General features: G+C 70.7%; 33 protein-coding genes and 2 pseudogenes. 18 read left to right on the top strand and 17 right to left on the bottom strand.

Going from position 1 to position 43,783, the window contains the following annotated elements:
* A partial coding sequence (gene galK, locus GUY59_RS23915; RefSeq protein WP_138201852.1) for a galactokinase occupies positions 1-951 on the bottom strand: 951 nt, incomplete at its 3' end.
* A gap of 43 nt (positions 952-994) precedes the next feature.
* Between galK and GUY59_RS23910 the strand changes: the two genes are divergently transcribed.
* Positions 995-1,840 carry a 1-aminocyclopropane-1-carboxylate deaminase/D-cysteine desulfhydrase gene (locus tag GUY59_RS23910; protein ID WP_138201853.1) on the top strand — a complete coding sequence of 282 codons (846 nt, stop codon included), beginning with the start codon at positions 995-997 and terminating at the stop codon, positions 1,838-1,840.
* On the opposite strand, the gene GUY59_RS23905 is transcribed toward GUY59_RS23910, so the two are convergent.
* The 3 genes from GUY59_RS23905 to GUY59_RS23895 all read right to left on the bottom strand — a co-directional run bounded on the left by GUY59_RS23905 (position 1,765) and on the right by GUY59_RS23895 (position 3,497).
* Positions 1,765-2,436, bottom strand: coding sequence for a DUF6766 family protein (locus tag GUY59_RS23905; protein ID WP_138201854.1), 672 nt, complete (start codon positions 2,434-2,436; stop codon positions 1,765-1,767). The genes GUY59_RS23910 and GUY59_RS23905 overlap by 76 nt on opposite strands.
* Before the next feature lie 79 nt (positions 2,437-2,515).
* Positions 2,516-2,899 (bottom strand): hypothetical protein, encoded by a 384-nt coding sequence (locus GUY59_RS23900; RefSeq protein WP_132339366.1) that lies wholly within the window; start codon positions 2,897-2,899, stop codon positions 2,516-2,518.
* A 52-nt stretch (positions 2,900-2,951) separates the two neighbouring features.
* On the bottom strand, positions 2,952-3,497 hold the full coding sequence (locus tag GUY59_RS23895; RefSeq protein WP_201761261.1) for a hypothetical protein: 546 nt from the start codon (positions 3,495-3,497) through the stop codon (positions 2,952-2,954).
* 119 nt (positions 3,498-3,616) lie between these two features.
* Between GUY59_RS23895 and GUY59_RS23890 the strand changes: the two genes are divergently transcribed.
* The 4 genes from GUY59_RS23890 (at position 3,617) to GUY59_RS23875 (ending at position 12,046) form a co-directional block, all read left to right on the top strand.
* Complete coding sequence (locus GUY59_RS23890) at positions 3,617-8,554, top strand: tetratricopeptide repeat protein (RefSeq protein ID WP_161714661.1); 4,938 nt, start codon at positions 3,617-3,619, stop codon at positions 8,552-8,554.
* A 71-nt stretch (positions 8,555-8,625) separates the two neighbouring features.
* Positions 8,626-9,360, top strand: coding sequence for a TetR/AcrR family transcriptional regulator (locus GUY59_RS23885; RefSeq protein WP_138201856.1), 735 nt, complete (start codon positions 8,626-8,628; stop codon positions 9,358-9,360).
* A complete protein-coding gene (locus tag GUY59_RS23880; protein ID WP_138201857.1) occupies positions 9,357-11,888 on the top strand; it encodes a PEP/pyruvate-binding domain-containing protein in 2,532 nt (843 codons plus the stop codon). Before GUY59_RS23885 ends, GUY59_RS23880 begins: the two co-directional genes overlap by 4 nt.
* Before the next feature lie 14 nt (positions 11,889-11,902).
* Entirely contained in the window at positions 11,903-12,046 is a 144-nt protein-coding gene (locus GUY59_RS23875) for a hypothetical protein (protein ID WP_161714660.1), read from the top strand.
* Between the two features lie 6 nt (positions 12,047-12,052).
* Here GUY59_RS23875 and GUY59_RS23870 read toward each other — a convergent pair whose 3' ends face one another.
* On the bottom strand, positions 12,053-12,268 hold the full coding sequence (locus tag GUY59_RS23870) for a hypothetical protein (RefSeq protein ID WP_138201858.1): 216 nt from the start codon (positions 12,266-12,268) through the stop codon (positions 12,053-12,055).
* Positions 12,269-12,414: 146 nt separating this feature from the next.
* Between GUY59_RS23870 and GUY59_RS50805 the strand changes: the two genes are divergently transcribed.
* Positions 12,415-14,403, top strand: a complete 1,989-nt coding sequence (locus GUY59_RS50805) for an elongation factor G (RefSeq protein ID WP_138201859.1) — start codon at positions 12,415-12,417, stop codon at positions 14,401-14,403.
* On the opposite strand, the gene GUY59_RS23860 is transcribed toward GUY59_RS50805, so the two are convergent.
* The 7 genes from GUY59_RS23860 to GUY59_RS23830 form a co-directional block, all read right to left on the bottom strand.
* Positions 14,400-15,146, bottom strand: a complete 747-nt coding sequence (locus GUY59_RS23860; RefSeq protein WP_138201860.1) for an intradiol ring-cleavage dioxygenase — start codon at positions 15,144-15,146, stop codon at positions 14,400-14,402. The genes GUY59_RS50805 and GUY59_RS23860 overlap by 4 nt on opposite strands.
* A gap of 157 nt (positions 15,147-15,303) precedes the next feature.
* Entirely contained in the window at positions 15,304-15,882 is a 579-nt protein-coding gene (locus GUY59_RS23855; RefSeq protein WP_138201861.1) for a hypothetical protein, read from the bottom strand.
* Between the two features lie 41 nt (positions 15,883-15,923).
* Entirely contained in the window at positions 15,924-16,655 is a 732-nt protein-coding gene (locus GUY59_RS23850) for an SDR family oxidoreductase (protein WP_138201879.1), read from the bottom strand.
* A gap of 26 nt (positions 16,656-16,681) precedes the next feature.
* Entirely contained in the window at positions 16,682-17,527 is an 846-nt protein-coding gene (locus tag GUY59_RS23845) for an oxidoreductase (RefSeq protein WP_138201862.1), read from the bottom strand.
* Between the two features lie 128 nt (positions 17,528-17,655).
* A complete protein-coding gene (locus tag GUY59_RS23840; protein ID WP_138201863.1) occupies positions 17,656-18,531 on the bottom strand; it encodes a helix-turn-helix transcriptional regulator in 876 nt (291 codons plus the stop codon).
* An 82-nt stretch (positions 18,532-18,613) separates the two neighbouring features.
* Positions 18,614-23,155 (bottom strand): caspase, EACC1-associated type, encoded by a 4,542-nt coding sequence (locus GUY59_RS23835; RefSeq protein ID WP_138201864.1) that lies wholly within the window; start codon positions 23,153-23,155, stop codon positions 18,614-18,616.
* A 177-nt stretch (positions 23,156-23,332) separates the two neighbouring features.
* Positions 23,333-24,664: a C39 family peptidase gene (locus GUY59_RS23830; RefSeq protein ID WP_236667433.1), complete on the bottom strand. Its 1,332-nt coding sequence runs from the start codon at positions 24,662-24,664 to the stop codon at positions 23,333-23,335.
* Positions 24,665-24,760: 96 nt separating this feature from the next.
* On the opposite strand from GUY59_RS23830, the gene GUY59_RS23825 reads away from it, so the two are divergent.
* The 4 genes from GUY59_RS23825 to GUY59_RS48905 all read left to right on the top strand — a co-directional run bounded on the left by GUY59_RS23825 (position 24,761) and on the right by GUY59_RS48905 (position 27,770).
* A complete protein-coding gene (locus GUY59_RS23825) occupies positions 24,761-25,411 on the top strand; it encodes an adenylate kinase family protein (RefSeq protein ID WP_236667432.1) in 651 nt (216 codons plus the stop codon).
* A gap of 99 nt (positions 25,412-25,510) precedes the next feature.
* Positions 25,511-25,849 carry a hypothetical protein gene (locus GUY59_RS23820; protein WP_138201866.1) on the top strand — a complete coding sequence of 113 codons (339 nt, stop codon included), beginning with the start codon at positions 25,511-25,513 and terminating at the stop codon, positions 25,847-25,849.
* 86 nt (positions 25,850-25,935) lie between these two features.
* Positions 25,936-26,937 carry an ATP-binding cassette domain-containing protein gene (locus GUY59_RS23815; RefSeq protein WP_138201867.1) on the top strand — a complete coding sequence of 334 codons (1,002 nt, stop codon included), beginning with the start codon at positions 25,936-25,938 and terminating at the stop codon, positions 26,935-26,937.
* The gene (locus tag GUY59_RS48905; protein WP_138201868.1) at positions 26,934-27,770 is read left to right on the top strand and encodes an ABC transporter permease; all 837 of its coding nucleotides are present in this window, start codon (positions 26,934-26,936) and stop codon (positions 27,768-27,770) included. Before GUY59_RS23815 ends, GUY59_RS48905 begins: the two co-directional genes overlap by 4 nt.
* A gap of 1,695 nt (positions 27,771-29,465) precedes the next feature.
* Here GUY59_RS48905 and GUY59_RS48900 read toward each other — a convergent pair.
* Positions 29,466-30,722 (bottom strand): annotated as a pseudogene (locus tag GUY59_RS48900) (ATP-binding protein); the annotation flags it as partial.
* A 345-nt stretch (positions 30,723-31,067) separates the two neighbouring features.
* On the opposite strand from GUY59_RS48900, the gene asnB reads away from it, so the two are divergent.
* The 6 genes from asnB (at position 31,068) to GUY59_RS23775 (ending at position 36,711) form a co-directional block, all read left to right on the top strand.
* Positions 31,068-32,630 (top strand): asparagine synthase (glutamine-hydrolyzing), encoded by a 1,563-nt coding sequence (asnB, locus tag GUY59_RS23800; RefSeq protein WP_330849199.1) that lies wholly within the window; start codon positions 31,068-31,070, stop codon positions 32,628-32,630.
* A gap of 97 nt (positions 32,631-32,727) precedes the next feature.
* A complete protein-coding gene (locus GUY59_RS47610) occupies positions 32,728-33,213 on the top strand; it encodes a hypothetical protein (RefSeq protein ID WP_201761258.1) in 486 nt (161 codons plus the stop codon).
* A 156-nt stretch (positions 33,214-33,369) separates the two neighbouring features.
* Positions 33,370-33,843, top strand: a complete 474-nt coding sequence (locus GUY59_RS23790; RefSeq protein WP_138201870.1) for a carboxymuconolactone decarboxylase family protein — start codon at positions 33,370-33,372, stop codon at positions 33,841-33,843.
* 185 nt (positions 33,844-34,028) lie between these two features.
* Entirely contained in the window at positions 34,029-34,991 is a 963-nt protein-coding gene (locus tag GUY59_RS23785; protein WP_138201871.1) for an NADP-dependent oxidoreductase, read from the top strand.
* A 26-nt stretch (positions 34,992-35,017) separates the two neighbouring features.
* On the top strand, positions 35,018-35,746 hold the full coding sequence (locus GUY59_RS23780) for an SDR family oxidoreductase (RefSeq protein ID WP_138201872.1): 729 nt from the start codon (positions 35,018-35,020) through the stop codon (positions 35,744-35,746).
* 701 nt (positions 35,747-36,447) lie between these two features.
* On the top strand, positions 36,448-36,711 hold the full coding sequence (locus tag GUY59_RS23775) for a hypothetical protein (protein WP_138201873.1): 264 nt from the start codon (positions 36,448-36,450) through the stop codon (positions 36,709-36,711).
* Between the two features lie 157 nt (positions 36,712-36,868).
* On the opposite strand, the gene GUY59_RS23770 is transcribed toward GUY59_RS23775, so the two are convergent.
* From GUY59_RS23770 to GUY59_RS23755, 4 genes and pseudogenes are all read right to left on the bottom strand, one after another.
* Positions 36,869-37,090 (bottom strand): hypothetical protein, encoded by a 222-nt coding sequence (locus tag GUY59_RS23770; RefSeq protein ID WP_138201874.1) that lies wholly within the window; start codon positions 37,088-37,090, stop codon positions 36,869-36,871.
* A gap of 60 nt (positions 37,091-37,150) precedes the next feature.
* Positions 37,151-37,228, bottom strand: a pseudogene (locus GUY59_RS23765) (hypothetical protein); the annotation flags it as partial.
* 449 nt (positions 37,229-37,677) lie between these two features.
* Positions 37,678-40,251, bottom strand: coding sequence for an ATP-binding protein (locus GUY59_RS23760; RefSeq protein ID WP_138201875.1), 2,574 nt, complete (start codon positions 40,249-40,251; stop codon positions 37,678-37,680).
* Positions 40,252-40,283: 32 nt separating this feature from the next.
* Positions 40,284-40,697: a hypothetical protein gene (locus GUY59_RS23755; protein WP_138201876.1), complete on the bottom strand. Its 414-nt coding sequence runs from the start codon at positions 40,695-40,697 to the stop codon at positions 40,284-40,286.
* 283 nt (positions 40,698-40,980) lie between these two features.
* On the opposite strand from GUY59_RS23755, the gene GUY59_RS23750 reads away from it, so the two are divergent.
* Both GUY59_RS23750 and ltrA read left to right on the top strand, forming a co-directional pair.
* On the top strand, positions 40,981-41,157 hold the full coding sequence (locus tag GUY59_RS23750) for a hypothetical protein (protein ID WP_161714659.1): 177 nt from the start codon (positions 40,981-40,983) through the stop codon (positions 41,155-41,157).
* Positions 41,158-42,023: 866 nt separating this feature from the next.
* Positions 42,024-43,463, top strand: coding sequence for a group II intron reverse transcriptase/maturase (gene ltrA, locus GUY59_RS23745; RefSeq protein ID WP_138201878.1), 1,440 nt, complete (start codon positions 42,024-42,026; stop codon positions 43,461-43,463).
* Positions 43,464-43,783 lie beyond the last annotated feature (320 nt).

Raw genomic sequence — 43,783 nt, 5'->3', positions numbered from 1 at the left:
GCGCGCTCCCCTGGCCCCGCCCTTGACCGCCGCCTCCACGGCGACGTCGAGCTCCGGCGACGACACCTCGTACTGGTCCCTGAGCGACAGGTGTGAGGCGTTCAGCAGCGCGCCGATCTCCGTGACCGCGCCCGCGCGCAGCAGGCCGATGAGGGCTTCCACGCGGTGGTTCTCCGTGACGACGTGCATGGCGCGCTTGCGCTCGTCGCCCTGGAGGCGCTCCAGCGCCGCCGACAGGTCGGTGATGTCGCGCAGCGCGGGGACCCCGAGCTTGCGGGCCGCCGACTCGCACTCGGCGCGGCGCTTGGCGTATTCGCCGTCCGCGTGCGCGTGGTGCGCCTGGGTGTCGATGATGAGCATGCCGAGGCCGTGGGAGGCCAGGTCGAGCGGGATGTTCCTGGAGGCGAGCGAGCGGCAGTCGAGGAACAGCGCGTGCCCCTCCTCGCACAGCGCCGAGGCCGCCTGGTCCATGATGCCGCAGGGCATGCCCACGAAGTCGTTCTCGGCCTTCTGCCCGAGCAGGGCGATCTCCATGGGGGTCATGCCGAGGTCGTGCAGGTCGTTGAGCGCGGAGGCGACGGCCACCTCCAGGGCGGCGCTGGAGCTGAGGCCCGCCCCCCGGGGGACGTCGCCGTCGATCGCGATGTCGGCGCCGGAGACGCGGTCGCCGAGCATGGCGAGCACGCCCACGACGTAGCGGGTCCAGCCCGTCGACTCGTCGTGGCTCGCCATGGTGACCGGGTCGCCGGTGGCCTGGAGGGACAGCAGGCGGATGGTCCCGTCGGAGCGCGGGGTGACGGCCGCGGTGACGCCCCACGGCACCGCGAAGGGGAGGACGAAGCCGTCGTTGTAGTCGGTGTGCTCACCGATCAGGTTGACCCGGCCGGGCGCGTGCCAGACGGTTTCGGGGGACGCGCCATAGGCGGCACGAAAAGCTTCAACAACGCGCATAACCGAACACTCCTCAACATAGGCCCGACCGTAGACTAGCGCCATGGAGGAACTCCTGGACCCGAAGCTCGGCCAGATCCGGGTGTTCCTGGTGCACGACGACAACAAACCGCGCAAGCTGAGGCACAACCTGGGCCATCGCCGGCTGCTGACGTTCGGGGGCGCCTACTCCAACCACATCAGGGCCGTCGCCGAGGCCGGCCGGCGGCACGGCATCGAGACGATCGGCGTCATCAGGGGCGAGGAGCACCGGCCGCTCAACCCGGTGCTGGCGTACGCGGCCGCCTGCGGCATGACGCTCACCTACCTCGACCGGGCGACCTACCGGCGCAAGCACACCGGCGAGGTGCAGGCCGGACTGCGGGAGCGGTGGGGCGACGTGGTGATCCTTCCGGAGGGCGGGAGCAACGCCGCGGCGGTGCGCGGGTGCGCCGAGCTCCCGGGGGAGATCGCCGGGGACTACGACGTCATCTGCTGCCCTGTGGGCACCGGGGGCACGCTGGCCGGGATCTCGGCCGGGCTGCCCGAGGGGAGGCGGGCGATCGGGTTCGCGGTGCTGAAGGGCGCGGGGTTCCTCGCGGACGAAGTGGCCAGGTTGCAGCGGGAGGCGTACCGCCGTACGTGGTCGAACTGGGAGATCAACCTGGACTACCACTTCGGCGGATACGCCAAGTCAACGCCGGATCTTGAGCGATTCATCGCGAAATATCGTGTCGAACGGGTCTACGTGGCAAAAATGCTGTACGGCATCCTCGACCTCGCCCGGCAGGGCGCCTTCGCCCCCGGCACCCGCGTCGTCGCCGTCGTCACGGGTCAGCCCTCCACCCCGGTGGACGCGTGCGGCGCCCCGACCGGCTTCGACTCGGGCGAGCCGCGTTGTCTCAAATAGATCGAGAGCACCACCATCGACAACACGGCGAGCAACTCCGACTGCCAGTTCTGCAGACTGCGGTTCCAGAACTCGGGCGAGGTGACGTACGCGCCCCACGAGACCGCATCACGCAGGTCGGTGAGCCGCTGGGCGTTGTACGCCGCCTGCCCCGCCACCGACTGGGCCAGCCACGACAGCACGAAGACGGCGCCCATCACCAGCCCCAGAGAGTTGCTGAACAGCCAGAGTCGCAGCCCCTTGGCCCGCGCCCAGGCGGGCGAGTCGTCCTCGGAGTACCGGCCGATCCGCTGCTGCTCGCCGGACTCCGCGCCCTCCTCGCCCGGCTCCTTCGACTCGGGCGAGCCGCGCTGCACGAGCCAGACGGTCATCATGATGAACAGGAAGAACTGCAGGTACTCCGACTGCCAGTTCTCGGCCACGTCGACCGCGAAGGACGACGAGGCCACGTAGTCGAGCAGCGACACCGGCTCCGAGCCCGCGGCCGCCTGCTGGTCGTTGTAGTCGAGCAGCCCCGCCACGGCCTGCCCGCACACCGACGCCACGAACAGGACGAGGAACGTCAGGGAGAGGGCGTTGTCCTTGATCCGTCTCACAGCCGCGACCATCCGATCGCGAAGAACCACGCGAGCCCCACGACGATGATGAGCGCCGTCAGCGTGAACATCACCCGCATCAGTCCTCCACCTCGCACTCGTAGGGAAGGTCGCGCACCGGCCGGCAGCCCGCCGCCCTGATCCGCCAGCCGTCGCTGAAGCGGTGCAGGAAGAGCGTGTCACCGGTCAGGCGCACCTGGGCCTCCTCGCCCCACACGCTCACCGCGGTGGACCGGCCGCCCGGCCCCAGCTTCACCTCGCGCAGCGCGTCGGCGCACGTCTGGCCCGGCCCCGGCAGCTTCTCGGCCGTCCTGCGGGCGAGCATGGCGCACGCGCTGTCCTCCTGCCGCCCGGCGATCGCGGCGTGGAAACGCTCGGCGGCGCGCGCGGGCGACGTGGTGTCCACGGCGCAGCCGGCGACGGTGAGTACGGCCAGCATCGGCACGGCGAACGGCATTCTCATGCGCCTCCCGCTACCCAGGCGTGCGCCGGGCATGCTGGAGTTGATCGCCTGGTCAGCCCAGCTGGTCGAGCACCGGCGACACCAGGGCGTTCAGCTCGCGGGCCAGCACCGCCACCGCGCGGTGGGCGCGCTGCTCGACCTCGTCGTGGGGGCCCTCGGGCTCCGGCGGCAGGTCGTCGAGCGGCACCGGCGCCTCGACGAGCAGCGTGGCCCGCAGGAACGGGATCCTGGCGAGGTCCTGCTGGGCCGGCTCGACGTACTGGCCGAAGGTCTCCTGCCAGCCCAGCCATCCGCGGTCGCGCCACCAGGCCCGCGACCGGGTCAGCTCCTCCGGCAGCGGCGAGACGACCTTGACGCGGGCGTAGAGGGTGCCGTCCCAGGTGTTGCGGTGGCAGGTCGCCTCGAGGACGCGGCGGTCCCAGCGTACGTAGCCGGGGGTCAGCGACGGCGGCGTGGCCAGCCGCCAGGCCGCGCAGGCGAACCTGACGGGCGCGATGTCACCCCACTCGAACTCCTCGAGGTTCTTGCGCACGTGTACGGCATAGCGCCCGTCACGGTCCCTGTCGAACTCCTGGTCGATCCAGAACGCCTTGCCCATGGGCACCACGCTACGGCGCTGGCCCACTTCTCGGTGCACGGACTGCGAGATCCCGGAATGGCTGTGACCATGGGTGGTGCATGTGTAGCTTTTTCACATTATTGGATGACCTTGGAGAGATGATGGCGTCAGAACAGCTCGACGCGGCCATGAACCACTGGAGAGCGGGAGATCTCGACGAGGCCGCCGCGCTGTTCAGGCAGATCGCGGCCACGGGCGACCCGGAGGCGTCCCACCTGCTGGCGGGGGTGTTGCAGGAGCAGGGAGACCTGGACGGCGCCGAGGCGGCCCACCGCTCGGTGATCCAGTCGGGTGACCCCGTGTTCGGGCAGCGCTCGGCCATGGCCATGGGCATGATGCTGGTCGACGCCAAGGAGTGGCCGGCGGCCCACCGGGTGCTGACGATCGCCTCAGACGGCGCCGACTTCGAGGTGGCCGCGCTCGCCGAGACGGCCATGGTGCTGGTGTGCACCCACCTCGGCGACGCGCAGGGCGCCCAGGAGGCGCTCGAACGCGCCCGCAAGTGCGACAGTCCCGCCGTGGCCGAGCTGGCCGCGCGGCTCGAACTGCCGGAGTTCCGCCAGGACCCCGCCTCCGCCCGCGACCTGTACGAGGCGGCCGAGAACGAGGACGACTACAAGGCGCTGCTGACCTGCGGCGACCCCGAGGTGGTGTCGCTGTCGGCGTTCCGGCTCTACCAGGTGTACGCCGAGGACGAGAACTTCGACGCCGCCCGTGAGGTGTGCGAGCACGCCATCGCCGTCGGGCACCCCGATCACCTGGCCATGGCCCACAAGCTGCTCGGCGCCGTCCTGGTGGACCTCGGCGAGTACGCCGAGTCCGCGGCCGCCTACCGCGTGGCCGCCGAGGACCCGCGGCCCGATCTGCGGCTGCCGTCGCTGATCGAGCTGGCCAAGGTGACCGCGCGGCTCGGCGACGTGGAGGAGACCAAGGCGATCTTCCGCAGGGTGATCGCCAGCGGGCAGCGCGAGCACGCCGTGGAGGCCCAGGCTTGCCTGGCCCAGATGCACACCGAGGCGGGGGAGGTTGCCGAGGCGCTGGTCGCGCTGCGCGCGGTGCTGGAGGCAGGCGAGAGCGAGTGGGCCTCGGTCGGCGTCACCCTGCTCGGCATCCTGCTGGAGCAGCATCCCGGCCCCCACGACGAGATCATGGAGCTGACGGCGTACGCGGCCGGGCACGCCGACGCCGACGCCGCGTTCAAGGCCGGGCTGCTGCTCGAACACGACGCCATGCGCCAGCCGCTGCCCGATCCCGCCGAGGAGCAGGCGCTCCAGGACACCGACGAGGGCCTGGCCCGTCTGCGCGACGGCGACCTCGCCGAGGCCAGGCGGCTGCTGCGCAGGGCCGCCGACGCGCAGGCGCCGGCGCAGTCGCTGCGCGCCATGGTGGCGCTCGCCGAGCTGGAGCTCGGCGAAGGCGACCGGGAGCAGGCCGACGAACTGCTGACGTACGTGGCCGAGAGCGACGACCTGCTCCAGGGGTTCAGCGCGACGTTCCTGCTGCACCTGCTGCACGAGTCGGGCGACGAGCTGCACCCGGTGCTCGTGGCGATGCTCGGCCACCAGCGGCTGGGCAGGGAGGAGGGGCTGGCCCGCTACCGCGCGGTCCTGGATCACCCGGACCCCGCCGTGGCCGCGATCGGGACCGCCGTGTTCGCGCAGGTGCTGGTGTCCATCGGCATCGACGTGTCCGACACGGCCGAGCTGTTCGACCAAGCGGCCGGGTCCGGCGATCCGCTGGCGTTGTCGTACACCGCGCTGATCCGCAAGGACGTGCTGCCGGACACCGACGAGACGACCGCGCTGCTGCGCCAAGCCTGGGAGGACGGCCATCCCGCGCTGGCGGCCTGGGTGGCGTACGCGCTGGGCGGGCTCGTCGCGGAGGAGGACCCGCTGCTGGCGCGGGCCGCGTACGAGCGGGCGACGGGGGCCGGGCACCGGGGCCTGCGCGCGGAGGCCGCCGCCGACCTGGCCACCCTGTACGAGGCACAGGGCGACCTGCTCGCCTCCTGCCGCCTGCACGAGCGGCTGATCGCCGAGGGGCAGGGCGAGCGCAGCGCGCTGCCGCTCGGGTACGCCAGGGTCAGGCTGGACGACCTCGACGCCGCCCGCGCGGCCTTCGCCCTGGGCTCCGACGAGGTGAGCACGTTCGGGCACGCGCTGCTCCGCGAGGACTTCGAGGCCGCCGCGGCGGCGTTCCCCGAGGGGGACGCGCACGCGGTGGCCGGCTCGCTGGCGGTGGAGTGCGCACACGTCTGGCAGCGCGCCGGCCGGACCGGGGCCGCAGACCGCGCGTTGTCGCTGGTGGTCGCGGCCGGGCGGCAGGGCCTGCGCCAGCAAGCCGCCTGCTATCTCGGCGCCCTGCGCAACGACTCCGGCGACAAGCACGGCGGCGTCGACGCCTGGCGGCAGGCGGCGGGCGGCGAGGAGGACCACCTGACCGCGGTGGCGCTGCGCGCCGCGGGACGGGTGCTGATGGAGCTGGGGCAGCACGCCGAGGCCGCCGAGGCGTTCGCCGGCGTGCCGGACTCCGCCGACGAGCAGCTCCGGACCCAGGCGGCCCTGGGGCTCGGCGAGGCGCTGGTGGCCTGCGGCCGCGTGGACGAGGCCGGCGAACGGCTGGCCGCGGCGCTGGGCGAGAACGCGTCGTTGCACCTCGCCCGGTTCCTGCTCGACCGCGGCGACGCCGAAGGCGCGCTGGCGGCCGTCACGGCCGCTTCCCCCGAGCCGACCGGGGAGTCGGAACGGCTGCGCGGCACCCTGCTGGCCAGGACCGGCGATCTGGAGCCCGCGCGGGCGGCGTTCGAGCGGGCGGCGGCCATCGACCCGGACTCCGAACCGCGGACCATGCTGGAGGCCGGCCGCTGTCTCATGGCCGCGGGCGACACCGAGTCCGCGCGCTTCGCCCTGGAGCGGGCCGCCGCACAGGAGGACGACACGTACGCCGCCGCCGTCTCCCGCCACCTGCTCGGCCGGGCCACCCCCGAGGAACTGCCCTGGGTGCTGGCGGCGGAGGGCGACCGGCCGGGCGCGCTGGCGGCCCTGACCGAGCTGACCGGTTCCGAGGTGATGGCCGGGGTGCTGCTCGCACTCGAGGACGAGGACCTGCCGCGGGTCCGCGACCTGCTGACCGGCGCGGCCCCCGCCGACCTGGAAGAGGCCCTGCGCGAGGTCCTGTCCTGGGCCCAGGACATGGACGATGCCGTGGCGAGCCCGTTCTTCGAGCTGGTCGCCGAGCTGGGCGGGCCCGCGCTCGCGGCGCAGGCCCGGATCGATCTCGGCGCGGCCCTCACCGCCAAGGGCCACCACTGCCGGGCCGAGCTCGCCTTCCTGCCGGCCACCGAGCGGGCGGAGACGGCCGAGACGGCCTGGCGCAACATCGCGGTCGTACGCCGGCGCCGCGGCGACCTCGACGGTGCCGTCGAGGCGGCCAGGGCGGCGCTGCCCGCCACCGCCCTGGCCCTTGCCGACCTGCTGCGCGAGCGCGGCGACACCGCCGGTGTGCGCGCCGCGCTGGCCGAGGGGGTCGCGGCCGGCGACCTCGAATGCCGCCGCCACCTGCTCGTCCACCTGCTCCAGGAGGAGGACCACGACGCGCTGGAACGGGAGGCCGAGTCGGCCGTGGCCACCGGCGACCCCGAGACCGTCGCCATGGCCTACTGGATGCGGGGCGACGCCCATAAGGCCAGGGGCGACATGGAGGCCGCGGCCCGCGCGTACGGCCAGGGCATCGACGTCGGCTTCCCGGGCACCACGTCCAGCATGCGGGTGGACCTGGGCAAGGCTCTGCGCGAGCTGGGCGACACGGAAAGGGCGGCCCGCGAGGTCCGGCTGGCCATGGAGTCGGGCGACCCGGGCGCGATGGGCAGGGCCGGCGTGCAGCTCGGCATCTGGCTGCACGAGGAGGGCGACGATCTCGCTGCGGCCAGGGCGTTCGAGGTGGCCACCGGCACCGGCACTGACTCGGCGAGCACCGCGCTGAAGAACATCGAGGTCCTCGCCCACCTGGCCTGCCGGCGCGGCGACCACGCGGTGGCCGTGCAGGTGCTCGCGCTCATGGGCGAGAGCGCGGCCGAGGCGGCCGGCACGCTGGGCGACCTGTGCGAGGACCCGGAGGCCGTACGCGACTACTACGAGCTGAGGTGGGCCGGGCCCGCCGCGGACCTGCGGGTGGCCGGGCGGTTGACCGAGCTCGGGCGTACGGGCGAGGCCCGCGCGATCTACGAGCGGTTGCACGAGGACGACGACCCCGACGTGCGTTTCGTGGCCGGTGGCAGACTGCTCGAACTGCTCGACGCGGAGGGCGACTCGGAGGCCTTCTACGACCTGACCGAGCGCCAGGCGGGCGACGCCGACAGTCCCGCGAGGGGCGTGTTCGCCAGCCTGCTCGGGATGCTCCAGAGCGACCAGGGCGACACCGAGCAGTCGCTGCGCACGCTGCGGGAGGCGGCGGAGGACGGCGATCCGACCGTGCTCACCGCGTTCGCCCAGGCGCTGGTCGAGGCGGGCGAGGTCGAAGAGGGCCGGGAGGTCTACCGGCGGGTGCTCGACGCCGGTGACGCGGACCGGGCCGTACGCGCGATGATCGCGATCGGGCAGACGTACCACGAGGAGGACGGGGAGCGGGCGCGCGAGTGGTACCTCCGGGCCGCCGGCGAGGGGGACGGGCACAACGGGGCGCTGGCGGCCATGTACCTCGGCTCGCTGGCCAAGCGCGAACGGGACTTCGGTGAGGCGCTCACCTGGTATCAGCGGGTCATCGACGCGGGGGACCCGGAGTCGGGGCTGGCCGCCGCGCACCTCGGTGAGCTCTGCTACTGGCTGGGGGACCGCGACGGCGCGCTGCGGTACTACGAGCAGACGCTGGGCCTGACCGAGCAGTCCGACCTGGTCGCCGAGGCCGCCTTCCGGCTGGGCGAGATCCGGTACGAGCGTGGCGACCTGGAGCAGGCCAGGCGCATGTTGCGCAGGGCGGTGGACACCGGCGACGCGTCGTTCGCCGCGGAGGCGGAGACGCTGCTCGCGAAGATCGGCTGACCGGCGCCCGCACTTGCGCATAATTTAATGACCGATTAATCTCATCTAGTCAAACAAACGGGGTGAGATGAATGGTCAGGCCAGGACGACCTCCGCAGGATCCGGCGCGGCTGCAGGAGCGGGCGCACCGGATCCTCGACGCCGCCGCCGAGCTGGTCCTGCGGTGGGGTTACGACAAGACCACGATCGACGACGTCGCCAAGCGCGCCGGCGTCGCCAAGGGCACCATCTACCTGCACTGGAAGACCCGCGACGCGCTGTTCACGGCGCTGCTGCGCCGCGAGCGGGTCCTCATGCTGGGCGACGTGCGCCGCAGTGAGCCCGCCACGCTGAGCGCGCTCTACGGCGCGTTCGCCCGCGAGCTGCTGCGCCGGCCCCTGCTCCACGCGCTGCTGGGCGAAGACTCCGAGGTGCTCGGCAAGCTGACCCGCCAGAAGCGGAGCGGCGCCGGCTCGCCGGAGCCGCTGCCGGCCCTGGGTTCCTACATGACCGAGCTGATCAAGCGCGGTGCCGTGCGCGAGGAGTTGGGCGACCACGCCATGGTGGCCGGCTCCATCCTTTACGGGTTCCTGTTCCTGCCCGACGGCATGCAGGGCATCACCCGCCCCTCCGACGACCGGGTCGCGGACCTCGTGGCCGACACCATCGAGCGCGCCATGAGCACCGGCGGGCCGCCGCCCGGCGACGACGCCGACGCCGTGGCGCGGGCCACGCTCGACTTTCTCGACGCCGTCACGGAGGTCGCCGAGGCGAAGCTCACGGCCTCGATGAACGGCGACTCCGGCGCCGCGGGAGGCACACGATGAAGGCCGTGATCCCCCTCGACGACGCCGCCGCCGACCTCGCGACCGCGGGCGGCAAGGGCGCCTCGCTGGCGAGGCTGGCCAGGGCCGGCCTGCCCGTCCCCGGCGGGTTCCACGTCACCACCGACGCCTATCGCGCGTTCGTGGCCGGGTTCCGTGACGAGATCCTCGGAGCGTCCTCCGCCGACCCCGACGGGATCGCGCGGATGTTCGCCGAGCGCGACATTCCCGCGGGGATCGCCGAGGAGATCCTCCGTGCGTACGCGGCGCTCGGCGACGACGTGCCCGTCGCCGTCAGGTCCTCCGCCACGGCCGAGGACCTGCCCGGCATGTCGTTCGCCGGGCAGCAGGACACCTACCTCAACATCAGGGGCGACGCCCTGCTCGACGCGGTCAGGCGCTGCTGGGCCTCGCTGTGGAACCCCAGGGCCATCGCCTACCGTGACCGGAACGGCGTCCCCCACGACGAGGTGGCGCTGGCCGTGGTGGTGCAGGAGCTGGTCGACGCGGAGGCGGCCGGCGTCATGTTCACCGCCGACCCAATCACGGGCGGCCGCGACGAGACCGTGATCAACGCCTCGTGGGGGCTGGGCGAGGCGGTCGTCGGCGGGCAGGTCACCCCCGACACGGTGGTGGTGTCCGGCGGCGCGGTCGTCCGGTCGCGCACCGGCGACAAGACGGTCATGACCGTCCGCACCGCCACGGGCACGCAAGACGGGCCCGTGCCCGCCGACCTGCGCGGGAAGGCCGTGCTCGACGCCGCGCAGGCCGTGGAGCTGGCCGGGATCGGGGCGCGGATCCAGGAGCTCCACGGCACGCCGATGGACGTCGAATGGGTCATGCGGAACGGCGCGTTCGCCGTCGTGCAGGCCCGCCCGATCACCGGCCTCGCCCCCGAGGTCGAGGAGTGGAACGACAGCCTCAAGGGCGACTACCTGTGGACCGGCGGCAACCTGGGAGAAGCCATCCCCGACGTGATGACGCCGCTGACGTGGTCGTTCGTGCGGCTGTTCATCGCCGAGGCGATGTCCGCCTCGACCCTGCCCGGCTTCGACCTGGTGGGAAACATCGGCGGCCGCTTCTACATGAACCTGAGCGTCGTGCACTCGATCGCCACGGCCCTGGGCATGAGGGGCCGGCTCGGCGCGATCGAGCAGGTCTTCGGCAAGGTGCCGCCCGGCCTCGACGTGCCGCCGCTGAACGTCTCCCGGTGGAGGATACTCAGGCGCGTGCTGCCCATGGCCGTGCGCATCCGCCGCCGCGTGCGTACGAACCTCAAGGGCATGCCCGCCTTCCTGGCCACCTCCCGGCAGCGCTGCGAGGAACTGCGGGAGAGGATCGCCGCCACCGGCTCGGCCGCCGAACTGGCCACGCTGTGGGACACGGAGGTCCGGCCGCACACGGTCACAGCCTGCAGCATGCTGGAGGCGGCCGGCCGTCAGGGCGGCACGACCCTGGTCTTCACCCGCGACCGCCTGCGCAAGCTGATGGGCGAGGTCGACGCCGAGGCCATGCTGACCGGCGTCAGCACCGGCGGCGAGCTGGCCAGCCTGGGGCCGGTGACGGGCCTGTCCAGGCTGGCCAGGGGAGAGATCACCAGAGACGAGTTCGCCCGAGCCTACGGGCACCGCGGCGCCCACGAGTTCGAGGTGTCGAAGCCGCGCCCCGGCGAGGATCCCGCCTGGATCGACGCCCAGCTCGCGGGCCTGAACGACCTGCGGGACGGCACGGAAACGCTGCTCGCCCGGCAGGCCGAGGCCAGGGAGGCGGCGTGGAAGCGCTTCGCCGAACGCCATCCCGGCAAGGAGGCCAGGATGCGCGCCCGGGTCCAGCGGTGGGCCGCCGTGGTACGCGACCGCGAGACGGCACGTTCGGAGAACATCAGGGCCTTCTGGGTGCTGCGGGCGTTCGCCGTACGCGCGGGGGAGCTGACCGGCAGGGGCGACGACGTGTTCTTCCTGTCCCTGGAGGAGCTGCTCGCCCTGCTGCGCGGCGACCCGTCGGCGCTGGAGCGGGTGCCGGTGCGGCGGGCCACCTACGAGCGGTACGCCGCGCTGCCGCCCTACCCGGCGCTGATCGTCGGCCGCTTCGACCCGGTGCGCTGGGCCGCCGACCCCGGCCGCCGGGCCGACCTGCACGACGCGCGCGGAGCCTCCGTCTCCGTGAGCGACACCGTGACCGGCTTCCCCGGCGCTCCCGGCGTGGTCGAGGGGGTCGCCCGCGTGCTCTCGGGTCCCGAGGAGGGCGAGCGGCTCAAGCCGGGCGAGATCCTGGTCACGACGCTGACGAACGTGGGGTGGACGCCGATGTTCCCGCGGGCCGCGGCCGTGGTGACCGACCTGGGGGCGCCGCTGTCGCACGCCTCGATCGTCGCCCGTGAGCTGGGCATCCCGGCCGTGGTCGGCACCGGCAACGCCACCATGCGGTTGCGCGACGGCGACCGCATCAGGGTCGACGGCGAGCGGGGCACGGTCGAGTCGCTGGAGTCACAAGTCTCCGCCAAGGCGGTCGCGTCCGCGGGCGAGGTGTGATCACGTCGTTCGACATGATCGACCAACCGAACCCAGACGACGAACGCGAGCTGGAAGCGCGCTGCGCCCGCTTCAGGATCGCCAAGCAGGAGCTCGACCGGGCCGCACGGCGGCAAGGAGAAACGGAGGAGGAGGACGAGGCCGACTCCGCGGCGTGAAGGTGGTCAGTCCTCGCGCACGCTCTCGAGGACGTGCGAGCGGCCGCTGATCAGGCGGTGGCCGCCCGGGCTGAGCGAGTTGACGAACAGGCGATCGACTCCCGGCAGGGCGGCCAGCCGGAGCATCAGGTCGCGAGCGGCGATCCGCCACCGGTGGGACGGGGCCATCCACGCGGTGAACCGCCGCCCGAAGCGCTGGACCTCGGCGATGCTCGGCGCCATGCGCTCCTGGGAAAAATCGATTGCCGCGCCGCTCGCGGTTCTGGTGTGCTGACCTCAGCCGAACGATCAGAGGAGCACCACCATGCGAGCACCGGTCATGTCCCCCCAGGAAGGAAGATCCATCTCAATGAAGGACATGACGTTCGGTGCGTATCCTCAACCTCGGAATCCTCGCGCATGTAGACGCCGGTAAGACCAGCCTGACCGAGCGGCTGCTGCACGCCGCCGGTGTCATCGACGAGCCCGGCCGCGTCGATCAGGGCAACACCCAGACCGACTCCCTGGCTCTGGAACGGCAGCGCGGCATCACGATCAAGTCCGCGGTCGTGTCGTTCGCCGTCGGCGGCACCACGGTCAACCTCATCGACACGCCCGGCCACCCCGACTTCATCGCCGAGGTGGAGCGCGTGCTGAGCGTGCTCGACGGCGCGGTCCTGGTCGTCTCGGCCGTCGAGGGCGTGCAGCCGCAGACCCGCGTGCTCATGCGCACGCTGCGCCGGCTGGGCATCCCCACGCTGATCTTCATCAACAAGATCGACCGCCGGGGCGCCGACCCTGGCCGCGTTCTCGGCGATCTCGCCGAGAAGCTCTCCCCGGCCGTCGTCTCCATGGGGTCGGCTCCCGGTCACGGCACGGCCGAAGCGTCCTTCACGCCGTTCGGTGACGAGCCCGGCTTCGCGGGCCGCCTGCTCGACGTGCTCGCGGACCAGAGCGAGGCGCTGCTGGCCGCGTACGTGCACGACGAGGGCTCCGTCTCGTACACCAGGCTCCGTGCCGAGCTCGCCGCCCAGACGGGGCAGGCGCGGGCGCACCCGGTGTTCTCGGGCTCGGCGATCACCGGCGCGGGCGTCGACGCGCTGATCGCCGGCATCGAGGAGCTGCTCCCGGCCGCCGAGGGCGACCCCGAGGGCCCGCTGTCCGGCACGGTCTTCAAGGTCGAACGCGGCCCGGCGGGAGAGAAGATCGCCTACGTTCGCATGTTCTCCGGCACGATCCGCACCCGCGACCGGCTGAGCTTCGCCCGCGAGGGGGAGTTCGGCGCATCCCGCGAGGGGAAGGTCACCGCGATCAGCGTCTTCGACCGGGGCACGGCGGCGCAGGGTCCTGAGGTGGGCGCGGGCCGCATCGCCCGGCTGTGGGGGCTGGCCGACGTCCGGATCGGCGACACGATCGGCCTGCCGCGCAAGACCGAGGTGCAGGGCCACTTCGCGCCGCCGACGCTGGAGACGGTCGTGTCGCCGCTCAGGCCCGGCGACAGGGGCGCGCTGCACCTGGCCCTCGCCCAGCTCGCCGAGCAGGACCCGCTGATCGGCCTGCGCCAGGACGACGTACGCCAGGAGGTGTCGGTCTCCCTCTACGGCGAGGTGCAGAAAGAGGTCATCCAGGCCACGCTGCTCGACGACTACGGCATCGACGTCACCTTCCGCGAGACGACCACCATCTGCGTCGAGCGGCCGGTCGGCACCGGAGCCGCGGTGGAGCTGATCGGCAAGGACCCCAACCCGTTCCTCGCCACCGTCGGGCTGCGTGTCGAGCGGGGCCCGCGCGACAGCGGGGTGGAGTTCCGGCGGGAGGTGGAGCTGGGGTCGCTGCCGTACGCGTTCATGAGGACGATCGAGGAGACCGTGCACGAGACGCTCCGGGAGGGCCTGCACGGCTGGCAGGTCGTCGACTGCGTGGTGACCCTGACCCACACCGGCTACTACGCCAGGCAGAGCCACATGGGAGGCGGGTTCGACAAGAGCATGTCGAGCACCGCCGGCGACTTCCGCAACCTGACGCCGCTGGTCCTGATGAGCGCGCTGGCGCAGGCCGGCACCACGGTGGAGGAGCCGATACACGGCTTCCGCATCGACCTGCCCCCGGACACCGCCGGTCAGGTGCTGCCCGTGCTGGCCCGGCTGGGCGGGATGCCGCGCGCCCAGTTCCCCGGCCTGCTGGCGGGTGACATCCCCTCTGCGGGGGTGCACGCGCTGGAGCAGCAGCTGCCGGGGCTGACGCGGGGCGAGGGCGCGCTGGAGTGCGACTTCCTGGGCCACCGGCCCGTACGCGGTCCCGCCCCCGACCGGCCGCGTACCGACCACAACCCGCTCAACAGGAAGGAGTACCTCCTGCGCGTCGTCCGGCGGGTCTAGCGGCGGTCGGGGTCGGCGGACAACACGATCGCGCCGAGGTAGCCGTCGCCGTCCTCCATGACCGTCATGAGCATGCCGTCGCGGAAGTCCTCGTCCTTGTCATTGGACGTGTCGCGCCCCGGGTGCGCGGAGTACGGCGGCCTGGCCAGGACCGCGGTGTTGACCGACTCGTCGAACATGAGCTGCGTGCACAGGACGCGTCTGTCGCTGACGTGGACCATGGCGTGGATGTGCACGGTGCGGCCCGGGTACCAGCCCGGCCAGATGGTGGTGAACTGCACGATGCCGTCGGGGTTCGTGACCTGCGCACCCCGAAGGTAACGCTTGTCGTCCGAAGGAGTCATATCGGTCATGAGCGGCTTGCCGAGGCTGCCGCCTTCCGACTCCTTCTCGGCTCCCGAGTACAACCCGGCCGCGTCGCAGTGCCAGATCTCCACCACGGCGTCGCGCAGCGGCCGGCACGTGCCGCTGTCCTGGACCCGGATGCCCAGCCGCAGCCGCACGCCAGGCTTGCCCTCGCGGATGTCACTGCGGATCTTGCCCGCGTCGAAGTAGAAGGGTCCCTGCGTCGCGCTGGGCGTCAGCGTGCACGTGCCGGCGCCGGCGAGCAGCGAGGAGAGATCCGTGGTCACCGTGCCCGCCCTGGCGCCGGAGGCCGACAACAGGCCGCCGAGCCCGAGCGAGCTGACACCGGCGATCAGCCGCCGCCGGCTGACGCGCCGGCCCTCATGATCGTGTCGCACTGGAGTTCCTTCTGGGCGTTCCGTCCCTCCGTACGAACTTCTCACGGAACGACGGAAATACCCCGAAGGCGCGGCGGTGACCAGGCGTTTTCGTGTGCGAGCTGCCGGCTCGGCTTCCTGCCACAGGCGGCGATCACCCTGCCGGCGCGTGAGGGGATCAAGGGGCCGGTGGCGGGCCGTAGATCTCGGGGATGCCGCGCCTGATCGCCGCCACCGTCTCCTCTGGCGTCATTCCCGTGCTGTCGACCCCCAGGTAACGGTAGCCGTCCTGGTCGTCGGCGATGGTCGTGTCGCGGGTGTCGGCCAGGTCCACCCCGTCACGCCACTCCTGCGTGGTCTGCTTGGCGCGGGTGAGCCTGCGGCGTTGCCGCTCGTCGTGCTCCACCAGCAGTTCGACCATGTAGACCTCGTCCACCTCGGGGACGAGGTCGCGGAAGCGCAGATAGTCGTCGCGGGTCAGGAAGAAGCTGCCCGCGATGACGTTCGGGTAGCCGGCGGCCCAGTAGTTGCGAACGAGGACGGCGACGTTCGACCGGAGCAGGTGCCAGAACGCCTCGTCGTAGCGGCACGGGTTGACCTGGCCCAGGTCCTCGCCGTCGACCCGCGCCCCGTGCGGCGTGAGCGGCAGCAGCGCACGAATGATCGTGCTCTTGCCCGCGCCTTCCCGCCCCGAGACGAGGATCAGGTGGCGGGCGGCGGGCTTGTGCGATAACAGAATCTCATCGAATGCGGACACGATGCATCAGCCTGCCACACGGCGCCGCCGCCGGGCAGGGGTCAGCGTTGCCGTGCCGGTCGGATGACGAGCTCGTTCACGTCCACCTCCGGCGGCCGGCAGACCGCGTACGCGATGGCGTCGGCGATCGCCGAGGGCGGGATCGTGTCGGCCCGGTAGGTGCGCATGGCCTCCTGGGCGCCGGGCTCGGTGATGGTGTCCGCCAGCTCCGACTCCACGACGCCCGGCGAGACGGTGGTGACGCGGATGCTGGGGTCGAGCTCCTGGCGCAGGCCCTCGGTGATGGCCCACGCCGCGTGCTTCGTGGCGCAGTAGACCGCGCCCGTCGGCACGACCTCGTGCGCGCCGACGGAGGCGACGGTGACGAAGTGGCCGCTGCCCTGCCGCCGGAAGTGCGGGAGCGCGGCGGCGATGCCGTACAGCAGGCCGCGCACGTTCACGTCGATCATCTGGTCCCACTGCTCGACCAGCAGGGAGTCGAGCCGGGACAGCGGCATCACGCCCGCGTTGTTCACGATCACGTCGATCCGGCCGTGCTGTTTCGCGGCGGTGTCGGCGAACGCGGCGACGTCGCGGCGATCGGTCACGTCGAGGCGGTGCACGTCGGCCGTGCCCCCGCCCTCCTTGATGCGGGCGGCGAGGTCGTCGAGGCGGTCCGTGCGGCGGGCGCCGATGACGACGTGGTGCCCGTCAGCGGCCAGACGCAGCGCCGTGGCCTGGCCGATGCCGCTGCTGGCGCCGGTGATCAGGATGATCTTCTCGTTGGTGGTCATGTCGCGCTGTTTCCCTTCGTTTCCGCTCATTTCGGAAAGTCGGCGCTGAACGTCAGGTCACGCCAGGCGTCGAACCCGGTCCTGAGGGTGTCCAGCCGGGCCGACGCGACGTCGTACGCCGCCCTGCCCAGCAACAGGCGGAGCGGCGGATCGTCGGCTCCGACGACGGTGATGATCGCCCGGGCGGCCCGTTCCGGGTCGCCCGGCTGGTTGCCGTAGGTGGCGAGCGTGGCGGCGCGGCGCGCGCCCGCCGTCTGCTCGTAGTCGTCGATCCGCACGGGAGACTGGCGCATGGAAGGCCCGGACCAGTTGGTACGGAACCCACCCGGCTCCACGATGGTGACCTTGACGCCCAGCGGGGCCACCTCGGCCGCCAGCGATTCCGACAGCCCCTCCACGGCGAACTTGGTGGCGTGGTAATAGCCGGTCGCGCCGAAGGCCGCCAGGCCGCCGAGCGACGAGACGTTCACGATGTGGCCGGCGCGGCGGGCGCGCATGCCGGGGAGCACGGCCTTGGTGACGTCCACCAGGCCGAGCACGTTCGTGTCGAACAGCGCGCGGACCTCACGGTCCTCGCCCTCCTCGACGGCGGCCAGGTAGCCGTACCCGGCGTTGTTGACCAGGACGTCGATGCGGCCGAACGCGGACTCGGCCCGAGCGACGGCCTCCTTGACGTGGCCATGGTCGGTGACGTCGAGCCGCAGGGGCAGCGCCCGGTCGCCGTGGCGGCCGGCCAGGTCCTCGACCTGCCCGGGGTCACGGGCGGTGACGGCGGCACGCCCGCCGTCCTCCAGGACGGCGGTGGCCAGCGCCCGGCCCAGGCCGGTGGAGCAGCCGGTGATGAACCAGACAGGGGTGTCGTCGGCGGTCATGCGTGAAGTCACTCCAACGTGGTGGTTCTCATGTGGTCGGCGGTTGTCGTGGATGGTCCGGTGGTCGGTTTCATGCACGCCGGCATCGCGCGCCGGCCGGTCGGGCGGGCGCGTGGTCCGGCGGGGGATCAGTCCTCGGTGACGGGCGGTCGTCCGGCGGGGCGTGCCGGGCGGCGTACCTCTTCCTCGGCCGTCAGGCTGCCCAGCAGGGTCAGCGCCTCCTCAGAGGGGCTGCCCGGGTCGGCCTGGTAGACGACCAGCTGCTGGCCGGGGGCGCCGTTCACGGTCAGCGACTCATAGTGGAGCGTCAGCGCGCCCACCAGCGGGTGGCGGAACCGTTTGGTCTCGTGGGTCTTCTGGCGGATGTCGTGGCGGGCCCACAACGTGCGGAACGTCTCGCTCTTGAGCGACAGCTCGCCCACCACCTCGACCAGCCGCGGGTCGTCGAGGTCGGCGCCGGCGGCCGCGCGCAGCCCGGCGACGGTGTTGATTGCCACCCGGTCCCAGTCGGGGTAGAACTCGCGCGCGTCCGCGTCGAGGAACACCAGCCGCACCAGGTTGCCGCTGTGGGCGTGTCCGGCGAACAGGGCCCTGCCCAGGGCATTGCCCGCCAGCACGGTCAGGCAGCGGCCCAGCACCACCGCCGGCGTGTGCGGCCAGGCCTGCATCATGCGCAGCAGGTGGGGGCTGACCTGCTCGCGCCGGAGCGCCGGCCGCCGCCGCCCTGCGGCCGGGCCGGCCAGCCGGTGCAAATGGGCGGCCGCGTCCTCCCCCAGGGCGAGGGCGCGGGCCAGCGCGTCGACGACCTGCGCGGACGGGTGGCGTTCGCGGCCCTGCTCGAGGCGTACGTAGTAGTCGGTGCTCACGCCGGCCCGCTGCGCCACCTCCTCCCGGCGCAGTCCCGCCACGCGGCGGCGCGTGCCGGACGGCAGGCCCAGCTCTTCCGGCCGGAGCAGCTCGCGCCGGGCACGCAGGAACTGGCCGAGCAGGTTGTCCCTGTTCATACTTCGAGGCTAGGACAGGAGACGCCCGAGCAGGAGCCCGGAGGGTGGGTGGGCTGCTCCCACGCTCCGGACGACCGACGGATCAGGCCGGGCAGGGCGCTTTGTACGGGACACCGGGAAGGTACCGGGCCCACTCGGCCCTGGTGATCGTCATCCCCGAGGTCTCGCAGACGTTCGCCCGCGCCTGCTCCACGTCCAGCCCCCACAGCTGGGCCGCGACGCCGGAGGTGGCCGCCAGGACCGTGCCGTCGGGGCCGAACTCGACGTCGTTCACCGAGCCCGACCCGGTGAGCATCGCCCACAACACCGGCCGGGCGCGGTCGGCGATGTTCCACACGCGGATGGTGCCGTCGCGCGACGACGTGGCGAGCATCTTGCCGCCCGCGTTGAACGCCGAGCCGGTCACGTCGGCGGAGTGACCGGGCAGGACCGACAGCCGTCGCGGTTGCCCCGAACCGGCGACGTCCCAGAGCCGGGTCGTGCCGTCGGTGGCGGTCGTGGCGAGCGTCTTGCCGTCCGGGCTGAACCGTACGTCGAGCACGCCGCCCGTGTGGGCGGGGAAGTCGGCCAGCTGGCGCGGCTCCGCGGGCTTGGACACGTCCCACAGCCGCACCTGGGAGGAGCGCGAGCCTGTCGCGATGACGCGGCTGTCCGGCCGGAACGCCACCGTGTCGAGCATCTCGTCGGACATGCTCGGCGCCGCCACCCGCTTGGGGCCGGCGGGCGTGGAGACGTCCCACAGGTAGAGCTTGCCGTCCTTGCCCGCCGTGACGACCTTCTTGCCGTCAGGGCTGTACGCCGCCGACCGCACGCCGTCCGTGTGCCCCTTGATCGTCGACACGAGCTTCGGCGTGGCGGGCTCGGAGACGTCCCACAACCGCGCGGTCTTGTCGAGCGAGGCCGTGACCAGGTGCGTGCCGTCAGGAGCGAACGAGGCCGCGACGACGGCGGCGGTGTGGCCCGACAGCGTGGACAGCGGTGTGGACACCGCGGGGTCGGAGACGTCCCACAATTTCACGCTCTCGTCGTCGGAGGCGGTGGCGAGGGTGTCGCCGTCCTTCGACAGGGCCAGCCCGCCGACGGTGGACGTGTGACCGGCGAGCCTGGCGCGCGGCGCGACGCGGGCGGCGTTGGCGACGTTCCACAGGCGGGCCGTGCCGTCCACGGCGGAGGTGGCGAGGTTCTGGCCGTTCGGGCTGAACGCCACGCCGGTGACAGCGCCGCCTGATCCCTCCAGCGTGGCGACGGACTGGGGCGAACTAGGGCTGGACAGGTCCCACACGCGCGCGGTGCCGTCGGTGGAGGAACTGGCCAGCATCCTGCCGTCGGGGCTGAACGCCACGTCGCCGACCGTCGAGCCGTGCCCGCTCGCCGTGCCGACGAGCTTGGTGGCGGTGACGTTCCACAGGTGCACCTTGCCGGTGTCGGAGCCGGTGGCCAGGTAGACGCCGTCGGAGGAGAACGCCACGCTTTTGACCGCGCCGTCCTGCGAAGGCAACACCGCCAGGCTGGTCGGCTTGGCGGGAGTGCGTACGTCGAGCAGCGCGACGCCGCCGGTGGCCGACGTCACGGCGATGTAGCTGCCGTCGGGGCTGAAGGCCACCTCGGAGATGTCGGAGCTCTGCTGGAGCACGGCCACGCGCTTGGGCTTGCGCGGGTCGGCGAGATCCCACAGCAGGACCGTGCGGTCGGCGGAAGCGGTGGCCATGATGGTGCCCTTGGGACTGAACGCCACGGACGACACGCGCTCCTTGTGCCCCTTGAGCGTGGCCATGCTCGCGGGCTTGGCGGTGTCGGAGACGTCCCACAGCCGGGCGGTCCCGTCGGTGGAGCCGGTGGCGAGGACCTTCCCGTTCGTGCTGAACGCCACCGCCTCGACGCTGCCCGTGTGACCCTTCACAAGGCCCAGGGCCTTCGGGCGGAGGGGGTCGGCGACGTTCCACAACCGGGCCGTGAGGTCGCTGGACGCGGTGGCGGCCACGCGGCCGTCGGGGCGGTAGGCCACCCGCTGGACGGGCGCGGTGTGCCCGACGAGCCGCGCGCCGGCCGGGCGCGAGAGCGTGCCGAGCAGCGCCCCGCGGGCTTCGGGCGTGGGCGAGAGCTGGAAGGCGCTGAGCGCGAGCTGCGCAGCGAGCGACGTGTCGGGCATGCGGGCGGCGGTGGCGGCGACCTGGCGCGACAGGGCCTGGTCGCGCTGCGTGGCGGCCGTCGTGGCCCGGCCGCTCTCCTGGCCGCGTTGCACGAGCGCCACCACGGCGCCGCTCACGGCCACGAGCAGGAGCGCCGAGAGGGCGGCGATCACCGCGCGGGCGACCTGCGCGCGGTGGTTCTGCCGCTGCTCCGACGCGTCGAGGAACTGCCGCTCGACCGGCGAGATCACGTCCTGGGCGGAAGCGCCCGGCGCGGCGCCTCCTGAGCCCGCCGCGCTCGGCATGGGCCGGGTGAGGGAGCTCCGGGCGGTGGGGCCTTGGACGGCCGGGCCCGTGGGACGTCCGCCCACCGCCGCGAGCGCGGCCGCGAGCCGGCCCGCGTCGTAGAGGTAGGCGGGGTCCTGCTCCTGCTGCTGCCAGAGCTGGGCGTCCTCGGTCAGGCGGCGCTGGACGAGCAGCCCGGCGCGGCCGGCGTCGATCCAGCCGCCGAGCCTGGGCCAGGCCCGGATGAGCGCCTCGTGGGTGATCTGGGCCTCGTCGTCGTCCACGGTGACGAGGCGCGTGCGGACGAACGCGGCCAGCACCTGCGCGGCCACCGACGGGTTGCCCGGCAGCAACTCGGCGAGGGCGACCCGCCGTTTCGTACCGCCGATCCGCTCGTCCACCTGGACGAGCCGGATCAGCAGGTCGCGCGCCATCGGCTCGAACTCCGAACCCAGCCCGCGCAGGGTGTCCTCGGCGCTCATCGCCAGCGCCCCGGTGACCCCGCCGGCCGAGCGGTAGCCGGCCATGGTCAGCATGCCGCCGGAGCGCCGCTGCCAGGTGGCCAGCAGGGCGTGGGAGAGCAGCGGCAGGGGGCCGCCCGACCGTTCGAGCGCGTCGGCGTTCGCCTGGAGGTCCTCCAGGATGAGGTCGGTGAGCCCGGACTCCAGCGAGAGCCCGGAGCTCAGGGCGGGCTGCTCGATCACCGTGCGCAGTTCCGCCCCCGTCATGGGCGGTACGACCTCGGGCCGCTTCATGGCCTCCAGCAGGCCCGAATAGGGCGCGCAACGCCCGAAGAAGTCGGAGCGCACGGCGATCACGACGGCGGCCTTCCTGGCCATCTCGGCGAGCGCCGCGACGAACCGGCGCCGGGTCCGCTCGTCGGCGCAGGCGATGAACAGCTCCTCGAACTGGTCGACCACCACCAGCGTGCGCCCCTCGGCGCCGGTGAGCGCCCGCCGTGCCGCGCTGGGATCGGACTCGATGATCCCGCGCAGCCGCTCGGGCGGGCCGCCGCCGAACGCCGCCAGCTCGCGCGCCAGCGCCGCGATCGGCTGCGCGCCGGGCGTCAGCACGACGCACGACAGCTCGTCGCCGAGGTCGCGCCGCATGGCCGGGATCAGCCCGGCCCGCAGCAGCGACGACTTCCCGCAGCCCGACGCGCCGGTGACGATGAGCGGCCCGCCGGCCTCGAACGCCTGCGAGCCGACGACGACGGGCGGAGGATCCTCCCGCAGGGCTTGCCGCACCCGCGTGGCCAGCGACCTCGTCGCGCTCTCCCGGCCGAAGAACAGCTCGGCCTGCTCGGCCGCGTAGGGGACGAGACCACGGTAGGGGCTGGACAGGTCGCCGGGCGAGGCGATCGGCGGGCCGGAAGGGGGGCGGTGCGCCGTCTCGGCGGGGTTGAGCGCGAGCGGCGGGCGTTCGCCCAGGGCGACGGCCTGGCAGCGCGGCCGGGGGAACCCGCCTTCGCGCAGCACGCGGGTCAGGTAGTGATGGGCGTGGTCGAGGGTTAAGTCGTGCGGCCCCGCGGGGTCGCCTTCGTTCAGCAGCCGCAGCAGCGCGCCGCTGAGCGCCGTGTGCCGGACGCCGGGCAGCGCCCACGAGTTCTCGTCCACGGCGGACGACGCGATCACGTAGGCGCCCGGCCAGGGGGTGTCGACCGCCTTCTCCATCGCCTTCTCCAGCGCCTTCGCCGGCACCGGCCGGCCCGCGCCGGTGAAGCAGCAGTCGAGGACCACGACGGTGAGCCCCGCCCGCGAGGAGGACAGGATGTCGCGCACCGCGGAGAAGGGCAGCGCCTGGTAGCCGGGCACCCCCTCGCCGAGGTCGACGGTGGCCCGCGTCGCCAGGTGCAGCTCGTCGTCGGGCCCGAGGACGGCGTGCCCGACGAAGTGGAACATCAGCACGGACGTGGCCTCGCGCGCCGCCCGCTCCAGCGACTCGCCCAGGTTGGCGGGGGCCGCCGGGTCCAGCAGGACGTTCAGGCCGGACGACGCCAGCCCCGCCCGCTCCACCAGGCACTGGGCGACGTCGTTGACGGTCGGCGGCACGGCGGGCACCTGCGGCAGCCGCGACGGCGCGTGGTGCGCGCCCGTGCCCGCGACCAGCACGCGGGCGCCTTCGTCCGACAGCAGAAGGGACGGGCCGCTTCGCCGTGGAGGCCACACCAGCCGGAGCTTCTCAAGCGTCGCAGCATCGTCCTCGGTCATCCGGCGCTCCACGGCATTGGGGAGATGGGTCGGGCACGGTTGTCGAGGTGCCGTGCGCAGCGACATCAGCTCACCGGACGACCCCCGATCGGCGTTGTAACGCGGGTGACGGGCGGGCTGGCCCGCCTGTCACGGTGGTTAGGTTACGCAGGTCTCCGCTCGTCGTCGAGTCGGCCGTCACCAGTTGGCGGGCAGCCCGGGAGTCGTGGCGGGCAGCGCGTGGCCGGGCGGGTGGATTGCGTACGCCACGCCGCCGCTGCTCGAACTGCGCAGCCACACGTTCTCGAAGTTCGCCCGCGGATAGACCCGGCGTACGGCGGAGTTGCCGGAGGAGGCCGGGTCGTTGGCGATCACGTCGCCGTCGGAGGTGAAGCCGACGACAACCATGAGGTGCCCGTCGGTGCCGTAGCCGGCGCCGGGCAACTCGCTCGCCTTGAACGACTGCGAGGTGACGACCGGGATGCCCGCCTTGATCAGCAGTTCGAGCTCGGTCAGCGAGCGCAGCCGGGTGACGAACCCGTCCATCGCGTACCGCCCCGCGTAGGCGGTGTTGAACGGCCAGTTGCCCGCGCCCTCGTACGCGTGGTCGTAGGTGTAGCGGGCGGCGTAGTCGACCTCAGGGTTGGGATCGGAGGGGTCGACCCAGGACGTGTCCTGGGCGCTCGGCCATTTGTCCCAGTATCCGAGGACCATGGTGGTCGAGGTGGGGCTGCACCATGCCTCGCCGCCGCCGTCCCACTCGGGGTAGTGGCCCTGGTGCACGTTCTGGGAGCGGCGCGGCACGTCCAGCTCGGTGCCCCACGCGGTGCCGCCGGGGCTGACCGGCACCGTCGCGCGCCTGGGCACGTCGGAGGCCATGACGCCGGATGTGCGCACACGAGGCGTCACCGGGGAGCCGGGCGCACGGTGGAGGGTCAGCCGCAGCTGGTAGGCGGTCATGGGTTTGCCGGACGCCGCGACCAGGGTGTCCACCGCCACCGACGCGTCGCCGTCGCCCTGGTCCGGCACCGACGTGCGGCGGATGTCGCCCTCCGTGTAGGCCCACCGACCCAGTGAATACCACTTCGTGAGGCCCTCGGCGTTCCTGGCCCGCGTCTCGACCTGCATCCACGAGCCCGGCGGGACGTCCGCCGTCCAGGAGGCGATCAGCTCGGTGGCGGGGAAGCCGACGGCCCGCTCTGGGCCCGTCCAGCGAGCGTATTCCCACGTTCTGGTGCCGAGCGCGTCGGTGTAGCGGACGGTGCCTGCGGCCGAGCCGAACGCCAGTCCGTCGCCTGCCGTCGTGCCCTCGGGCGTGCCGGTGGTGAAGTCGGCCCGCTGGAAGACGACGTCGGGGGCGACCTCCGCCGGTCTCGCCGCCGCGCCCGCCGCCGCGCCCGCCGCCGCGCCCGCCGCCGCGCCCGCCGCCGCGCCCGCCGCAGCGGCGGACGTCGTGGCGGACGACGTGGCGGACGTCGAGACCATGAGCAATCCTGACAGCAGCGACAGGAACACGGGTAGCGTACGCATGCACCCACCTTCTCCGAAGGCGCTCGATCCGGCTGACGATAGACGCAACCGGTCCGTCAAGCATCGGGAAATCTACGTATGCGGAAATATGTGATCATGGGAGTGCAGGGGAGCGGCAAGGGCACCCAGAGCGCCCTGCTCGCCGCCGACCTCGATCTCGTGCACATCAGTGTCGGCGACATCTTCCGCTGGCACGTCAAGAACCACACCAAGCTCGGCGCCCAGGTGCGCCGCCTCGTCGCCGCCGGCGAGCTGGTGGGCGACGACCTGGTGGAGGAGGTCGTCAGCGACCGGCTCCAACTGCACGACTGGAACTACGGGTTCATCATCGACGGTTTCCCGCGCAACCGCCGCCAGGCGGAGTTCTTCCTGGAGAGCTACGACCTCGACGGGGTGATCCACCTCGACCTGCCCGACGACGAGGTGCGCCGGCGCGTCCTGGCCCGGCGGCTGTGCTCGCGCTGCGGCATGGACTACAACCTGATCGCCCACCGGCCCTCGACCGAGGGGCGCTGCGACGTGTGCGGGGGCGAGCTCGTCACCCGGGCCGACGACACCCCGGACGCGCTGGCCAAGCGGCTGCGCGACTACCACACCAAGATCGACCCGGTGGTGGAGCTGTTCCGGCGCAAGGAGTACGTCATGACGATCGACGCCCGCGCCGGCAAGACGACGGTCCAGCAGGCCATCCGCACCCGTCTCGGACTTCCTCCCTACGCCCCGCACCAGCCCTCCGAGAGCGCGTAACCGGATCTCCCGCCGTGCGCCATATCTGTGACAAGTCCGGACGTGGTTCCTGGAGGGGCCCGCGTGGCGGTGACGAGACTGAGCGCCATGAGATCGACGATGAGAGCACTACTCACCGGGGCGGCGCTGACCTGCCTGACGGGGACGACGGTCGCGACGATCCCGGCGCACGCCGCCTCCCGCGCAGGATCCGACGGCGGAGGCGAGACCTTCCGCTACGCCTACGGCGCCTGCCAGCCCCAGAGGCAGTACCAGCCGTCGCGCAAGATCGCCACGTTCGACAACCAGCCGCTCGACGGCTGCCAGGTGGTCCTGACCAACCGGGCGGGCGAGAGCACGGTGTTGTGCGAGGGCCGGGGCGAGGTGCCGGCCGAGTTCCGCAGGTCGCCGCAGGTGCGGGTGCAGCCGGGCACGGCCCCGGAATGCGCTGAGGCGTAGCGTTCACGGCGGCGCCTTCCACGCTCCCGGTCCGGGTGAAACCCGGTCGAGGGTGCCGTGAAACCGGCGCCGCCGAGAGTGAGGGCATGAGCATCACAGAACTCGGCCGCACCGACGGCGGCCCGGCCCCTGGCGGGGCCACCGGCCAGGCCGTACACGCGCGCGGACTGGCGAAGACGTTCGGCGGGCAGCGCGCCGTCGACGGGATCGACCTGGACGTACGCCCCGGCGAGGTCTTCGGCGTGCTCGGCCCGAACGGTGCCGGCAAGACCACCATGTTGCGGATGCTGGCCACCCTGTTGCCGATCGACGCGGGCCGTGCCAAGATCTTCGGGGTCGACGTGGCCGGCGACCCGCACGTGATCCGCCAGCTGGTCGGCGTCACCGGCCAGTACGCCTCGGTCGACGAGAACCTGACGGCCCGCCAGAACCTCTGGCTCTTCAGCCGCCTCCAGGGCATCGCCGCCCCGCGCGCCCGGCGCATCGCCGCCGAGCTGCTCGGCCAGTTCGGCCTGGAGGAGGCCGCCGACAAGGCGATCGCCCACTTCTCCGGCGGCATGCGCAGGCGCCTCGACCTGGCGGCCAGCCTGATCAGCCGGCCACCCCTGATTTTCCTCGACGAGCCGACCACGGGACTCGACCCCCGTACGCGCGGCCAGATGTGGGACACCATCCGCGGCCTGGTCGCCCAGGGCTGTACGGTGCTGCTGACCACGCAGTACCTGGACGAGGCCGACCAGCTCGCCGACCGGGTCGCCGTCATCGACCACGGCCGCAAGGTCGCCGAAGGCACTCCGGACGAGCTGAAGACCGCGGTCGGCGACTCCACCCTCCAGTTGCTGCTCGCCGAGCCGGACGAGGTGTCCGCCGCCGCGGAGGTCGTACGGCGCGTCCTCGGCGTCGATCCGGTGCTCAGCCCGGAGCGGGGGCGGCTCAACGTCGCGCTCGACCAGGCCGACCTGGCCGGCGAAGTGCTGATCGCGATGCGTACCGCCGGGGTGTCGATCTCCTCGGTGAGCGTGGCCAAGCCCAGCCTGGACGAGGTGTTCCTCGCCCTCACCGGCCATGGGACGGAGGAGGACCGATGAGCACCACGATCGCTCCCGTCCCCGGAACGGTCAGCGCCGCCGACCGCGTGGCGGCCGCCCGGCGGCGCGTCACCGTCGGGGAGACGCTCGACCAGACGTTGACGATGGCCTGGCGGGCGTTCAAGAAGATGGTCCGCAACCCGGAGCAGTTTTTCGACGTGGCGCTGCAGCCCATCCTGTTCACCGCCATGTTCGCCTTCATCTTCGGCGGCGCCATCTCCGGCGACGTGGAGAGCTACCTCCCCCTGATGATCCCCGGCATTCTCGCCCAGACCGTGCTGACGACGTGCATGGCCACCGGCACGCAACTGCGCGAGGACCTGGAGAAGGGCGTCTTCGACCGGTTCAAGTCGCTGCCGATCGCCCGGATCGCGCCGCTCGCCGGGCCGATGGTGGCCGACCTGCTGCGCTACACGATCGCGGCCACGCTGACCTTCGGCATGGGCCTGGTGATGGGCTACCGTCCGGGCGGCGGAGCGGCGGGCGTGTTCGCCGCCATCCTGCTGGCGATCGTCACGGGCTGGTCGCTGGCGTGGGTCTTCACGTGGGTCGGCACGATCGCGAGGAGCGCCCAGGCCGTGCAGGGCATCTCTATGATGATCTTGTTTCCGCTGACGTTCCTGTCGAACGCGTTCGTCCCCGTCGAGACCCTGCCCGGCTGGCTGGCCGCGTTCGTCCGGGTGAACCCGGTCTCACACCTCGTCACGGCCGCCCGCGACCTCGCCAACAACGCCCTCGTCAGCGGGGAGGTGGCCTGGACGCTCGTGGCGTGCCTGGTCGTCATCGCGATCTTCGCGCCGCTGTCCGTACGCAGCTACAAACGGCACATGTGACCCTGCGCCGTCACGGCCGGGGCCCTGACCGACGCGCCTGCGGGCCTCGTCCAGCAGGTCGGCGCCGTGCCGGTCGCCGTAGCCGGCCCGCACGGCGGCGAGCACCCCGGGCGCGGCCCGCTCGGCGTACGGTTCGATCCGCTCGAAGGCCATGCTCGGCATGCTGCGGTTGTAGGTGAACCGCTCGGCCAGCACCAGCAGCGGGATCGCCTCGCCGGGGGCCATGGCCTCCCGCAGCAGCCCCCAGGCGCCCAGCGCGAAGAGCATCGAGCCGCACAGCGGGAAGTCGATGACGGGGTTGCCCACGGCCAGCAGGTCGTGGCCCCGCACGGTGGAGAACAGCTCCTCGCCGTAGCGCACGTCCTCCGGTGAGGCGTGGTACGCGTACGCCGTCAGGCCGAGCGACTCCGCCATGACCATCCATGGTGTGATCTCGGCGCGCGTGGCCCCGGGCAGCCGCAGGTCGCGCGCCCGCTGGACGGCCCGGCGGTAGTCCGCGAGCGCGGCGGCCGTCTCGCCGCGGGCGAGGGCGATCTCGGCGGCGCACAACGAGAGGAGCGCCACCCCGCCGAGCACCGCCTCGTTTTCGTTGATCCGGACGATCCCGGCGAGCTCGTCCTGCGCGGTGGCGAGATCGCCGTCGGCGAGCGCGGCGACCAGCAGCAACGCGCGGAGCTGGGTCTCGTCGTCGGTGGCGCCGAGCCTGCTCATGACCGGGATGGCGGTCCGCGCGTGCCCCACCGCCCGCCGTCGGTCGCCGAGCTGCATGAGCAGGTTGGCCAGCACGGCACGCATCGCCGCGGAGAGGTACGGCCCGTCGGCGTTCCCGTCGAGCAGCGCCAGGGTCTGTTCGGCGGCCTCGACCGCCCCGGTCACCTCGCCCGCGTTCTCCAGGACGTGCACGCTCGCCTGCCACGCCGCCACGGCCACTTCACGGTCGGCGCTGCGGCACAGTTTCTCCAGCCGCTGACGCACGTCGGCGCCGCCGGCGATGTCCCACGTCGTCAGCACCACGGTGGTCGCCGCCGCCAGGCGGCGGTCCGTCCCGTCACCGATGGGCAGGCTGCTCAGCAGGTCGCGCAGCGGATCGCCGCGGTGGCCCGCGACGACCATGACGTTCATGAGGGTGATCAGCAACGCGGCCCTGGTCACCTCCACGAGGTGCGGCGGCGGCGCCCAGCCGGCGACCGTGTCCGTGATCGAGTCGAAATGCACCAGGATTCTGGCGTGGTCGCCGCGGATCGACCACAGCGCACCGACGCCGACCAGCAGCTCCACCGTCGTGGCCGGATCGGACTCGCCGAGCGCCTGCCGGAGCAGATCGGCGAGGTTGCCCTCCTCGGCCCGCAGCGCGTCGGCCGCCGCGAACTGCGCCGGGCCGAACAACGTCTCGGCGTGTTCGCCGGCGTACGCGGTCGCCCAGGCGCGCTGCGCCGCCCGCGCGGACGCCTGCTCGCCGGCCTCCTTCAGGCGCATCCGCCCGAACTCCCTGACGGTCTCCAGCATCCGGTAGCGCAGGCCGTACGCCGTCTCGCGGACGCTCAGCATCGACTGCTCGGTCAGCGCGTCGACGGCGGGCAGGGCGTCAGGTCCGAGGACGTGCTCGGCCGCGGCCAGCGTGAAACCGTCGCCGAACAACGACAACCAGCGCAGCGCCCGCCGTTCGGGCTCGCCCAGCAGGTTCCACGACCAGTCGATGACGGCGAGCAGCGTCCGGTGCCGGTCGGGCGCCGTACGGTTCCCGCCGCGCAACAGGGCGAAGCGGTCCGCCAGACGGCGCGCGATGTCCTCGACCGACATGACCCGCACCTTGGCCGCGGCCAGCTCGATCGCCAGCGGCAGCCCGTCGAGGCGGGCGACGACCTTCTCGACCGCGCCCTCGTCGAGCCGCACGTCCGGGCGGGCGGCGGTGGCGCGCTGGCGGAACAACTCCACCGCGTCGCCCGTGGGCAGCTCGCCGAGGAGGTAGACCCGCTCCGCGGGGATCGACAAGGGGGCGCGCGAGGTGACGAGCACCCGCAGGTCGCGCGTCGTCACGGTCAGGAAAGCCACCAGATCCGCGACGGCCTCGATCACGTGCTCGCAGTTGTCCAGGATCAGCAGCGCGGGAGCCTGGTCGAGATACTGGGCGATCCGGGCGCGGACGTCGGAGCGTTGCCGCGCGGTCAGGGCGCGGCGGCCGCTGACCGAGTCGCGCACCCCGAGTGCCGAGCCCACCTCGCCCACCACGCCCTCCGGCGAGGAGACGCCGACGAGCTCGACGAAGTGAGCGACGGGCTGCGCGGCGTTCCTGCCCGCGACATGGGCCAGCCGCGTCTTGCCCAGCCCGCCGGGGCCGACGATGGAGACCACGCGATGGGTCTGCAGCAGGGCGTGCACCGCGCTGATGTCGCCGTCGCGGCCGAGCAGCGAGGAGCCGTCGTACTGGATGCCGGCACGCACCGGCCGATCCGCGGCGACGAGTTCGGCGTACACGCGGGCGAGCTCGGGCCCCGGCTCGGTGCCGAGCCGCGCGACCAGGCCCGCACGATAGCGCTCGTAACGCTCCAGAGCGGCGGCGGCGCCGCGTACGGCGGCCTCGCTGCGCAGCAGGCAGGCCAGCAGCTCCTCGTCGTGCGGCCGATCGGCCGCGGCCTCCTCCAGCAGCGGCAGGGCGGCCTCGTGTGCGCCGCTCCTGCCCCGCGCGATGGCCGCCACCCGCCGCGCTTCGGTCACCTGCGACGCCGCCGCCTCCCGCAGCTCGGCTAGCGCGCCCGTGGCGCCGTCCACATTGCCGCCCGCGTGGCCTGTGGCGCCGTTCGCGCCGCCTGCCGCGTGGCCCGTGACGTCCTCCGCGCCGCCTGCCGCGAGGATCATGGCTTCTTCCGCGCGGCCGATCGCGAGCGCCATGTCGTCGTCGCGCAGCGCGGCCCGTGCGTGCTCCACCAGCGTGCCGAGCCGCAGCGCGTCCACCTGGTCGGCGGGCAGTCCCAGCCGGTATCCGCGTGGGACCCGCACCACGACGTCGGCGCTGGTCGCCGCCCTGGTCCGCGAGACGACCACCTGCAGCGCCTTCGTCGGATTGGTCGGTGCGTCGTCGGGCCACAACTCCTCGACCAGGCGCTCGTCACCGGCCCCCGCGCGCCCGTGCAGGGCGAGCACGGCCAGCAGGGTGTGCGCCCGGTCGCCGACGACACGCGAACCCCGCCAGCGGACGCCGTCGAGCAGGACCAGTGCGGGGGACACACCCTCAGTTTACGGAAGGCGGGGAACATCGGGCCGCCGCCGCCATGCCATCGCACTGGGGGTGATTTGTCGATGACTGTCGGTCGAGGATACGTTCGAGTCATGTGCGGCATAGCGGCTCTTTACCAGGAACAGGCCGGAACCGACCCACTCCATACCCGCGCCGCGGGCGAATGGATGCTCTCACGCATCACGCACCGCGGCCCGGACGACAAGGACCACCGGCTCGTCGGAGAACGCGCGTGGCTCGGGCACAACCGGCTGTCCATCGTCGACCTCGCAGGGGGGAGGCAGCCCCTCAACTCACCCGGCGGCTGGTCCCTGGTCTGCAACGGCGAGATCTACAACCACACGGACATCCGCGAGAGCCTCGGCCGGGAACGGTTCGCCACCTCGTCCGACAGTGAGTCGGCGCTCGTGCTGCTGCACATGTGCGGGCCCGACGCGTTCGACCGGCTCCAGGGGATGTGGGCGCTGTGCGCCGCCGCGCCCGACGGCAGGTTCGTCGCCGCCCGCGACCCGCTCGGCATCAAGCCCCTGTACTGGGCGCGCACCGCGGAGGGCGTGCACTTCGCCTCCGAACTACGGGCCTTCCCACCCGAGGTGCAGGCCGCCACCGAGGCCTTCCCTCCCGGGTGCTACTGGACGCCGGAAACGGGCCTGGTGCGCTTCGCCGAAGCCGTGCCACGCGGCCGGGCACACCGGTGGGACGGCGTCCCCGCCGCCGACGCCGAGTCGGCCACCCGCGAGGTGCTGGCCGACTCGGTCGTCCGGCACCTGATGGCCGACGTGGACGTCGGCGTGTTCCTGTCCGGTGGGCTCGACTCCAGCATCGTCGCGGCCGTCGCCGCCGCGGAGTACGGCTCGCGGGGCGAACGGCTGAAGACGTTCGCCGTCGGCACCCCCGGCTCGCCCGACCTGCTGGCGGCCCGCGAGGTGGCGGAGCACCTCGGCACCGAACACCACGAGACCCTCCTCGACGCCGGCCGGGCCATCTCCGTCGTGGACCAGGTGGTGGCCTCGGTGGAGTCGTTCGACGCCAGCCTGATCCGCAGCGCCGTACCGAACTGGTTCCTGTCCGAACTGGCGTCCCGGCACGTCAAGGCGGTGCTCACCGGGGAGGGGGCCGACGAACTGTTCGCCGGCTACGACTACTACCACCGCGGCCACGCCGAACCCGGGCGGCTGGAGCTCGAACTCAGGCGCACCCTCGGCCGGCTCCACGGGCTCAACCTCCAGCGCTGCGACCGCGTCACCATGGCACACGGCCTGGAGGCCCGCGTACCGTTCCTCGACGCCGACGTCATCGCGCACGCGATGTCCCTGCCGTCCGAGCTGAAGTCGCTGGAGCCCGACGGCATGGAGAAGGGACACCTGCGCCGCGCGTTCACCGGCTGGCTGCCCGAACGGCTGCTGTGGCGGCGCAAGGTGCAGTTCGGCACGGGCAGCGGGGCACAGGACCTGCTCACGCCCCACTTCGACGGGCGCGTGGACGACGGCGAACTGGCCGCGACGGTCAAGGAGAGCGGCGTCGACCTGCGTACGAAGGAGGAACTGGCCTACTACCGGGTCTTCCGCCGCGCCCTGCCCTCCGTCCGCCCGGAGGCGGTGCTCACCCGCTTCGCCACCGCCTGAACCGGCAGGCGGCGAAACCGTTCGATCACGTCGGTGAGCGACGGTTACGCTTGCGGGCGGCCCTCTCCGCTGGCTCCGGTGTTCCCACAGAACGGCGATGCAAGAGGGAAGCTTGGAGGCGCACGTGGCGATGCCGAAGAAGGGCTCGCGGTTCATCACCGTCGATGGCGCCGTCTTCCGCTGGCGGGTCCGCCACAAGCCGACGTACTGCCAGGGCAACGGGTGGACCCCGCTCCGCTTCGCCGTCGAGCGAGCCGGGGATCCGGGCGGCGTTCTCGTGGTGTCGCTTCCCTGCGCCCGACCGGACAACTGGCTGGGGGAGCGGGCGATCGCGATCCGCCCGGTGCTCGTCGCCGGATGCGTCCGGCGAGCTCTCGCAGAGGGATGGAACCCGGAGCGACCGGGCTCGCCCTTCCCCCTCACCGTCGCTGAGGACGAACTGGCCGCACTCCTGGGCGAACCGCCTCAGTACCTGGCCCCGTTCCTCTGGGGCATGATCCCCGAAGGGGAAGGCATCGACGACCTTCCTCGGTGCACGCAGCTTCTCGGTCGGGACGACCTGGACACACGGCCCGGCACCTAGGCGCGGCCCGAGTTCTCCGCACGCGCCTGGCGGGGACGTACGGGGCCGGCGGGTCCCGGCACGTCGGCTGGGAGACGCAGATCACTTCGGCCGGTCGTGACATCTCGCCGCGCCGTTTCGTCGATGGGACGTACGACGAACACGAAGGAGAACAGCGTGAACGCCCGTCTCAACCTCCTCGGCAGCCCGATCGCGACGAAGCTTGTCAAACACATCGTCTCCGCGGGCAAGGTCGCGCAGGATTCGACCTTGTCCGTCACGACGCAGGAACTGGTGGCACTGCGCGTCAGCCAGATCAACGGCTGCGCCTTCTGCGTCGACATGCACACCAAGGAAGCCGCGCGTGCGGGGGAGACCTCGGTGCGCCTCAACCTGGTCGCGGCCTGGCGGGAGGCGACGGTCTTCACCGGCGCCGAGCGGGCCGCCCTGGAACTGGCCGAGCAGGGCACCCGTATCGCCGACGCGGCCGGTGGTGTCACCGATGAGGTGTGGGCCAACGCGGCCAAGCACTACGACGAGGACGAACTCGCCGGCCTGGTGTCCCTCATCGCCATCATGAACACCGTCAACCGCTTGAACGTCATCACCCAGCAGCCCGCCGGCGGCTACGAGCCCGGCCACCGGGCATAGCGACACCCATCCGGGTGAGGGGGTCAGCGGTATCCGGGCGGGCAGCGTATTTACCATTGGTGGCGGCTGACTGGCCGGCGGCACCGAGCTCGGGGGCGATGCCGAGCAGACCGGCGACGACCGAATGGCTGCCCTTGCCCACACGTACTTCCTGAACTCGTAGGCACCGGTGAAAGGTTTCTCCCATGAGCGAAGACACGACGACGGCGCGGATGCGCGCGATCATTCAGGAGTCCGCGGGCGGCCCCGAGGTGCTGACTCTGGCCGAGGTGGACCGTCCTGAGCCGATGCCGACGGAAATCCTGGTACGGGTGCACGCGGCCGGCGTCAACCCCACGGACTGGAAGTCACGCATGACCGGCAGGCTGCTGGGCGACCCGCCCGCCATCCTCGGCTGGGACGTGTCCGGGGTGGTCGAGGCGGTGGGCCCCGGGGTCACCCGCTTCCGGCCTGGTGACGAGGTCTTCGGCATGCCGCGCTTCCCGCACAAGGCGGGCGGCTACGCGGAGTACGTGACCGCCCCGTCGCGGCACTTCACCCGTAAACCGGCCGGCCTCGACCACGTGCACGCCGCGGCGTTGCCGCTGGCGGCGCTCACAGCGTGGCAGGTCCTGCACGACACCGCGAACGTGCGCTCGGGCCAGCGCGTGCTGATCCATGCCGCCGCCGGCGGGGTCGGCCATCTGGCCGTGCAGCTCGCCAAGCATCTCGGCGCATACGTGATCGGCACCGCTCGTCGGTCCAAGCACGCCTTCGTACGCAAGCTGGGCGCCGACGAGGTGATCGACTACACCGAGGAGGACTTCGCCGAGACGGTCCGCGACGTCGACCTGGTCATCGACAGCATCGGTGGCGACTACGGATCACGTTCCCTGCGGACGTTGCGGGACGGCGGCATTCTTGCCCAGCTCAACCCGGAGCCTGACGAGGACCTCGTACGCCGGGCCGGGGAGCGCGGCATCTGGGCGGGCTTCGTCCTCGTCGAGCCGGACAACGCCGGGATGGAGACGATCGCCGAACTGGCCGAGGCGGGACGGCTGGGCGCCGAGGTCGCCACCGTCCTGCCGCTGGAGCAGGCGGCCAGGGCACATGAGCTCGGCGAGTCCAACCGCACCACTGGAAAGATCGTTCTCAGCGTCACCGGATAACCGGGTCAACACCCGAGGAAGAAACTATGAGATTCGACGACCATCGTGTGGTCATCACTGCCGCCGGCCGCGACTTCGGGCGAACCCTGGCCATCCGGCTCGCGGATCTCGGTGCGGAGGTCTTCCTGTCCGCACGCAACCTCGCTGCCGCCGAACGTGTCCGTGATGAGATCCGCGACCGAGGCCATCGGCAGGTCCACGCCTTCGCCTGCGACCTGACGGATCCCGCCTCCATCCGCGACTTCGCGTCCGGCGTCGCGCGGCACACGGACCGCGTCGACATCCTGATCAACAACGGCGCGCGCTACCTCGACGGGCCGGACCTCCAGTCGGCCTCCGACGAGGATGTCGTCGACACCATCGCATCCGGCGCAACGGGCACGGTCCTGACCGTGAAGAACTTCCTCCCTCTCCTCCTCAAATCGAAGAAGCCGGATGTGGTGACAATGGTCTCCGCCTGCGGAACGGCCGGACATCACCGCTCGGACGCGCACGACGCCTTCTACGCAGCCAAGAACGCCCAAGCCGGATTCACCGAGATTCTCTCCAAGCGCCTGCGGCCCCAGGAAGTCCGGGTGATATCGCTCTACCCGCCCGACTTCGACAACACCGACCCCCTCTCCGAGGAGTGGGAATCCGCACCCCGGGAGGCCAAGGACGCCCTCACCGCACAGTCGCTCGTGGAATGCATCCTTTTCGCAGTCACCCAACCCCGTGACTGCTTCATCAAGTCATTTCACTATGAACAGGTCTGAACGCTCGCACACCCAAGCAACGCTGACGTCGGCTCGGCCACAGAAGCCCGCGATCACCGGGCAGCGGACACCTGCCACACGCGCCGGCTCGCACCTGCGTCGACCCTCGCCCGAACCCGCGATGTCAGTTCGCGAACTCTTTCCAGGTCGCCGGCCCGAGCCGGGGAACGGTGAAGCCTGGGACCCACGATGACGCCATGACTGGCTACTGCTGTTGAGGGAATTTCTTCAATGCGTCGTCGATGATCCCTCGCAGAGCTCTGGCACAGGCTGAGACCCTGCCGTTCGGCGGGTAGTGGACGCTGGCGACAGGTGGCTGATCGCAGCAGTCCTTGCCGTGCTGACTGCAACACCGCTCGGTGGCCGCGACGCTTCCTGGATCATGAAATGCGGGGTCGAACGGCATCACGATCCGTATCTCCATGGGTTCCATACGCGAAGCGTAGAAGCAGCAGAGTAACGAGCGAAACCAGGTGACAGAAACGGTTCCCGGTCTCCTGGGCTTTCGAGTGTGTGGAGCTTGGGAGATTCGGACCTCTGACTTCCGGCCTGCGAAAGACGGGAGCCAGTCACCGAGCCGAGCGACCCTTCACCTGAATCAAGCGATAGGCGGTGATCGATGGAACAATGTCTCGGAGGCGGGGCGATTATCCGGGCGAAGAAGGGTGCAGGGCTAGATCTGGATTCCAGCCTGGCCGTAAATGACTCAAACCGAAAGAAATGAGCCCAGCGGCGACTCCGGCGACTGCTGGTACACCATCCGTTTCCAGCTTTTCACCGAGCGGCCCGTCCAAGAGGTGCTGAGCCACTACCGCCAGGCGAAGATCGAAGACCCCGACGGAGACCTCGGCGACCACGAAGTCGCGGCCTGGACACCGTTCGACGAGCCCGGCACCCCTGTGGACGGCAGATCCGCCGCCACTTCAGTGATCATCGACTTGGACGGCATGTACGACGGCACCTGAATGGACATGCGCTGCTACTGACCTGGTGGGACCGCTCGCGCGCCGGTCTGTTGCGCTCAGCCACGCTAACCCCGGGTTCGCCCTCCGCGTCTACACCCACGCCAGGGACGTGATGATCGGCGAAATGCCGCCCGTAGAGCGCGGCGAGCCGTCGGGATCACTCAGAGCGCATGACCCGTTTGATCACGAAGACCCCGACCAACCAGACGGCCGCGTACGCCAGGGGGCGCATCGTCAGGTAGATCACCGTGACCTGTCCTGGGTCCTCGAAGAAATAGTCGATGACGAGGTTGGCCAGAAAGGAACCCGCGACGACGCAGGTCCGGGCCAGCCAGGCCACCCGTGCCTCACGGCTCCATCCCTTGGGACAGCGAAACACGTACCTTCCTCAAGAACCCCGCCCGCAGCACAGGGAGGCGAGAGTACCGCATGTCAGGGGTTACTTGGCCAGGTGCCTGCTGATGACGAGCCGCTGGATCTGGTTGGTGCCCTCGAAGATCTGCATGATCTCCGACCTCCGATGTGACCGCCTGCGAAAACAGCTCGATCATGTGGCTGAGCAGCGGGTACGCTTGCGGACGTCTCGCATCACTTCTCGCTGGTTCCGGTGCTCCCACGGAACAGCGACGGAACAGAGCAGTCGTTGCAGGTCGGGTTGCTGGTCGACGAGCCATGTTCCGACGTTCGCCATGGTCCCGTACCAGCTTTCTACGGGTATCTCTTCGAAATCCCATCCTTTGAGGAGAAGTGGTTTCGCGACTTCTCCGGAGTAGTATGGCGACTCGTGGCTCCGGATCCGCCTTTTCCGGGCGTCTCCTGATCATCTCACGCCCGGAAGAACCACTCGCGCATCAACGGATTACCTGGAATGGTACCGCATGAGCACGGAGCCTTCTCGACGTCCCCGACAGATGGCGGCTACGGCCATGTGCGTCATTCAAATAATTAGACCTTCGAATAAATCTGTTATGCACGAGTGCTCACCTGAAGGGCTGTCAGATGCTCTTGAGTCGATATAGCCTCGGCAGCTCCAATGCGTTGGTAGATGGCTACTGCCGAACGTAGATCAACGAGTGCGGCTTGCTGCTGGCCGGAGCGTATGAGGCATTGGGCAACTCCTTCGAGAGCATGTGCCTCGTCTAGTGGACTCTGCACCTTACGTGCCAATTGCAGAGCCTGCCGGTATGCGACAAATGCTTCCTGTACTCCAGCGGAGTCGACCAGGAGGGCACCGGTGCAGTTCAGGACTTCGGCCTCGCCTTGGTTATCACCGAAATGGTGGAACAGTGTCCGGGCCTCCTCCAGTAGGTCGGCCGCTGCCGAATACTCCCCGGATAGATGTTGTGCCTGGCCCAGAAGCCGAAGGGCGTTGGCTTTGCCGTGGCCGAAGTCGAGGGCCTGGTAGAGGGTCAGGGCTTGCTGTGCCAGGTCGGTTGCCGCTTGGAACTTCCTGGTCATGACCCGTACTTGGCCCAAAACTAGCAAGGCTTCGGCTTCGCCATGCCGGGCAGCGAGGGAGCGGTATAAGGCCAAAGCCTGCTCTGCCAGATCCGCCGCCACCTCGTAATTCCCCAGCGAACATCGTGCCCGGCTCAAACCTCGAAGCGCGTCCGCTTCACCTTTCCGGATGCCGAGCGCGCGATAGAGCACAAGCGCCTGCTCAGCCAGGTCGGCTGCCGTTGAGTACTCCCCGAGCTCATGCCGGACCACGCGGAGATTGGACAGCGCGCTGGCTTCGCCGAGGCGGTCACCGAGAGCACGATACAAGCACAGCGCCTGTTGAATCAGGTCAGCTGCTGCCCCACACTCTCCGTACGCTACGTGTCGGATCCAGCTCTGGGCCTGAAGAGCCCGGGCTTCGCCGTGTCGGTTGCCGAGGGAGCGATACAGGGCCAGAGCCTGCTCTGCCAGATACGACGCCACATCGTAATTTCCTCTCAAACGCCGTGCCTGACTGAGGTTGAGCAGGGCGTTGGCCTCCCCGTTCCGATCATTGAGTGAGCGATACGAGGCCAGTGCCTGATCCGCCAGGTTTTCCGCTGCCGAGTAGGCCCCCATTCCGCTTCGGGCCCAGGACAGATTCTGTAGGGCATCGGCCTGGGCGAGACGATCGCCGATGTTATGTGCGGCGGTGAGGGCCGCCTCGTGGAGAACGGCGGCCTGGTCCCAGACGCCGTCCTGAGAGAGGAAGGAGGCCATGGCCTTAGCGAGACAGATGACATGGGAGTCACGCACATTAATCGCAGCAAAGCTGGCACAAGCGAGCAGGTTGGATCGTTCGGTGCGCATCCAGGTCAGCGCGTGTTCACGGTCAGCCAATTCCGGCGTCGTGGCAGAAGCATCGATCAGGGCGACGCCACCGGGGCGAGGATACCTGATGAGACGGTCAGCGGCCTCGGCCGTGCGCTGGTAATAGGCAATCAAGCGGTCGGTTGCGTACTCGCGTTCCTCAGCTGAATCCTGGGCTGCGAGGGCTTGGGCGTATGCGCGCAGGAGGTCGTGCAGACTGTAGCGCCCAAGCGCTGGTTCATCGATGAAGTGGTCGGCGTACAGAGCATGGAGCTGGCGACGGGCCTGGACAACAGAGATGTCATCGAGGGCGGCAGCGGCATAGAGATCGAAGCTGAAGCCGGGGTGCAGGCCTAAACGGCGGAAGAGGCGCTGCTGGTTCAGAGACAAGGCGCGGTAAGACAGGTCAAAGGCGGCCGTCACCGCACGGTCACCTGCTTCGAGTTCACCCAGCCGATCCTGAGCAGCGGCGAACTCATCCGCGAAGGCGCCGACATCCCACGCGGGATGGTGGGCCAGGCGGCCAGCGAGCAATGTAATGGCAAGGGGTAGATAGCCACATCGGTCAACCAGATCGGCGACAGCATCCCGCTCCTGCCTTACAGGCGTCCGACGGGCCGCGCGAGTGAATAGCTCAAGTGCCTGACCGGACGGTAGCGTGGCCAACGAGAGCGCCTCGGCACCATGGAAGGCGATCAGACGTCGCCGGCTGGTGACCAGGACCACGCATGCCGCCGCCCCGGGCAACAACGGTTCTACCTGAGCATGGTCGGCCGCGTCGTCCAAGACCAGCAGCACCTTCTTACCGGCTAGACGCCCGCGCCACCGCTGCGCTCGCGCCTCCACGCTTCCAGGGATCTCGCCCTGAGGCATGCCGGTGCAGGCCAGCAAATCTCCGAGCACGTCACGGGGGTCGGCGGGCTGTTGACCAGGGGTGTGGGCGTGCAAGTTGACGAACAACTGCCCGTCCGGAAAAGCGTCAGCGAGCACGTGCGCGGCACGGGTAACCAGTGCGGTCTTCCCCACGCCGGGCATGCCATCGATGGTGTAGACGGTCACCAGGCCAGATGTTCTCGATGCGGCAGCGATGAGCCATTGCAGCTCGGCGTCACGGCCGGTGAAGCCCGCCACATCCCGAGGCAGTGTACGCATCGTCACTGCAGGAGCCGATGTGGGACCGGTGTAGATCGTTTGATCTCGACCAGCAATGAACTGCCGGGCTTGGCTCTCGGCGACTGCGTCGATGTGCACCTGGACGGGCTCCAACTCCCCATCCCGCCTGCTCACGATCCGGTGATGTGCTGATCTCGGCCGGCGATGAACTGCCTCGACTGGTCGTGAGCATGGGCGGTAATGACCTGCCGGATACGGGACTGCTCGCTGGAGAACAGTGAGGGAGTCAGATGCTCATCCAGCAGGCGCTGTAGCTGCGGGCCGATGGTCGGGTCCTCCTCGAGCATCTGCTGCAGCCGCAGCCGCCATATTCCTGCCAGGGCCTGCTCGGTTTCGGGATCCGCCCGCTCACGGGCGGCGAGCACCTGAATTTGGGTCGCTTTCAACTCGGCTTCCACGGTCTCAACCTGTTCGGAGCGGACCTTGCGCCACCAGGCCACCACTGCGATACGGGTCTGTTGCCAGGCATCGGTGGCCATCGCCCCCACCAGGGCCGTAGCCGCTGCCAGCACGATCGGATCCATCCAACACTCCTTCGCGGACAAACTCCGAGATATCCACTGTAGGCAGGTGAAGTCGCTTGCAAGGAGGCATCTCTGAGACACAGTCTGAAATTTGTAGCGACAGAAGGCTCCTGGCCGACGTATACCCAGCTCATTCATGCGCCAGCAACCCAAGGATCTCGACCGTCACAGGCCTATTGCTCTCGGCCTGCTCGTCGAAAACGCCCTCGGCATCAAGCCAGGCCCGAGCACGTGTCCATCTCCGTCGATCAACAGGAACTTCGGCTGACTGGTATCCACGGAAGTGGCTTCTCTCGAGGATCAGGAAGGCCACGACTGCGTGACCGCTAACCCCGATGCTCCGCCTGGGCAGGTCGAACTCTTTGATTGGAACGGCGTCGACCTGTTCACCCTGTACACCTTCACGCTGCGCCTGGCCTTTCGCGCATCGTGCGCAGAGGTGGCCGTACGCGCGGAGTAGAGCAGGGAACCCTTCACGTCCTACCTAGTCGAGCCCCGGACCACTTCATTACGAGTGAAGCGGAGAGCCGTGGTCGAAGGCCGGCGCCGCTGCCCAACCGTGTGACACCGTACGAGACGATCAGGCTGCGTGCGGCGGCGTTGCTGTACTTCCCTGCTGAACCAGCAGACCACAGCAACCCGCGTATCTGGTGGCAAGCCGACCCGGAGCGCAGGGCCGCCAGGCCCGAGCACCGGAAGCGGCGCGGCGTGCGCCACGAGGCGCTGTTTGACCGTGCGGAGATGGAAGGGCTCCGCCGACGGCCTGTCGTAGCAGGCTGTGTGAAGTGGGAGGCAGCCTGATCCCGGAGTCGTGGGTGAGGGTGGGAGCAGCCTCGACAACGTCAGGACGTGCCGGTACTGCCAGACGGCACGGGCCTGGTTAACGAGCGGGAAAGGTGTACGTGAGGAACCAGTGGTGTAACGCCCTTCAAGGCTTCCACCAGCTCGAATCTGGCGGATATGGGCTGGGTTGCGGTGCGTACCCGCCGGGCGGAGGCGCTCGGTGGGGAACTTCTGGGCCGGTTGTCGCGCTTGGCCGGGAGGCTCTGGTGAAGGTCTACGGCGTAGCCAGGGCGATGCCGCAGGGGCATAGCTGGGCACCTCCTCTCGCGAACGGTCAGCAGTGAACGTGGGAACCATCTCGTGTCACTCCCCGAACTCGGTCTCTTCCAGGGCGGGTCCGGGGATAGGTGCGTCGTCTACCAAAGGCACGAGGTGGGGCGGAGCCTGCGTAGTACTCCGAGCGCGGGAAAGCCGCGTACACGGGGAAGGCGGGCAGCAGTTTCGGGCAGGTAGGGACGTCAGGTCAGGAGGCCGTCTGTGAACATGGGCGCGCTGCTGCTGGAGCCGGAGACGGCCGAGTGGCGGGTACTGAGCATTCAGACCAAACTGCACCGCTGGGCCGGCGAGGATCGTGCTCGCCGGTTCGATGATCTGTTCAACCTGGTCGCTGACCCGGCGTTCCTTGTGGTTGCGTGGCGTCGGGTCCGAGGCAACACCGGGTCCCGCACGGCGGGCGTCGATGGGCTGACGGCCCGAGATGTTCCTGCCGGGTGGGGCGAAGAAGCGTTCCTGAACAAGATCCGGGAGCAGCTACGCGCCCGGACGTTCCAGCCGCTGCCGGTCCGAGAACGGTTGATCCCCAAGCCGGGCACTTCCAAGAAGCGCCGTCTGGGTATCCCCGTGCTGGCCGACAGGGTCGTTCAGGCGTCGCTGAAGCTGGTTCTAGAGCCCATCTTCGAGGCCGGTTTCGCGCCGTGCTCGTATGGGTTTCGCCCGAACCGGCGCGCGCACGACGCGATCGCTGAGATCCACCACATGGGCTCCCACCGCTATGAGTGGGTGCTGGAGGCGGATATCGAGGCGTGCTTCGACACCATCTCGCACACGGCCCTGATGGACCGGGTACGGGCGCGGGTCGGGGACAAGCGGGTGCTGGCGCTGGTAAAGGCGTTCTGCAAGGCCGGGATCCTCACCGACCTCGGCCGGCAGGAGCAGACCAGCGCCGGCACCCCGCAAGGTGGGATCCTGTCCCCGCTGCTGGCCAACATCGCCTTATCGGTCCTGGACGAGTGGTTCATGGCCGAGCACCAGCAGGCGATGGCCACTGTCCGGCAGCGCGACAACCGGCGTCGGCGGGGTCTGGCGAACTGGCGGCTGGTCCGCTACGCCGATGACTGGGTCGCCATGGTCAACGGCACCCGCCACGACGCCGAACAGTTGAGGGAGCAGGCGGCCGCGGTGCTGGTCCCGATGGGTCTGCGCTTGTCGGAGGCCAAGACCTCGGTCACCCACATCGATGACGGGTTCGTCTTCCTGGGGCACCACATCCAGCGGCGCCGCAAGCGAGGAACCCGCAAGTGGACCGTCTACACCTATCCGAGCAAGAAGGCGATCAACACGGTGATCGCCAAGGTTCGGGCACTGGTCCACCCAGGACAGCCTGACCTGAGAACCCTGCTGATCCGCGTGAACGCGGTGATTCGGGGCTGGTGCAACTACTTCCGGCACGGCTCGTCCAAACGGACGTTCAGCTACCTGGGCCATTACGTCTGGCACCGCCTCTACTGGTGGCTGCGTAAACGGCACGGTGGCATGTCGTGGCGGAAGATACGGACCCGGCTGCTCGACAGCGGCTGGGAGATCTCCGCACAGGGAACCGTCCTGCTGGACGCGGCATCGATCCCGGTCACCCGGTATCGCTGGCGCGCCTGGGACATCCCCACACCCTGGTCACGACGAACAGAACCATCTCCAGCGGCATGAAGTTGTGGAGAGCCCGGTGCGGTGAAAGTCGCACGCCGGGTTCGGAGGGCGGGCCGGAGAAACGGATCAGCCGCAAGGCTGACACCGCGCTTCGGTCCGACCCCACAGCCTGATCGTCCCTCTTCAGGAGATACTGTAATCGCCCTTCACAACCTATTGATGCCGTGCTTATGTAAGGCGCTTGAGTTGATTTTGTCAACGACGGCCGAATCCTGACCCCCTGACGACGTCTGAATCGTGACCCCCTGATGTCGTCGTCGGTTACTGCTCGTGCTCAGATCGGGCCGGCGGAACCCGGCCCAGATCGCGGTTCTTCAGCC

Source organism: Nonomuraea sp. K271 (assembly GCF_009908215.1).
Taxonomy (GTDB): domain Bacteria; phylum Actinomycetota; class Actinomycetes; order Streptosporangiales; family Streptosporangiaceae; genus Nonomuraea; species Nonomuraea longispora.
This window is presented reverse-complemented; position numbering and strand designations above follow the sequence as displayed.

Excerpts from the sequence above, each read along its gene's own strand:
- GUY59_RS23910 (WP_138201853.1), top strand. The coding sequence starts at position 995 with ATGGAGGAACTCCTGGACCCGAAGCTCGGCCAGATCCGGGTGTTCCTG.
- GUY59_RS23900 (WP_132339366.1), bottom strand. The coding sequence starts at position 2,899 with ATGAGAATGCCGTTCGCCGTGCCGATGCTGGCCGTACTCACCGTCGCC.
- GUY59_RS23895 (WP_201761261.1), bottom strand. The coding sequence starts at position 3,497 with ATGGGCAAGGCGTTCTGGATCGACCAGGAGTTCGACAGGGACCGTGAC.
- GUY59_RS23890 (WP_161714661.1), top strand. The coding sequence starts at position 3,617 with ATGATGGCGTCAGAACAGCTCGACGCGGCCATGAACCACTGGAGAGCG.
- GUY59_RS23885 (WP_138201856.1), top strand. The coding sequence starts at position 8,626 with ATGGTCAGGCCAGGACGACCTCCGCAGGATCCGGCGCGGCTGCAGGAG.
- GUY59_RS23880 (WP_138201857.1), top strand. The coding sequence starts at position 9,357 with ATGAAGGCCGTGATCCCCCTCGACGACGCCGCCGCCGACCTCGCGACC.
- GUY59_RS23875 (WP_161714660.1), top strand. The coding sequence starts at position 11,903 with ATGATCGACCAACCGAACCCAGACGACGAACGCGAGCTGGAAGCGCGC.
- GUY59_RS23870 (WP_138201858.1), bottom strand. The coding sequence starts at position 12,268 with ATGGCGCCGAGCATCGCCGAGGTCCAGCGCTTCGGGCGGCGGTTCACC.
- GUY59_RS23850 (WP_138201879.1), bottom strand. The coding sequence starts at position 16,655 with ATGACCACCAACGAGAAGATCATCCTGATCACCGGCGCCAGCAGCGGC.
- GUY59_RS23845 (WP_138201862.1), bottom strand. The coding sequence starts at position 17,527 with ATGACCGCCGACGACACCCCTGTCTGGTTCATCACCGGCTGCTCCACC.
- GUY59_RS23840 (WP_138201863.1), bottom strand. The coding sequence starts at position 18,531 with ATGAACAGGGACAACCTGCTCGGCCAGTTCCTGCGTGCCCGGCGCGAG.
- GUY59_RS23835 (WP_138201864.1), bottom strand. The coding sequence starts at position 23,155 with ATGACCGAGGACGATGCTGCGACGCTTGAGAAGCTCCGGCTGGTGTGG.
- GUY59_RS23830 (WP_236667433.1), bottom strand. The coding sequence starts at position 24,664 with ATGCGTACGCTACCCGTGTTCCTGTCGCTGCTGTCAGGATTGCTCATG.
- GUY59_RS23825 (WP_236667432.1), top strand. The coding sequence starts at position 24,761 with ATGGGAGTGCAGGGGAGCGGCAAGGGCACCCAGAGCGCCCTGCTCGCC.
- GUY59_RS23820 (WP_138201866.1), top strand. The coding sequence starts at position 25,511 with ATGAGAGCACTACTCACCGGGGCGGCGCTGACCTGCCTGACGGGGACG.
- GUY59_RS23815 (WP_138201867.1), top strand. The coding sequence starts at position 25,936 with ATGAGCATCACAGAACTCGGCCGCACCGACGGCGGCCCGGCCCCTGGC.
- GUY59_RS48905 (WP_138201868.1), top strand. The coding sequence starts at position 26,934 with ATGAGCACCACGATCGCTCCCGTCCCCGGAACGGTCAGCGCCGCCGAC.
- asnB (WP_330849199.1), top strand. The coding sequence starts at position 31,068 with ATGACTGTCGGTCGAGGATACGTTCGAGTCATGTGCGGCATAGCGGCT.
- GUY59_RS47610 (WP_201761258.1), top strand. The coding sequence starts at position 32,728 with ATGCAAGAGGGAAGCTTGGAGGCGCACGTGGCGATGCCGAAGAAGGGC.
- GUY59_RS23785 (WP_138201871.1), top strand. The coding sequence starts at position 34,029 with ATGAGCGAAGACACGACGACGGCGCGGATGCGCGCGATCATTCAGGAG.
- GUY59_RS23780 (WP_138201872.1), top strand. The coding sequence starts at position 35,018 with ATGAGATTCGACGACCATCGTGTGGTCATCACTGCCGCCGGCCGCGAC.
- GUY59_RS23775 (WP_138201873.1), top strand. The coding sequence starts at position 36,448 with ATGACTCAAACCGAAAGAAATGAGCCCAGCGGCGACTCCGGCGACTGC.
- GUY59_RS23755 (WP_138201876.1), bottom strand. The coding sequence starts at position 40,697 with ATGGATCCGATCGTGCTGGCAGCGGCTACGGCCCTGGTGGGGGCGATG.
- ltrA (WP_138201878.1), top strand. The coding sequence starts at position 42,024 with ATGGGCGCGCTGCTGCTGGAGCCGGAGACGGCCGAGTGGCGGGTACTG.